Consider the following 57,671-nt stretch of genomic DNA (forward strand, 5'->3'; position numbering starts at 1 on the left):
CAATGGCTGACTTAATTAGTCGCGAACTGGATCAATGCCCAAATCCCGATCGAGTGCATATCTTCTTCAGTGCTCACGGGGTGCCGCAAAGTTATGTGGATGACCTGGGGGATCCTTACCAAAAGGAAATCGAGGACTGCACCAAGTTAATCATGCAAACCTTAAATCGGCCAAATGACTACACTTTGGCTTATCAAAGTCGCGTTGGTCCAATAGAATGGTTGAAACCCTATACCGATGAAGCCATTGAAGAATTAGCCCACAAAGGGGTTAAAGATTTAATGATAGTGCCGATTAGTTTTGTCTCGGAACATATCGAAACCCTGGAAGAAATTGATATTGAATATCGGGAAGTCGCCGAAGAAGCGGGAATTGAGAATTTTTATCGGGTTCCGGCTTTAAATACTCATCCCGTATTTATTAATGACTTGGCGGATTTAGTGGAAGAAGCCTTGCGGGCTCCTCGTGTCAATTTCTCCAAAGTTATGCGTCCGCAAAAGACTTTCAAACTTTATCCCCAAGAACGTTGGGAGTGGGGTTTAACCACCACAGCGGAAGTTTGGAATGGTCGCTTGGCGATGATTGGTTTTATTGCTTTGGTCGCTGAGTTAATTAGCGGTCATGGCCCGTTACATTTTGTCGGATTGTTGTAATCCCTTGGGCGATCGATAGGTTAAAGTAATCGCGCTACATATAACATATATATGCGCTACTATATGCGCTACATAGATAAAGTCCGCTTTTGGCGGACTTTATTTTTTTATGGACGATCCCGAATTTTTGCCCCATTGTTGCCCCATTTTTGCCTAATTTTTGCCTAATTTTTGCCCCATTTATGTCTTACTTAATCCGGTTTTTGCTTGTGGTGACGAGGATGTTGTTTAACTCCTTGATGCATATACCAGCGATACCACTGTTGGGAACTGCGAATCGCTAACCACAATAATAATAAGGCAATAATTGCTCCTTCCCTGGGGGCATCAAAAGCTAATAAGACGAGAGAAATACAGAGAATATCTTGGGCTAAAATTGCCCAAAAAGGTAGTCGTCCCAAACGATAAAACCAGCCGACTTGAACCAGTTGCAATACTAAGGCTAATAGTCCACCGACTACCCCAATAATTGCAATCACAAATCCTGGGGCATCCGCATCTTCTCCTACAAAGGTTAGTTGCGCGATCGCCATACCCATAATTGCCCCAACAAATGGACTACAAACCAACTGAACCGTTTGTAACACCCGTTGCCCCAATAGCTTTTTTGAGGCAAATAGTTCAAACAATGACCAGCTTACCAATACGGCAATTACCACTTGGGGATGAAGCTTTGACAATAAAGGGACTCGTGACCAAAGATCCTCATTTTGCAACAAACCAATTAAAAGTAAAGGTAGGGCAATTCTCATACCCCCCGCTGCTGCTGCCGAAAGTGCCGCTAAGAGTCCAATCATAGAATTTTTGCTGGTATTGTTGCTAAGAATATCAGGGAAGTTGCCAAAGATTCAATTGCCAATACAATCAAGCCTTTCAGATTTTGAAATGTTGACTTTTATTACAAGTTGCCAGTCCTTAGCATCGGCTGATTTATATTGATTCTGTATTTATGCTAACCGATCGCCTCTAACAACTGAAGCGATCGTTAAACTAAGGGGTGAGACTCCTGAATGCTGACAATGCTGGCGATCGCGCCCAACCCCAGAAAACGGGGTGGTTAATTTCGCTCATTTATCTCTCCCCCTGCCGACCCAGCAACATTCCGATGATGATGCGATCGCTTCATTTCTTGATTCTTTGTTTACATTAATCTAGCCACGCAATCAAACCACAAACTTATGTCAATTATTTTATATTAATGATATAATCATACCATAAACTCACAAAAAAACAACTTTTTATCCCCCAGCAACCAGAATCATCAAACCATGAAAAATCAAGAAAAAATCGTCAAAAAAAAGCCTAGTGGCTGTGGATGTAGTAATATTCCTATTTCCATCATCCTCATTTTCATTGGCGGCGGTTATTGGTTATTTACCCACCAAAAAGATTTTTTAACCAACCAACTTTTTGCTTTAGTGCAACAAATCCCGATTCCCGAAGAAGTTCAACCGTTTCTTGCCGATATTACGGCGAATATCCCTACTGCCAAACCATCAGAAAAAACCCCAGAAAGTCAAACAGCCACTCAAACCCAATCACCGCCACAAATATTAGCGAATGACCCCCAGCCTAACGCAGAAAAACAACCCAAAACGATCCATAAAAAAGCTGTAAATCCGCAGGCTGGAACTACCTGGGAAAGCAAAATTATTCGCGGGGTTTATATCAGTCGTTATGCCATCACCAATAATACCGACGAAAAAACGATTAGAGAACGAGTCCGTTATTATCACTCTCAAGGAATTAATACCATAATTCATGGGGTTTGGGGCAATGCTTGCACTATGTACAATAGCCAAGTAATGCAAAAAACTTTAGGTTATGAAAGCTGTCCCAATGAATTTCAAGATCGCTGGTTAGATTGGTTAATCGATGAAGCCCATAAACACGGGATGCAAGTTCATGCTTATTTTGAAAAAGGGATAAAAATTGATGAAAATAGTCCGGTTTTTGACTTGGCTGTTGCCCGGAAATGGATTGTCCCCGGGGTGGATAGGACTCATCCCGGAGTCGATCATTATGTCCTGGATGTGGAAATTCCCGAAGTAGGAGAATTTTTTAAAGATATCCTAGTGGAATTTGTGAAAAAATACCCCAAAATTGATGCGGTGCAGTGGGATGATTATCTGGGTTATTATGCGGAACTGCCGGGAAAAGTTGACCGCACTGCCAGTTTAACTAAGTTTGTGGAAGAGATGATTGCTGAGATGAAAAAAGCGAATCCTGCTGTTAGCTTTGACCTTTGTCATCATAATCCTTATTGGGCGAAACAATATTTTGCCGCTGATTGGGAAAACTGGAGTGTAGACCGTGTGTTTATCCAAGTTTATAGTGAGGAAAATTTTGCTCAAGAGTTAGGTTATGTTAAGCAATCAAATGGCATCGCGATTACAGAGCGACAATTTCAGCATTTAGAGAGTTTAGTCAAAGATCCAGAAGTCCAGAGTATTTTGATTTTCCCTCTTTCTGGGAAACCAGAAGAAGCGATCGCTCAGGTGAAAAAAATCACCGATAAGTTTTAAAGTTTACCCCAAGCTAGAGGAAATTCAGCTTAAAATAGGCATGAATAAATTATTATATATCAGAAACAATATAGCGGTAGCAATGCGGATCAAGTACAGAGGTTTCCTGGATTCCCGCATATAGCGCTGACGCACATGGTTCCCTAACGGGGGAATCACAGGTTTTTTTGTATTTGTACTTCAAAATAACTCCGAAAATTGCTATAAACTATTGAAAGCAGTAATAATCAGACCAAGATTCAAACAATGATGAATTCTGTTAGACCAATAAAACATGAATTGAGCCATTTTACCCGACTCAAATGTGGTTTAGGGTGGGATATGGCAGTGGAAGATGATATGGAAGATGATGCCAAAGATGATGTGGAAAATGATATCGATCTCGACTTGGTGGCACTCTGTTTAGATGACAGCGGTAAATTACCTCGCGGTAAAATGGATTTCATCTATGCTGCTCATCCCAAACATGACTCAGGGGCAATTATTCTTTCTAATGATAATTTAACCGGAGCGGGGGAAGGCGATGATGAGAATATGTCGATCAATTTGAACCAAGTGCCAAAGGCGATCGCGCAGATTATCTTTGGGGTAGCCATTGACTCTGGTGCCGATTTAAAACAAGATTTTAGTGAAGTGAAAAATGGGTTTTGGCGACTATGCGATCGCTTCTCCGGGCAGGTACTCATTCACCAATCTTTATCTAACCCGGAATGGGTAGGAAAAACCGCCTTACTGACAGCGACTTTAAAACGCCAAGAAAACGGTTGGTTATTAATCCCATTAGGGGAAACAATGACCATCGATCATCTGAATGAATTGTTATTTAAATATAGCAATTAAACCTCAAATAAGTCAATTACATAAATTAACCAAAAAGACACAAAGAACACAAAGATTGTATAACTTTAATTATCTTACTTTGTGTCCTCTGTGTCTCTGTGGTTTTGTTAGTTAAATCCCCAAATAAATCCGCAATTAAATCCCCAATCGCTGATAAATTTCCTTGAGATTTTTGAGTTGTTGCTGTGGATCAAAGCAAGCCTCGATCGCCTCTGGGGTGAGTTTTTCCTTCACTCTGGGATCTTGGCAAATCAGTGCATGAAAATCACCATCAAGTTTATTCCAGGCTTGATGAGCACAAGATTGCACGATCGCATAAGCTTCCTCGCGGCGCATTCCTTGACCAACCAGGGCTAACATCACCCGCTGACTGAACACTACACCGCCGTAAACATTCATATTGCGCTGCATATTGTCGGGGTAAATCAACAGATGTTTCACCAAATCAGTCATTTCCACCAACATAAAATGAGTCAGAATACAGGCATCCGGCAGCAGCACCCGTTCTGCGGAACTGTGGGAAATATCCCGCTCATGCCACAAGGCCACATTTTCCAAAGCGGTCATGGCATAGCCGCGAATTAATCGAGCCATCCCGGTCAGCCGTTCTGAACGCACGGGGTTGCGTTTATGGGGCATTGCCGAAGAACCTTTTTGTCCTTTAGAGAAAAATTCTTCAACTTCCAACACATCGGTGCGTTGCAAGTTGCGAATTTCCACGGCAAACCGTTCAATGGAGGCCGTCAACAAGGCCAAATGTTGCACAAAGTCCGCGTGAATTTCTCTGGAAATCACCTGAGTGGAGGCGATATCTGGTTCGAGTCCTAGTTTTTGGCAGGCGATCGCCTCAATTCTGGGGTCAATATTGGCATAAGTTCCCATTGCCCCGGAAATTTGACCCACAGAGATACGTTTCCGCAGTTGAATCAGGCGATCGCGGTGACGCAACACCTCCGCCAACCAACCGGCTAACTTAAACCCAAAAGTAATCGGTTCCCCATGAATTCCGTGCGATCGGCCAATCATCACCGTATCTCGGTGTTGTTGCGCCTGATAGCGAATCGCTTGAATCAAATCTTCCAGCACTTCCAGCAACAGATTCAGACTTGCCACCATTTGCAGGGTCAATGCTGTATCCAACATATCGGAACTGGTCATGCCCAAATGGATATAGCGTCCCGCATCCCCCACGTATTCATTCACATTAGTGAGAAATGCAATCACATCATGGCGGACTTCCGCCTCAATTTCCTGAATCCGCTTCGGGTCAAAATTTGCTTTTTGTTTAATTTCTTCAACCGCTGCCGCAGGAATATATCCGAGTTCAGCTTGCGCCTCACAGACGGCAATTTCCACTTGCAGCCAAGTTTTTAACTTATAGGTTTCTGTCCAAAGTTCGCCCATCTCGGGCAGGGTATAACGCTCGATCACGCGCTGGCAAAAGGATCTAGACAACCTTTCCATTGTAGTACGCCTTTAGCCCAGCGGCCATTCTAGTTGTTTAATCTTAATAAGATTTTATTTGTTGTTTGTTGTTTGTTGTTTGTTGTTTGTTATTTGTTGCTTGTTATTTGTTATTTGTTATTTGTTTGCCGAAATTCCCTATATCTATCGATTGGATCTTCCTCGTCTTTACCCTCCATCAAAGCCAAAAAATCAGCAATTCCTAGAAACTGGGTTTCTCAGAAAAATGCCTGAATTTTAGCCAAGATTTTATTCAGAAACCTGGTTTCTCGCACAATCCGACCACCAGCAAATCACACAAACTGACCACTGCTGACCGGAATATGCCTGTGATACAATCCCCTGTAGCCTCTTACCCCCCTTTTTTTCTTAAAATAATGATTGGCACCATCCTAGAAAATCGCTATCAAATCCTCTCAGAGTTGGGGAGAGGTGGATTCGGCATCACCTACCTTGCCGAAGACATAAAACTGCCCACTCCTCGTAAATGCGTCGTTAAACAACTCTCCACCTCTGACCTGCAACCGCAGGTTTTGCCAACAGCCAAAACCTTATTTCAAAAAGAAGCCGCCACATTACAACATCTGGGAGAACACGATCGCATTCCCAGATTGTTTGCGTATTTTGAAGCTGGGGGACAATTTTACCTCGTACAGGAATTTATCGAAGGCGATGATTTAGCCCAAGAAATCTATCCGGGAAAAATCCTGAGTGAAAAGCAGACTGTTGCACTGCTAATTGAAATTTTAGAAGTCTTAAAATACGTTCACCAACAAAACGTCATTCATCGCGATATCAAACCGCAAAACATTATGCGCCGCAAATCCGATGGCAAAATTGTCTTAATTGATTTCGGCGCTGTCAAAGAGATTCAAGGTCTAGCTGTCACCTCCACCGGACAAACCACCAGCACAATTGCGGTGGGAACTCCCGGATATATGCCCCACGAACAAGCCGCAGGGAAACCTAGATTTTCTAGTGATATTTATGCCTTGGGGATGATTGGAATTGAAGCCTTAAGTGGCATTCCTGCCAGTCAATTTCCTGAAGATCCATCTACCGGCGAAATTGTCTGGAAAAATCAAGTTAATGTCAGCCATCAATTAGCTCGAGTTCTCGATAAAATGGTCTCCTGTTATTTACCGAGAAGATATCAAAGCGTTGACGATGTACTCTTAGAACTTAAGGAAATTAATCAACCGGCGCAAACAGGAGTGACTCTCGCGATCGCCCCCCGCGCTCATTCTCCATCCTCTACATCAATATCTCCAAGCAAATCTCCAACTCATTATCCCTGGGGTCTAAGTTTGGGGTTATTCGCCGGGGTTTTTTTCGTGATTGGCTTTGTGTCTATCATTGCCAATGTGCCGAAATCTCCGAAAACCCCGGCCCCGGATGTGACGCCCGCAACCACACCGAGTCGGACAGCAGGACCTAGCTTGAAACCAAGACCGACCTTAACGGAACAACCTGCTCGAATTAAAGAACCAACTCCAACGGCAGAACCGGCACCAGCCCCAGAACCAATCCCAACGGTAGAACCAATCCCAACGGTAGAACCGGACTGGAGCGAAGAACCGATGCCAACGGTAGAACCGGGTGCGATCGAAGAACCGATGCCAACGACAGAACCGGGTGCGATCGAAGAACCGATGCCAACGGTAGAACCAGTCCCAACGGTAGAACCGATGCCAACGGTAGAACCGGGTGCGATCGAAGAACCGATGCCAACGGTAGAACCAGCCCCAACCCCGGAATCTACCGCACCAGTGGCGCCCCCAGTGACAGAACCGGCACCAGCCCCGGATGGGGTTGGGACAGAAGCGGCACCCGTCCCGGAATCTACCGCACCAGTGGCGCCCCCAGTGACAGAACCGGCACCAGCCCCGGATGGGGTTGGGACAGAAGCGGCACCAGCCCCGGAATCTACCGCACCAGTGGCGCCCCCAGTGACAGAACCGGCACCAGCCCCGGAATCTACCGCACCAGTGGCGCCCCCAACACAGTGAACCAGAAACTGGTTTTCTGCCATAATCTCTGCATTCCGACCCAAATCTATCAAACTGTTAAGAAACGTAAAAAATTATGAATTATTTTAGAGATGACTCGATCGGGAAGAAATATCGGCAATTCAACTGATTAAATCTGGTGCGATCGCATAAAGTATCAACAAAATAGACAATTCTCGCAAACAGGACGGATCGATCCCCCAACCCCCCGATCAAAGGGGGGCTTTTTAGCTTGGAAAAGCACTCTTGTCTAAGATAAACTCGCAGTAAGATCAAAAGTAAGATCGAAGAGAATCAGGGTCAAGGCGATCGCCCCTCAGAAAGTCCAGAAAGCCAAGATACAGAACTGCCAGCCTCGACAACGGGACAACAACGGGACAAAAGCGACAATCATGCGATCGCCTATCTAAAATTAGGAGCACAAATAAAATATCCACCAATAGCCGATGATGATTCGGTTTGCTGACCCCCAGGGTTGATGCCCAAAGGTTTATACTCAAAGAGGATGAATCTAGTTCCGTGAAGAAATTCAGTGGAGTGGGCGATCGCACCGGACACTGGGCAAATTTGGCAGAAGATTTATCATAGACAATATCTAAAGCAGGGAAAAGCTATTATGACATACTGTATTAATCCTGATTGCCAGAATCCTGCAAATTCTGACCACGCTGAATTATGTCAGAGTTGTGGCTCGAAATTGCTGTTAAAAAACCGCTACCGGGCGATCGCGCCTTTGGGGAAAAGTAAACTCGGCAACACCTTTTTAGCCATAGACCAAGATCAACCGTCCCATCCCCCTTGCGTCATCAAGCAATTCATTGACTCTGATGCCAAACCTAACAAGACTGGGGCATTTCAAATCTACGCCGAACAGCTTGCAGAAATCGGCAAACATCCGCAAATCCCCTCATTACTCGCCTCATTCGAGCAAGAAGGCAGTCAATATATCATCCAAGAATATATTGAAGGACAAAATCTGGAGCAAGAATTAACCGAAGCAGGCACATTTAACGAAAGCCAAATTCGCAAACTACTTTATGATTTGCTCCCAGCGATCGATTTTGTCCATAGTTTCAATCTGATTCACCGGGATATCAAACCAGAAAATATCATTCGCAGCCACCAAACCAATCAACTCATCTTAGTTGATTTTGGTACAGCGGAAACTTATAACCGTTTTCGCCAAATTAACCCGGGTACAGTCACCGGATCTGCCGAATATGCAGCCCCGGAACAAACCAAAGGCAAAGCGGTGATTGCCAGTGACTTTTATAGCCTAGGGCTAACTTGCTTGCATCTGCTCACGGGACTTTCAGCCTTTGACCTCTTCGATCCCAAATCAGAAACCTGGGTTTGGCGGGATTATTTGAAAACCCCCGTCAGTCTTCAACTTGGGCAAATCCTGGACAAAATGGTTCAACGGGATTGGAAGCTGCGCTACAATCGGGCCGAGACGATCCTCAAAGACCTGAGAAAAGTATCCCTGCCCTCGTTACCCGTCACTCAAAATACTCGCTTAGTCACTGCGATCGGTGGGGCAACCGTAGCCCTGTTATCTCTCCTGGTGACAACTCGTTTACCTTCACCAGTGCCACGAACCACCATCACAACTGAACCAGTCCCATATTCGGTTCTCGAATACCACAATCAGCCGCCAAAGGATCACAGCGTCAAGCCTTATTACTCTTCTGACAATCTGCCACCAATGCGGACTTTGGCCACTACCTCCGGTCCGGTCTGGTCTGTGGCGGTCAGTCCCAATGGCAAAACCATCGCCAGTGGCAGTTGGGACGGCACCATTCAACTGTGGCACGTCAGCATCGATAATGCCCGAATTCCCATCCAAACTTTAGCAGGGCATACGGGGGCCGTTTGGTCAGTGGCGATTAGTTCTGATGGCAAATTGTTGGCCAGTGGCAGTGCCGATCAGACCGTCAAAATTTGGGATTTGCGGACTGGGGAATTGTTGAAAACTCTCAAAGGCCATGATGCCGGAGTGTTTTCTGTAGCTTTTAGCCCGGATAACTCTTTAGTCGCCAGTGGCAGCTTTGATAAAACAATTAAGCTGTGGAATATCGATCAGAACAAATCTGAACATTATCCCGAATCTTTCAAAGGATATGCTCACGAATATGCCAAAGGATATGCTCACGGATCTTCTCAGCAATATTCTCAGCAATATTATGAGAAATATTCCTCAGAATATCCAGAATATTCTCAGGGATATCTCCAGCAAACTTTAGTCGGTCATACCCAAGAAGTGCAATCCGTTAAGTTTAGTCCCGATGGTCAAACCCTCGCCAGTGGCAGTACCGATGGCACGGTGAAACTCTGGAATGTCAACACGGGTAAGGCTTTTCGCACTTTGTCCGGTCATACGGATTCAGTTTGGTCAATTGCGATCGCCCCTGATGGCAAAACCCTCGCTAGTGGCAGTTGGGATCGCACGGTCAAACTCTGGAACTTGGAAACCGGAGAACTTCGGCGGACTCTACACGGTCACGCCAAGCAAGTTTATTCAGTCGCCTTTAGTCCCGATGGTCGCACCTTAGCCAGTGGGGACTTAAATGGCACTATTAAACTGTGGAGTACACGCAATGGTTGTCAAAAAGGCACCCTTAAAGGTCATACAGATTCCGTAGAAATCGGGTTTTCTGCGGATGGAACAACCATGATTAGCGGCGGTTTTGATGACACTATCAAAATGTGGCGTTTAGATCCTTAATTATGGGATTTTCTGTGTAACTTTTGTTCAACAAAATTAGGACAAATTTAAAAGCGATCGCTTTTGTTTTCTTCGGGAGCAGAGGCGATCGTTTTTTCTATTCAGGCTCAGGAATCTAACAGGTTATTATTAAAAGATGTTACATTTCTGCCTGAGCGACGGGGGATGATGATATATTTCAATTGTCATATTTATGAACTACAAAAAAACCTGTCATTCCCGCGCAGGCGGGAATCCAGAAAACCTCTGTACTTCATTGGGACAATAAACGCTATACTTATCTAGGCAATTGGATATATCTTAGATTATAAAATTTAAATAAATTATGGCAATTCTGAATTCCATTAAAACTCAAAATTATAAAAATTTAGTCGGGGAAATTAAACTCAACAAGCTGAATATTTTTATTGGTTCTAATGGTTCGGGAAAAAGCAACTTAATTAATTATATACAATTCCTGAAAAATTGCATCACTCCAATTTGGGATCCAGTCAGGGGAGTGAGTAGCTTTGAAGATGCAATTTCTATCTTAGGTGGAAATCGAATTTTAGATAATACGGTGGCGAGTCCCGCGTATATATTATTTAACTATAGTTTTTCTAATCTAGATAGTTTTTCTAAACTAGATCGCCGTGACAATGACACGGTTAATCTTTCTTTGAAACTCTGGGTTGACCAATCATTAATCAAATCAAGAGCTAATCTAGCCGAAGAAAATTTATCCTGCGATCGGGGGCTAGAACAACCTTTTTTCTATTATAAATTTCACGGAGAAGAAATTGGCAAAGGTTTAATTAGTATTTATGACGAAGAGCAACGTAGAACGAGGTTTGAAAGATTAGAAAATATTCCGATTAATACTTTAGGAGTAAATATCATTCCCAGTTTATTAGAAAATACTTCATTTACTCCGAAAAATACAACAGTTTATGAGGTGAGACGAGAACTCTTAGAATCTGTGGCTGATTGGCAATTTTATAATGCCAATAATATGGATTTACATCAAATCAGAACTTCAGAACCGAAAATCGGCTCATCGGATATTCATTTATCTTCATCCGGTGAGAATTTACCGTTGGTTTTTGAGAATTTAATTCAACAAAATATTGACTTTGAGGATAGTATTAATGAAGCGATGAAAGCTATCCTGCCCAAAACTCGTCGGATTCGACCAATGCGATCGGGTCAATATGGGATAACGATTGAATGGTATTTTGAAGGAATTAAAGAACCATTTTATTTAAGAGAAATGTCCGATGGCACAGTCAGAATGTTATGTTGGGCAGTGATTTTACATTCTCCTAAATTACCCTCATTATTAGTCATTGATGAACCGGAATTAGGCTTGCACGTTGCTTGGATGCGAATTTTGGCAGAGTGGATTAAAAAAGCTTCGAGAAACACCCAAATCATCATTGCCACTCATAGTCCAGATTTATTGGATAACTTTACCGATTGTTTAGAAAATGTATTGTGTTTTTCTTCTTCAGATAAAATCCATTTTTCCACAGAAAATTTATCACGAGAACATCTTGAAGAAAAACTGGCAGAAGGATGGGAATTGGGGGATTTGTATCGAATTGGGGATCCGAGTATTGGAGGCTGGCCGTGGTAGTTTGGGTATTTGCAGGAGGAGGGGAAGCGGAAGTCGCCGGTTTAATCCCATTTTTAGAAAAATGTTTTCCTCAATGTGTATTTAAACGGAAAACTCCCGCTAGGCAAAAACCGGGGCCAAAAGCCAATCAACCAAATCGAGGTTCTACCAGTGGTTATGGCAGAACTGGGGATAGTTTAATTGCACAAATCAACCGAGAACTAGCGATCGCACTCAGGAATGAGCCAGAGAGTTGTCAGCTTATTCTCGTTATTGATGACTTAGATTGTCGGAATTATCAATCGCAAAAACAAAAGTTTTTAGCGGCGATTAATCTCATCCCAAATTGTGCAACAATTCCTAAATTTGTAGCTTTTGCTGCTCCCGAATTAGAAGCTTGGATTATTGCCGATTGGGACCATTCAATTGCAAAATATACAGATTTTCGCCGCAGACATGAACAGATGCGTTGGTGGCTAAGTCAACAATGCCACGTTCCTTTTGACGCTCCTGAATCATTCAGCACTTATGACCCGTCACGAGATAGTTGCGAAGAAAAATTATCAGATTTGTTGATTTTATCAACCACGAGAATCGATGATAGTAACATCGAACAACCCCCTTTCTCCAAAAAAAATCATACTCCTGAACTGTTAAAGATGCTGAACCCAGAAGTGATTCAGAAAAAGTGTCTTATTTTTAGAGAATTTTATAACTATATGCGGTATTTTTTCCGTTAGCAATCTTGATATTCTCTTGACTGAGCCTTGTTTTTCCGGTTAAGCAGAAAAGTCCGAGCGCCAAATATGCACTGCACGCTTTGCTAAATCATCTTGACGTTGAACTATAGTATCTATTGTCCATGCTTCTGCCAGAATATTCTTAGTTAAAGCATAAACACTTTGCGGATACTTGTTCTGCTTAAGTGCATAAACCTCGTTACCTATTTCCCGATTAAAATTTGGCTCCAATGGCGTTAAATTACCGAGGCGATAAACCATCTCTTCTATCTGATTATCGGAGAAATGTTTTCTCCAAGCATCGTTGGGTGATTCCGGTAAAATATGCTCGATGGAAAAACTATCTTCATTAATATCGGTTCGGTTTGCCGCATCCATCTCCAGTTTCCCCAGAATATATCGCACCAGTTTTTTCTTTTGTCCCTTGGTCGAAATTGACAGCAAAGCAAAATCTTGTTTAAACTTCTGATCGGAAACATAAATCGGACGTAGCCGTTCAAAGACTTGTTTAGGGGTGGATATCTCACCCTGGTTAATAGCGATCGCCACTTGGTTGTAATAGGATTCTAATTCATTAGGATTCAGACCACTGACCACCGTATAGCGAAAGGAAATCACCGCCACAAGTTTAAGCAGTCGGGTAAAGTTATCCGCCGAAAGCTTAGAGTAAGCCGCGAATAAAGTTGGATAAGCTTGCTTGACTTTAAATAACTCTAATTCGCGGATATAATATTTATTTTCTGGGGTGTCTCGCCAGAATTCATCATTAGCATTTTCCAGGGCAATAAACAAACTACTATAATTTTCTAATTCATCAAGTAAGTCAAAGGCTTGTTGAGCATTTTTCACCGATGCCCGGACGAGTTTAAATAGCCTTTCCCGTCTCACCCTCGTCGCTTTTAAACTCAGATAATAACGCAGAAACTCTGGAAATTTTTCCATCTGCACTGTATGGATAATTCGTCTCCATTGTCTTTGGGCTTCTGCCAAGTCATCTGGCCCTTGGAACAGAGAAAATAAATAATTTTTTAGTAAATACGTTGAACTGAGTTCAATGCCTCTAGCATTTAAGGTTTCAAACACTGTATAAGCGTTTAACTCATTTTCGACGTTAATTTGAATAAATAGCAGTTGTTTGGCGATGGTGTCGGTCAAAAAAGTGGCTAATGTTTCGCCGGTATTTATCACTTCTTCAACCGTCTCTAGCTGCCGATAAAAGTATTCAAATGCTTGCCAAATGAGTTGATTAGATTTAGCCAAAGCGCGAATATTTCTAGGTTTACGGAGATTAATTAAGTTACTTTGATAGAAGTCATTGTTATTTTGATTTAACCGTAATTTACTGGAGTAGCGGAGGGAACGCGGGTCGCGATCGCCCAGATAGGTGCGTTTGAGGATTTCTTGGCGATCGCGGTTAGCTTCTGGGTCTTGTTCGCGATCGATTAGGGCTTGAATTTTGTCAATTACCGCAATGGCAATCAGACTAAAAGTGGCTAATCGTTGTTGTCCATCAATAATCGTAAACTCTCGATCGGAAGTCGGGGAGCTTTGTAACACAATTGCTCCCATATAATGACTAGACTCCTGGTTAGTATAAAGTGCCATAATATCTTGCCAGAGGTCTTCCCAATTTTCCTCTGTCCAAGAATAATCCCGCTGAAAAATGGGCACTTGATAAATTTTGCCATTACCGATAATTTCCCCAAAGTTCGTAGTCCGAGTATCGAGTAAATTAATCCGCGCCATATCTCTAATTAAAATATCTGCTTAAAATAAATAAAAGACTGCCAATATCCAAAATATCATAATTTAGCAAAATATAGCAAAATCTAGGTAATTTCGCCTGAAATGAGGTATAATAAAAAGTTAGTCAGCTAAGATTTTTTATGCGGAAATTTTACTCTGGTACGCTTTTCTTGGTCAGCGCGATTCGCTTCGCGATCCCTGTGGGAATCGCCCTCGTGCCCCTGACCAGTTGTACTCCCAGCCCTAATTCAGAAGCTACAGCCCCATCTACCACCCCGAAAACTGAGCAACAGCAGCAAATAATTCGCGCCAGCGGTGGTAGTAGTACCATTGAGGTATTGCAGCTTTTAATGGATGCTTATACTAAAAAAGTAACGAATACCCAAGCCAATTTTTTGCCCGCAAGTCAATCAGAAAGTACCCTTGCCGGAATTCAAGCAGGATTACTGGATATTGGCAGCTTAAGTAAAACCCTCAAACCCACAGAAATAACTGATGATTTGGCCCAACGAGTCATTGCCCAAGACGGTCTAGTTGTGGCAACTAACCCCAGCGTTGAGGGGGTGACAAATTTAACTACAGATAATCTAAAAGCAATTTATAGTGGTCAAGCGAAAAACTGGCAAGAGTTTGGCGGGCCAGATGCCACCATTGTCGTCCTCGATCGCCCGGAAGATGAATCGGCAAAACGTCTTTTGCGAGAATATTATTTGGGCAAAGATTTAGTCACCTCACCGGAGGCGGTAATTCTCCGCAAACAAGATGAACTGGTCAGTGCTTTGCAAAGCACTCCTTATAGTATTGGTACTTTCTCTTTAGCGACTTCAATTTATGAAAAGGTGCCAGTAAATCACTTAAGCTTAAACGGGATTGCCCCGACCCTGGATAATATTAAATCGGGCAAATATCTGATGGTTCGCCCGATTAATTTGGTGTTTAAAAAATCTCCTGTCCCACAGGTACAAAGTTTTCTCGATTTTATTTCCAGTCCAGAGGCGATCGCATTGCTCACTCAGGCTGGTTATGCTCCTGCTAACGTGACCCCATGAACCATGAAACCACGCCGACCGATTCCGCGAGAGCGGATCGCTGCGCGAATCGCAGGTCTGCTCAAAATCCCGGTTGCCGTTAAACTATTTCTCCCTTTATCTGTCCTATTCATAATATTTTTAGGACTATGGACAACCGGAACCTATCTGTTTTTCCGCAAGTTTTTTGAGCAAAATTTGCGGCAGGAAACTGAGGCATTTACCTCAGTGCTTCTCAGCAATATTGAGCAAAGACAAAACCTATTGCAATCCAAAGCCTTATGGCTGGCTGATGGCAACAATATTTCCCCAGCAATTGAATCGAATAATCGAGCAATTTTGTTCAAAGAATTTTTGCCGATTCAAATGGGATTAAAACTCGATTTAATTCAAGTGATAGCCAACGATTCAGTGTTGGTAGATTTGCGTCAGCCAATTCTGACAGATATTCAACTCCAAGACCAAAAGGTGAGTCAAGCGGCTAAAGCTGGTTTAGAACTAACTGATGTGATGGCCGCCGAAGGTAATGCCCCTTCTGTTTTGATTAGTTTAATTTCTTTGAAAAATAGTGAAAGGGTAGTTGGTAGTATTATTGTTGGTTTTGCCTTTACGGAACAAATCCTGAATGAAATTCGCGGAGATACTCCAATACATTTGGTGGTTTTCCAAGGGTCACAAATTAAAACGGCCACTCTACCGATTTACGATCCAAATTGGCAGCCCCCCAGTCCCAATTCCCCGACAACTTACACCCAGATTGCCGGTCAGGGATATATCGTGAAAACTGTAACTCTGGGCAGTATTAGTGATGATCTAAAAGTGGTGATGCTGAATCCCACAGCCCCTTTAGAAGAAGCAGAAAATCGGTTGTTTTATACTATCAAGATTATGGCATTAATTGGCGGTGCGATCGCCCTTTGTCTCTGCTTTTATTTTTCTCGCTGGTTAAATCGACGCATTCGGATTTTAACCAATGCAATGCAACAATTTGCTGCCGGTAATTTAAGCATTCACATTAATATTGATAGCCCGGATGAAATTGGCATTTTAGCCGAAGGTTTTAATGCAATGGCAGAACAACTGACTCAGCGCGATCGGCAAATACAACATCAATTAGAAGAACTAAATCAAACTCTCAAAAAATTGCAAGAAACCCAAGCTTATCTGGTACAAAGTGAAAAAATGTCCAGTTTGGGACAAATGATTGCCGGAATTGCCCATGAAATTAATAACCCCGTTAATTTTATTCATGGCAATCTTACTTATGTTAAGCAATACACCGATGATTTACTGCAAGTGATTAATCTCTATGAAACCGAATGTCCTGATATTTCTCCCGAAATGCAAGAGGAAATCGCAGAAATAGAATTAGATTATTTAAAAGACGACTTGCCGAAAATCCTCCAATCCATGCGTGGAGGAACCGATCGCATTCGGGCAATTGTCCTGTCCCTGCGGAATTTTTCTCGACTGGATGAATCAGATTTAAAAGCGGTGAATATTCACGAAGGAATTGATAGTACCTTGCTGATTTTGCAATCCCGGTTGCATGAAAATTCCCAACGTCCAGAAATTGCTATTATTAAAGAATATGGTGAATTGCCCCTGGTGGAATGCTACGCGGGACAACTGAATCAAGTGTTTATGAATATTTTGGCGAATGGGATTGATGCCTTAGATAAATTAAGTTCTGAACGCAGTTTTGCGGAAAATCAAGGGGATCCTTTGTGGATCAAAATTTCTACAGAAGTGCTGCCAGAAAATTGGGTGAATATTAAAATTTTGGATAATGGTATAGGCATTCCCGAAGAACTGCGATCGCGCATTTTCAATCCCTTTTTCACCACCAAAGATGTGGGCAAAGGCACTGGCTTAGGGCTATCAATTAGCTATCAAATTGTGGTAGAAAAACATGGGGGAAAACTATTCTGTGAGTCATCATCAGACCGAGGGATTTCCTTTGTGATTTCCCTGCCCATCAAACATAATTAAATTGTGATTGTTTGTTGGTTATTTGTTGTTGGTTATTTGTTGAATAATTACCACCAGGACTTACCCTTGAATATCTTTAAATGTAGGGTGGGCATTGCCCACCAAATAATTAGGTGGGCAGAAATAAATGCAGACCATATCAGAAGAATGTCATTCCCGCGAAGGCGGGAATCCAAGGATTTACGGTGGGGAACGAAAAGTGCAATTAATTATGTTCACCTACTTATAATACTAATATAATACCATATATATCTGCAAGGTTTATAAGGACTTGTAGGGGCGAAGCATTCCCGCCGATAATTTATTGGTTATCACCCTGAATTGATGGCGGGAATGCTTCGCCCCTACAGAAATTTGTTGTTTACCCAGTAGAGAAGTAGGACTTACCCAGACCGGATTTTTTTGGTTAAATCATCTTGGCAAATTTCATTACACCAATTATAATTAATTATCTGATAATTTTAGGTGAACAATGACATCAAACCATAGCGCGATCGCTCCTTTAACTTGGGCAGAACTGCAAGCCCTGACAAACTTTGAAATCGATCTGGTCAACGGACCGACTAACCCTCAGTCTCTATTGCGTTTATTTGGCCATGCTGAATCCGATGTTCGGGTGACATTATATCGCGATCACCATGCTTGGTGCCCTTACTGTCAGAAAGTCTGGCTGTGGTTAGAGGAAAAGCAAATCCCTTATCGGATCAAAAAAGTCACGATGTTTTGTTATGGGGAAAAAGAGAGTTGGTATAAGCAAAAAGTGCCATCGGGAATGTTGCCCGCCCTGGAAATTGACGATCGCCTCATTACCGAAAGTGATGATATTTTAATTGCCTTAGAAGAGGTCTTTGGCCCCTTGGTTTTCGGAATGCAAGACTCCAGGGTTTTGGCGTTGCGACAACTAGAACGAATGCTATTTCGGGCTTGGTGTAGCTGGCTTTGCTATCGCCCCATTCCCTTCGATCGAGAACAAAAAAATCGCCGTCAGTTTATCGAAGTAGTGGCCAAAGTTGAGGCAGCCCTAGCCGCCACTCCTGGGCCTTATTTCCTGGAAGAATTTAGCACCGCTGACGTAATTTTTACCCCATACGTTGAGCGGATGAATGCCAGTCTTTATTATTATAAAGGCTATTCGCTGCGAGAAGAAAACCCCCGTTTATCCGCTTGGTTTGATGCGATGGAAACTCGCCCCACTTATCGCGGTACTCAAAGCGATTTTCACACCCATGCCCATGATTTACCGCCCCAAATGGGAGGATGTTGGGAAAATGGCGAACCGCAGACTTCAATTAATCAGCAACGGGTGGATCATGGCCCTTGGTTCGGATTGCCAGATGTGACTTATCCAGAACCGGAAAATTGTCGTCAGGAAGCTTTGCAACGAATTATTAAACACCGGGAAAATTTGACTAAAGTGAATCCCGCTGATTCGCAATTATTTGATGAAGCGTTGCGTTGTGCCCTGACTTTGATGATGACAGGAAAAGTCTGCCAACCCCCCGAAGGTGCGGATGAGGCTTTGCGCTATTTACGCGATCGCATTAGTGTCCCACGGGATATGTCTATTTATGCGGCAAAACATCTCCGGGAAGCTTTGGAAAAAACCGCAGCTAAGGCCGGCGATCGCCAGGGTCGTCCTCTTTCCACTCGCGATCGGCGCGATCAAAACCCCGCTAACTTTGGTAAAGTTTAAAAGCCTAATTGTATATCGACGAATACACCGAATATACCTGTAGGGGCGAAGCATTCCGTAGGGGCGAATGGCCATTCGCCCCTACAATATTCTAAGCAATAAATTATCTGCCGGAATGCTTCGCCCCTACAATATTTTCAGCAATAAATTATCTGCCGGAATGCTTCGCCTGTACAATATTCTAAGCTATCTGTAGGGTGGGCAAAATGCAAGCCCACCCTACGAAATCTAGCTATCTGTAAGGTGGGCAAAATGCAAGCCCACCCTACGAAGAAATATATTTACATCATAAAAATAATTCCAGTTAATTAGGCAACCAATCGATATCAAGTAATTGGTCAAGAGAATAAGGGCTGTCTGGGGGAAAATTTACGGTTTTTTGCGTCTTAATCTGAACAAAACCCAGGGCATCTTGATAAATCGAATTGAGTTCCGACTCTAAATAATTGCGGAGATTAGTCGTCAACCTGCGTTTTAACTGGATTCTAAAATTATAAATTTCTTCTTGCCAATGTAATTGATTATATTCTCGTTCAGACGGCCAGTATTCCAGCAATAATAAATGACGAATCACTTGTTCTAAAAGGCTGACCACAGCATTTTTCTTTTCCTTGCCCAAATCTTCCAACTCCTCAATTAAATTTTCCCAGTCTATTTCTTTGAATTGCTGATTTTTCAATAATTTAACGATTTCCTCTAGCCATTGAGAATCATCGATTTCATAGAGTTGTTTTAAATTCGTCAGAGTTATCATAACATTTATCTCTTTGCCTAAAAATCTGCTTAATGCTGACCTATTGTATTAGTAGGGTAGGCAAAATTTTGCCCACCCTACGAAATTTATAAACTAGAATATATGCTGCATCTCGATTCATAAATCACCCGACTTTCCTTTAAAATTGCCTCGCGGCGAATCCAATTTTCATCCGCTTCCACCACCGACTTTTCCACTAAATCAACCTGTCGCTGAAACAACTCTTCTAATTCTTGTTCTAAGCTGACAAAATCTAATAAGCTGAGGTGAACTTCTGAGGAAAAGGTAACGAGAACATCAATATCGCTATCTACACGAAAATCATCTCTTAATACCGATCCGAAAAGTCCTAACTCGACAATTCCTGCGCGATCGCAAAAACAGCCTAAAACTTCTGGAGTGATATTCAGTCTGGCGTATAGAACTCGATTGGGAATCTCTAAAGTTAATTTTTCGGCATTGCTCATAAAATTTACCCAAAAAATATTGCACTAATAATTAATATTTTACTCCTTTTTTCCCCAAGTTGCTATTGTATATCTATTTGACAATTTGTAATATTAATTAGTAGGGTGGGCAAAATTTTGCCCACCCTACCACTAAACTGCACTGGCTAAACCCTGTTGTAATACCGCCAAAACCTTGGCAATATCACCGGATAATAACGCGGCTGTATCTAACCATAAACCGGGGAAAACTTCAGAACAAATTATCCCCGATGAGTTGGCTGAAAGTGGCAAATATTCCCCATCTTTTAAATAAAACCAATCTAATTCCCCATCATCAACGCGCCAGATAATATATTCTTGCACGCCATTACGCCGATAAACGTGCAGTTTTTTATGGCGGTCAATAGATGCGGTAGACGCGGCAATTTCTACGATTAATTCCGGCGCACCGGCTACATAATCATCGGCAGTAATTCGTGATAAACCGCCCTGTTCTATTCTTAATAAAGCGTCTGGTTGGGCTTCATTATCCATATCAAAAATTACCGTAGCATTATCCAGGACTTCTACCCCTGGGGTCATCGCTTCATAAGTGCCTAGCCAGGTCATAATGCGAGCATGGGGTTTGCCGTGACTTTTGGCGCGTAAGGGAGATGCCATATATACAATTCCTTCAATTAATTCAGCTTTTTTTCCATCGGGCATGGCGTGATAACGCCGTTCAAATTCATAACGAGTCAGCCGATCGCCGTTTTCTAAAGGAGGCATCTTTACCGGAGGGGCAATGGGTTTAAATGTGGTCATATTTTATTCTCCTAATTTGTTTGTAGTTGATTATCATCGATCATACATATAATAAGTAGCTGAACATAATTAATTGCACTTTTCGTTCCCCGCCGATAGGCTTTGGATTCCCGCCTGCGCGGGAATGACAGTTTTTTTTGTCATGGGGTCTGTGGTTATTTCTGCCCGTAAACTTATAAAAATTTGTATGGTTTTTATTTAGATATTTTTATGGATATTTTTTAGATATTCCTTAATCACAGGTGATACGGTAAATAATGTTAATTTATCTTGGGTAATCTTTTCAATTAATGAACGTCTGATCAACGATTGAATCCCCTGCAACAACTCAGTGGGTGACAGGGTTAAATTTTGTAACAGTTCGGCAATCGTTACCGGGGTATTGATTTGGCTGAATTGAGAGATTACCTGTGTTTCTAATGGGGATAATCGTTGAAAATGCTGATTTAATTGAGCCATCATTTCATCACCCAGAAACAGGGCATTATATTTTAAATAATCTTTGACTTGGCCATTAAATAATTCCTGAATCATTCGCGCCACGGTTTTTAACCAGTAAGGATTACCGCCATAGGCATTAATTAATTCTGGCCAGTTTTCCTCATCTAATAAATTGTGTTCTTGAAAAATTTCTCTGGCTGTTTCCCCAATTCCATTTAATAATAATATTTTAACGGGTGTATTGACCCCTGTTAAATCAATAATTTCTAAGGGGGATTCCCAACTGTTGAAGATTAAACAACTTTGGTGAGCAATTTCCCCGATATTTTTAAAAAAATTACTATAGTTAGTTAAATGACTGCGATAATTACCCGCCAACTTATTTTCTGCCAAGATGGACTGCACATGATCTAAGATAATTAAACAGCGATACTCGCGCAAATATTCACAAAGGATTGAAAATAATTCTTCTATCTCTAAATCTAATAGGAAATTTTTCTCTGGGGTTTCCGGTAATTGCAAAGTTAGATCGGAGGCATTGGCTAAAGATAAAATTAATTGTCTCAGCATTGTTGATAAGCTGGGAGCATGATGCAGATTTTTCCAAATAATATAATCAAAGTTATTTTGGATTTTTCCCAGCAGATGACGGGATAATGTGGTTTTACCGATACCGCTGATTCCTAATATTCCCACTAATCGACTGTTTTCTGACAATAGCCAATTCTCTAGGGTTGATATTTCATTAACTCTACCCCATATTTTGCCTCTAACTGGGGCTTCTCTTATATCTTGAATCGGTAAATTTTTGAGAGGATTTTCTGATTGATTGTTCCCTGATTTCTGTCCATTGTCTGAATTTTTACTATTCTCTGATTGTTCACCCAGGGGAGATGAGGTGCGATCGCCACATAAACTTAAGTTATTATTAATTTTATTAATGACTTTATTGGATTTATGAGAATTAGAAATTGTGGAAGAAACCGAAAATTGCCATCTCTCTAAAGCGGAACATAAATTAGATTTATTAATTTCTTCCCCAGCCAACTCTGATAATATTTTCCATAAATCTGAAGCGGTATCTCTCACATAACCTTCAGTATAAGCCATGTTTTCCGCAATATCAGTATATTTTTTCCCTTGCCAAACCCCTTGCAGAATAGTTTTTTGCAGATTATCTAAGTGTTTTCCCGTATGATGAAAAACCAAGCGATCGGCTATTTTTAAAACCTCTTGAATATCCATATATGCATAATCTTGATGGGGGTCAAAAAATCCGACTATATCCGACAATATCCGGCAATATCCGACAATATCCGACAATTTCCGACATTAAATTACCAGCAATATCCGACAATATCCGACAATATCCGACAATATCCAACAATATCCGACAATATCCAACATTAAATTACCGACAATATCCGACTGACAAAAATTTCCCCCTGGGAAATAATATCAATATTAGTTCTTACCATCACTTCCTTTCGGCTTTAGTCAGTTGAGAGATTTATGTTTTTGCCAATCGACAAAAGTTAAAGGCAATGTGTAAATATCGGAGGTAAATCAATGAACAGAAAAGCAGTGATCTTATTGCTTGGTACTGTTTTGGCCGTGAGTGGGGCTGTTCTCAAAGGAGATCAAAACGCTAATGCCAATCTACCGGAAACCAGTGCGATCGAAGCCAATCATACAAGTATTAATCCACAATTAGAGAATTTTGACATTGTAGCACAGTATGGGGGTAGTCCCTGGGGTCAAGTCGCGAGTACCAAAACTTACAGGAATCCTGATACTGGACAAGTTCTTTGCTTCTATTCATCAGGATTCTGGGCGCCATGTCCAGGTCAAGGGGACTACATCATTATACCTGAAAATGCTCAATGTCGTGGCAGTCAGGCTTATTCTCTTGAATATGCGCGAAATATTTGTCCAGCGGCACAATGTGCGAGGGCGCAGATGGATGATTCTATGCACTCACTGGTGAACACTCTTTATGATCTACCGTCATCGAGTTCCACACCCCCTTGTGGTGGTTTACCATAATTAACACATATTGGCGAATCAGGGTAGGGGAGGTTTTGCTATAAATTCCGATCTTAACAGTTCGCTGCGATCGCGACTCCGCTAATTTTGGTAAGACTTAAAAGCCTAATTGTATATCGACGAATACATCGAATATACCTGGAATATACCTGTAGGGGCGTGATCTTGACCGCAGATAATTTATCTGCCGGAATGCTTCCCTTGTACAATATTCTACGCTATGTGTAGGGTGGGCAAAATCTTGCCCACCCTACGAAGTTTCTCTTCTGGGAATTGCTGGTTTTTCAATCTGGTTTTTCAATAATTTAACGGTTTCCTCTAGCCATTGAGAATCATCGATTTCATGGAGTTGTTTTAAATTCGTTAGAGTTATCATAACATTTGTCCCTTTGCCTAAAAATTGGCTGAATGCTTACCTTAACTCTTGATTTAGGATTGCTATATATGATTAATTGGCACGCCAATGTTCGGTCAAACGCACGGGCAAAACTTGACCGGGCGCGATCGCAATTTCTTTGGGTGACGATAGTAAATTGGCCGCAATTCCCGCTGCTGCGCCGCCTAATAATGGACCCCCAGCTAAACCGCCAATGGCTGCACCACCGATCGCCCCCAGGGTAGACCAACTCAGCAGCCCATTTCGGGAAATTGCCATATCTCCGGCGATCGGGTTTGATTCGGCTTTGATGCTTACCATTTTACCATTAATCACGATTGATTCCAGTACAAAACGAATACCAGAGCGATCGCTTTTAAAAGTACCGATTGCCGGTGTTCCTACTGGGGCGATCGCATTGCCATTGCGGTCATAAACTTCCACATTTACCACCAAAACTTCCCGTCGAGAGGAACCGCTTTTAACGGTAAATCCTTCTGAACCGGGATAACTTAAAATAATCATCGTCCCAGCGGCTACTAATACATTCGGATCGGTGACAGGAATTTGCACCTCCGTGGGGTTGACATTATTCAGATCGTTCTGATTATTTGGCAGATTGGGTACATTAATCGCCGTCACAGAATCTACAGAATTTACAGAATTTACGGGAGGTTCTGCATTCGATCGCCTTGGCAAAGATTCGCCGAAAGTAATCACCTCATCTGATGGGGATGAATAAGCCATCAAAGATAAAGACTCATTAGTCGCAGAAACCGGGTTGCTTGACTCTAATGATAAAGATTCATTCGGGGCGATCGCTTGCCATTCCGGTGTAGCCGGGACAGGGAGAATTACTGGTGTTTCTGCCACCGTCGAGTCAATGGAAGGAGTGACGGATGCAGAGGCTTCAACGCTGACCGATGGGCTTTCGGTCAGAGGGACTTGCTGCCATTCAGAATAGGGCGGCAAAGACTCCATTAATTCCATCTCTTCACGGGTCATCACACTGGAGTCCGTCACCGCAGGAGTTTTTGACGGTGATACAGGGATAGGGATCGAGGAGGTTTCGGTAGGGACAGGACATTCCGCGTTGCTACAGTCGCTTTGCCAGTCAGGGGGTGGCGGTGGTGGGACAAATATTTCTGTTGTCTCCGTTGTTCCCTTGGTTTCACTGACCGAAATACCGCCAGAGGGCATCCCATCCAAGCCAGGAACGTTGACCGTAACAGGGCGATCGCCCTGAGAATTACCTGGTGTGAGTGGTTGCGTCGGTAAGCCCACCTCGGAATTAATCGGTACAGGATTTAGTGGCGTTAGGGGTCCTGTAGTCACCGGCAATGGCGGCATAATGATACTTTCCGGGCTGCTTTCTGGCTGGTTGCCCAGTTGGTTGCCCAGTTGGTTGCCTAGTATGGGGGATTGATGCCTAATATTGGCCTGCGGTGGCAGTTGGGGCAATGTCCCCCGACTCTCCACTCTGGGTAAGGCTTGTGACAAGGCAATTTGTGGACGTAAAACCCAGCGATTTCCTTGACCCAGGGGTTCCAGAGTGATTTGTCCTGGATGAATCGAAATGGCGGGATCGAGATCCATGACAATTCGCGTTTCTCCGGGTTTAAACTCACTAATTCTAATGCTTTGCACTAAACCGGGGTAACTTTCTTGAGTAGGATTTCTGCCAAAGTTGCTACGGGGAACATCGATGACGATTCGCGGCGGATCTGCAAGGATAAAATATTCTGGCTTTTCCTTGCTGGTAATTTGTAATTGATTGGTATAGGGGTCGTATTCCCACTGTCTGCCCTCGGCGGCGATCGCCACAGAATGTACTTGATTCAGGCTAACCGTTGAACTGAGTAGGCTGAGTAGACTGAGGATGCCCACATTGCCGAAGTTTGCAATATTGCCGAATGCGGGTGCAAATACAGTCAACCAAAATACCCGTGCTAATTTTGGTTTTTTCATAGTGCCAGAAAAAAATTTTTAACCCTGACCAGGGGATAATCGATTATCCCCTAAGCGCTGACTCTTGACAACGAATCTTTTGCTTTCACCCTGATTTTATTTAGATGAGGATGAGATTTGTCGGTTATTTATTATTCCAGATTAAAGGCGCGATCGCCCCAGCAATGGTGCCAATTGCCACAGAAAACGCCAGCACCACACCCACCGGCATTTGAATTGACTGTAAACCTAAAAAAGATAACTGGACTGGGGTCGCATTTTGTACTGACAAAATCGCGATCGCTCCCACCCAAACCGCTAAAATTACGCAAATTAATATGGCAGGAATTGGTTTCATTATTGCTCAAAAGGTTATTACATCAGATCGCCAACCCAGTTTCGTCGAAGTTACCGGGTTTCTTAGAGAAACCCGGTTTCTCACACCCGCGATCGCCCTCGGTTAAGCCAGCTTATCGATGCCCGATTGCATTTCGGCTTCGATAGAAGCTAATTTTTCCGCTGAATTAGTTTCAATATAAACCCGAATCAGGGGTTCTGTCCCAGAAGGACGCAGCAAAATCCAGCCACCATCAGCCATATACAGCTTAATCCCGTCTTTCCGTCCCACTTCTTTAACATGAATTCCGGCTATTTCTGACGGAGGATTGTTCAGATAAGCATCTAAAACCGCTGCTTTGTGGGCTTCGGTTAAATGCATATCAAGGCGGTTATTGTACAAGGGGCCATCGGCTTCTTTAATCGCTTCTTCAACCAATTGGCTAAGGGGTTTCCCTTCATAAGCGATCGCCTCTGCCACCAGCATATCGGCCAAAATCCCATCCTTTTCGGGAATATGTCCCAGAACACTTAAGCCCCCGGACTCTTCACCGCCAATCAGCACATCGGTTTCCCGCATTTTTTCGCCCACATACTTAAAGCCCACAGCGGTTTCATACAGTTCTAAACCGTACTTAGCCGCCAGGTTATCTAATAAGTGGGTCGTGGCTACAGTTCGGACAATTGCCCCACGTTTGCCCTTGTTTTTAACCAAGTGACGGGCTAACAACAATAAAATCGTGTTGGGAGTGAGGACATTGCCTTTTTCGTCCACAATGCCAAAGCGATCGCTATCCCCGTCAGTGGCTAGACCTAAATCCGCCCCACCGCTGGTGACAGACTCCACCAACTCTTGCAGTTGTTCTGGCTTGGGTTCGGGCATCCCGCCACCAAACAACACATCCCGCCAAGTGTGGAAACTTTCGGTTTCACAACCGCAGTAAGCTAAAACTTCATCTAAATAACCCCGTGAAGTTGAGTACAGGGCATCATACTTAACCTTAAGTTTCGCACTCCGCAGTCGATCCAGATCAATTTGGCTATAGAGAAACTTCAGATATTCGGGTTTGGGGTCAAAAGTGGAAATTTGCTCAGTTTTCTTGGTGGCTGGGGGTGCATCAGAAGCACCGGGAATATTGGCCACAATGGTATCAGTAATTTCTGGAGTCGCAGGGCCTGCGTAATCTGGGATATATTTAATGCCGCAATAGGGGGCCGGGTTGTGAGAAGCGGTAAACATCAAAGCCCCAGCGGACTTCAAATGTAAAGCATTGTAAGCAATTACCGGCGTCGGACAATCCCGGTCTACGATTTTTACCGTCCAGCCCAAATCGGCCAAAATCTCAGCGGCAGTGTTGGCAAACTCATCAGCTAAGAAGCGGGGATCGTAGGCGACTAAAACAGGTCTGTCTTTGCTGTAAGCAGTTTCTAGATAACTGGCGATCGCCCGTGTCACCTTGCGTACATTGGCAAAAGTAAAATCTTTGGCGATCAGTCCTCGCCATCCATCCGTACCAAACTTAATTTCCTGTGATTCCGCTGCTGTACTCATATCAATCAGATTACTATTGTTGAAGCCTTCACCCCAATAGTACAAGCTAAGGCTACTCTTTGATCCTTGTGGCGATCGCTTGACTGCTCTTTCGGTCCCACCCCTCAAAGCCCCCCAAAAAGGCGATCGGGCTTAATCAACGGTTAATCGCTCATTTACTTGGCCGAAAACGCGGCTCGATTCCTGAAAATTCCGCATAAATATTCCAGGGTATTGCTTTTAACAATTACCCTTTATTTTTAATAATAAATTAAGTAATATTTTTAATATTAAATCATAATTAAAAATATGTCAAAAAAATAATTTTTTTCAAAAAAAAATTATTTTTTTGATTTATTTGTGTTTAAATACACATTTTTTTAGATTGGTTAACCACAGACAAAATATGTAAAATGGACAAGAATGCTTTCATACCGATATCGATCCCCCCAACCCCGCTTTCCAAAGGGGGCTTTCGGGGCTTTCGGGGCTTTCGGGGCTTTCGGGGCTTTCGGGGCTTGGGAACGCAAGAAGTCTAATATATTTTAAGATCAGCTTAAAATCAACGATGCCTACAAGGATTCACCAAAAAATATGAGTTTAGTCATTGCCGGAGAACGCAGCGGCGTGGGCAAAACCACCATCACCCTAGCACTATTAGCGTATTTAAAGCGCCATTTAAAGCACCATTTAAAGCACCAATTACCGCACCAATTACCGCACCCAGAAATTACGGTGCAATCGTTTAAAGTCGGGCCTGATTATATTGACCCGATGTTTCATCACTATGTGACAGGTCGCCCTTGCCGCAATTTAGATCCGGTGCTGACTTCTGAGGACTATGTTCGGCAATGCTTTGCTCACCATATCCAGGGAGTAGAATTTGCCCTGGTCGAAGGGGTGATGGGATTGTTTGATGGGGTGCCGGGAAATGTAGTATTTCCAAATCAGGATTCAATTGGAGAAAAGAGGTTCGAGAAAAGAGGAAAGAGGAAAATTCTCTCTTCTCTTTCCTCTCTTCTCTTTTCTCCCGAAGTTTCTCCCGAAGACAGACCCCAGGATTTTGCTAGTACCGCGCATATCGCCCGCTTATTGGATTTGCCGGTGTTATTCGTGATTGATTGTAGTCGCTTGTCCGGTTCTGTGGCAGCGATCGCCCACGGTTATCGTTCCTGGGATCCGAGAATTAAGTTTGCTGGGTTAGTCCTCAACCGGGTGGGTAGCGATCGCCATTTAGAACTCCTCAAAGAAGCGATCGCGCTGCTAAACTTGCCAATTCTAGGAGTTTTCCGGCGTCAAGACCACATTACCATCCCAGATAGACATCTCGGTTTAGTTCCCACTGCGGAACTGCCCGAACTAGATCAAATCATCGATAAATTAGCCGAAATTGCCGCCCAGAGTTTTGACTGGGAAAACTTACTGCCATTACTTAAAACTACTCCAGATTATCCCAATCAGCCTCAGAAAAATCAGATAAATTTAATTCACAAAAAACTGGAAAAGTTGCCAGTAAAAATTGGCATTGCCCGTGATGCTACTTTCAGTTTTTACTATCAAGATAACTTAGATATTTTGGCATCATTAGGGGCAGAATTAATCCCATTTAGTCCCCTAGAAAATAGTCAATTACCTCCGGGATTACAAGGACTTTATTTTGGTGGTGGCTTTCCCGAAATGTTCGCCCAACAACTCAGCGAAAATGTCACATTTCGTGAGGCAATCTTTCAAGCTATCCAATCAGGAATGCCCACCATCGCGGAATGTGGCGGTTTAATGTATTTATCGAAATCCATCACTGATTTTCAAGGAAAATCTTGGCCAATGGTGGGCATCTTACCCAGTAGCACTATGATGGATCGCCACTTAACTCTAGGGTATCGACGAGCGATCGCCCAAAAAAATACCCCTCTTTTAGCAGCGGGTGAGGTAATTTTTGGCCATGAATTTCATCGTTCCCGGCTGGTTTCTGAACCTGTTGCCCCCTTATTTAAAACTTGGCGGTTGAGTCAACAAGATACCGAATCCAGCCATGAAGGTTGCGCCGTAAATCAAAACCTTCATGCTTCATATATTCACTTACATTGGGGACATCGCCCAGAAATTGCCCAAAGATTTCTCAAATCTTGTCAAATCAAATCCGGTTCTTAAAAACCAATTATAAAGCTAGATGTCATTCCCGCGAATGCGGGAATCCACAAGCGTTTTTGGGTTTACCCAACGCACATAGCGTCCCGTAGGAAATCGTAGGGGCGATTGGTGAATCGCCCCTACAGGAGAACCGGATTTGGTATCAAATCAACCATCCCGACTAATCCCGACTTTTTTTGTCGGGTATTATTGACGACCTTTTTCCCATGTGTTACGGTGGTTTCTCAGATAAGGGGAAAAAATACCAAAAGCAGTAGGGGCGACAGCATTCGCGCAGGCAAGCGTTGCTGAGAACCTGTCACCTCTGACGCGAATGCTTCGCCCCCAACCGATAATATGCCGATATTTACCAGATATTGAAGCGAGGATAGTCCAATGATTCAGGCCACCGTAACACACAACCATAGACCAGAAACCTTGAGCAGCGGCGCCGCTTTGGGTGCCACCTTTGACGCCCTCAAGTGTAAAGAATGTGGCGCTGAATATGAACCAAAGGCAATTCATGTGTGTGAATTCTGTTTTGGCCCATTGGAAGTCAGCTATAACTATGAAGTCCTCCGCCAGCAAGTCAGTCGGGCAACCATTGAAGCGGGGCCTAACTCCATTTGGCGTTATCGTCCTTTGTTACCTGTGGCGACCGATAATGTGATTGATGTGGGAACTGGCATGACCCCACTCCTGAAAGCCAATCGTTTAGCCCGTCGTCTGGGGATTAAAAATCTTTATATTAAAAATGACGCGGTGAATATGCCCACCCTCAGCTTCAAAGATCGGGTGGTGTCCGTCGCTTTAAGCCGCGCCAGAGAACTGGGTTTTACTACGGTTTCTTGCGCCAGTACCGGCAACTTGGCTAACTCTACCGCCGCGATCGCAGCCCGGGCTGGATTAGACTGTTGCGTATTTATTCCCTCGGACTTAGAATCCGGTAAAGTTTTGGGCACCCTCATCTACAGCCCAACTCTGATGGCCGTTCATGGCAATTATGACCAAGTAAACCGCCTCTGTTCTGAAGTGGCTAACAGCTACGGCTGGGGTTTCGTCAATATTAATTTGCGTCCTTATTACTCTGAAGGTTCAAAAACCCTGGGTTATGAAGTCGCCGAACAACTGGGCTGGCAACTTCCCGACCATATTGTTGCACCTTTGGCCTCTGGTTCTCTCTTCACCAAAATTTACAAAGGTTTCCAAGAATTTATTAAACTCGGTTTGGTGGATGACAAAGCGGTACGCTTCAGCGGCGCCCAAGCGGATGGCTGTTCGCCGATCGCCCAAGCTTTCCGGGAAAACCGCGATTTTATTACCCCAGTCAAACCCAACACCGTGGCCAAATCCATCGCGATCGGCAACCCGGCAGATGGGGTCTATGCTTTGGACATTGCCCATCAAACCAACGGCAACATTGAATCCGTCAGCGATCCAGAAATCATCGAAGGGATTAAACTCCTGGCGGAAACCGAGGGCATCTTCACCGAAACTGCCGGAGGCACCACCGTTGCCGTCCTCAAGAAATTGGTCGAAGCGGGTAAAATCGATCCGGACGAAACCACCGTTGTCTATATCACCGGCAATGGCTTGAAAACCCAGGAAGCGATCCAAGGTTACATCGGCGAACCCCTCACCATTGAGCCAAAACTGGAAAGTTTCGAGCGGGCCTTAGAACGTTCTCGGACCCTCGATCGCTTAGAATGGCAGCAAGTTCTGGTTTAATGTATGGTTAAGTGTTGGCTTTTGAGCATCAACGCCAATGGCCAACACGCAAAAGTCAACCATCCAACAACAGTCAACCACTACTAACAATGTCTGTTAAAGTTTTAATCCCAACACCTCTACAAAAATTTACCCAAAACCAAGCGGCGATCGAATGCTCGGGCAGCAATATTGCTGAGTTGATCGACGCTTTGGAAGCCGCTTGTCCGGGTATTAAAGAGCGTTTATGTGACGAAAAAGGTCAACCCCGTCGCTTTTTAAATTTCTATGTGAATAGTGAAGATATTCGGTTTTTGGAAGGCACTAAGACGGCCATCAAAGATGGGGATGAAGTGAGCATCGTCCCAGCAGTAGCCGGTGGCTGATCTGATTAGCCTGTGATTTCACCATGAAAGTTAAATGAAAAAAAAGGACTTGGCTGTTGCCTTGTCCTTTTTTTTCGCTACTTTTTGTGCTCAACGCCTTACGGCATCATACCAAATCCGGTTGTTAAAACCCGTTTATCAGGTCAGATGTCATTCCCGCGAAGGCGGGAATCCACAAGCGTTTTAGGTAACGATCGTAGTCAGTATATGAGAACCGGATTTGGTATCAGAGGTAAGAGCAACGAATTTACAGCGGTTTTCAGATTGCTGAACCACGGTAGGACCCGCGCATTCCGTAGGGGCGTCCTTGCGGAGCATAATCCGTCAGGCTTTATGGCCAGAAAGCCCGTACATTTAATATTTTAAGCATTGTAGGGGCGAATGGCCATTCGCCCTGGTACGGGCGAATGGCCATTCGCCCCTACGGAATGCTTCGCCCCTACAGATGCTTTGTGGTTTACTCGCGGCAGATTTGCGCTATAAGTCAAACTCTAGGTTTCGGTTTGGTGGTGTGCTCAACGCCTTACGGCATCAGAGGTAAGAGCAAACAGAGGTAAAGGTATGGGTGTTGAATACAAGACAAGGTGCTCAACGCCTTACGGCATCAGAGGTAAGAGCAAAGCAGTAGAAAAATCATCTTTTGAAACATACAATAGTGCTCAACGCCTTACGGCATCAGAGGTAAGAGCAACTTTGCCCTGCTGTCTCGATTCGACGATCATCAATGTGCTCAACGCCTTACGGCATCAGAGGTAAGAGCAAAACCCAAACACTTCGCGGACTAAGCTTAGATGAAACTGTGCTCAACGCCTTACGGCATCAGAGGTAAGAGCAATCTTCGTCTTTGCATCGAGTTAACTCCTCGAAAGGTGCTCAACGCCTTACGGCATCAGAGGTAAGAGCAACGCGAACCGTTGCGAAGGTGATCATTATGCAGCGATTAGTGCTCAACGCCTTACGGCATCAGAGGTAAGAGCAAACAAGTGTCCTCCACCTTGGATTGGCGCTACGTTTACCCGTGCTCAACGCCTTACGGCATCAGAGGTAAGAGCAAAAACCTAAACAGTGAAGAAACCATAAAGGCAATAAAGTGCTCAACGCCTTACGGCATCAGAGGTAAGAGCAATTTCGATCGACGGCTGAAAATGCCCAAGAAAAGAGTGCTCAACGCCTTACGGCATCAGAGGTAAGAGCAAATAAGAACAAGTAACCCGCACCTCAATAATTTCACCGTCGTGCTCAACGCCTTACGGCATCAGAGGTAAGAGCAAAAGAGTATAACGAAGCGCTGCAAAGAGGTAGCGCCGTGCTCAACGCCTTACGGCATCAGAGGTAAGAGCAACTAGACCATGACTGGGAAAATAATATTAAGGCACATTGTGCTCAACGCCTTACGGCATCAGAGGTAAGAGCAAAATAAAATATGGAATGATTCGCGCGGTTTTATCAGTGCTCAACGCCTTACGGCATCAGAGGTAAGAGCAAGTCTGCAATGGGGATAGCGGTAAAAGCGACTACAGTGCTCAACGCCTTACGGCATCAGAGGTAAGAGCAAAATCAACCAACTAACAACACTACCAGAACTTATAAGTGCTCAACGCCTTACGGCATCAGAGGTAAGAGCAATCTCAGCCGTGTAAGAGTGATAGACGTGAACATAGAGGTGCTCAACGCCTTACGGCATCAGAGGTAAGAGCAACTAAAGGAAAGTAGCAGTCCGTTATTTTTTTGATTAGTGCTCAACGCCTTACGGCATCAGAGGTAAGAGCAATGAATTTGACCAATGTCTCCACCTGAAACCAACCAATGTGCTCAACGCCTTACGGCATCAGAGGTAAGAGCAAAAGACAATTGCAACGACTGAGACTGGGATATTAGGTGCTCAACGCCTTACGGCATCAGAGGTAAGAGCAATTTAATTGTTTGGGTTAATAATTCTTTTTGTAGTTTGTGCTCAACGCCTTACGGCATCAGAGGTAAGAGCAAGCGACGGCATCAAAATATGAATCAATGTCAACTAGACGTGCTCAACGCCTTACGGCATCAGAGGTAAGAGCAATTCAAAGCCTGATGGTTTAGCGCTCAATTCAAATAGTGCTCAACGCCTTACGGCATCAGAGGTAAGAGCAAAATGTAGGTAAATAATATGCCAATCGGTATCGAATTGTGCTCAACGCCTTACGGCATCAGAGGTAAGAGCAATTGATTGATTGTTTGTGCTTTTTGGATAGAAGAAGGTGCTCAACGCCTTACGGCATCAGAGGTAAGAGCAATTTATTGAAACTGTTACTCAATTTAGCAGTCGCCCAGTGCTCAACGCCTTACGGCATCAGAGGTAAGAGCAAAAGAAATGGGGGAGATGGCGAGTCTGCCATCCAGTGCTCAACGCCTTACGGCATCAGAGGTAAGAGCAATTGGGAAGCGCGAAATATGTGGTGACAATACCTGTGCTCAACGCCTTACGGCATCAGAGGTAAGAGCAATAGGGCAGCTTTATTCAAGCTTTCCCTCTGCTTTTCGTGCTCAACGCCTTACGGCATCAGAGGTAAGAGCAAGGTGTGCGGAAAGGATGGCTCACCCCCCAGTACAGTGCTCAACGCCTTACGGCATCAGAGGTAAGAGCAAGAAAACGATTTCCGAACCATCGTCGCGGTTTGCAGGTGCTCAACGCCTTACGGCATCAGAGGTAAGAGCAACAAAAATGCACAAATATCGCACGTCAAGTTTTCGTGCTCAACGCCTTACGGCATCAGAGGTAAGAGCAAAGTTATTTCAAAGTCTGGTTCGTCCCTGTCAAGAAAAGTGCTCAACGCCTTACGGCATCAGAGGTAAGAGCAAAAGCTTAATGACTGTCGCCGATTTTGTGTGGGTATGTGCTCAACGCCTTACGGCATCAGAGGTAAGAGCAAGTGACGCAAATATCAGGGCGCATTGAATTTAAATTACTGTGCTCAACGCCTTACGGCATCAGAGGTAAGAGCAAATGACAAAATTAAAGATTGATAATTAGGAATCTCGTGCTCAACGCCTTACGGCATCAGAGGTAAGAGCAAAATTAATTTTGGTGATTCGCCATTGCCGGTCAATCGTGCTCAACGCCTTACGGCATCAGAGGTAAGAGCAAAATACTCCAATCCAGTCGATGTTTTGGGCAATTTCCGTGCTCAACGCCTTACGGCATCAGAGGTAAGAGCAACCATCTGCCACCGCCATTACTGGCGTTCCTTCTGGTGCTCAACGCCTTACGGCATCAGAGGTAAGAGCAAGGGTAGATTCAAAAACGCACAGCAGGAAGTTTTTGAGTGCTCAACGCCTTACGGCATCAGAGGTAAGAGCAACGCTTGCTTTTTAATTCTCAAGAACGGTTCCATCTGTGCTCAACGCCTTACGGCATCAGAGGTAAGAGCAATGTATCAAAACCGTGTTTTGACAGCACTAATTTAGTGCTCAACGCCTTACGGCATCAGAGGTAAGAGCAAAATATTTTAAATTTCTTGTTCCCAGCCAAAAAATCGTGCTCAACGCCTTACGGCATCAGAGGTAAGAGCAAAGTTCCAGCACTGCCGAAAGTTCTCTTCCGTCCATCGTGCTCAACGCCTTACGGCATCAGAGGTAAGAGCAAGGCATCAACCAAAACCCTTAAACCAACTGCTTTGCCTTCCAATTTTACAAGCACCTGCCAAAAAAAGCAATCCTACTGGCCAAATCATCACAAAACTCAACGATTCTGGCAAACGAGCCAACCGGAAATCCCCACAAATCATAGCTTTTCCCCTCTATCACAAAATTGCAAGCATCAAAGGGCAGGAAAAAAATCCTCAAATCCCTGCCCCTTGAGCATTTCCGACTTTAAATCACCAGGTCATCCCTTCACAAGCAGCAATGCTTGCATCATCATAAAATCCGAAAACATTCTGGTTGGTCTGGCCAAGCCCCCTCTCGATTATAGGCCGGAATCCCTTGCACGCATTGGTTTGGCAGCCGAACCAGCAGCAAATCATCCTCTGCGGTCAAAATCTTCTCCAACTCCCAGCGCAACTTTTCCCGTTCTCGCTGAGACAGCCAACAACGGAAAATAGAATATTGCATCCGTTCCCCATATCCCTCCATCAGCTTATATGCTTTGCGCCAACGTTTGGGACAGCGAATATCGTAACAAATTAGATACCAATGTTTACTTTCAGCCATCATCCCACCTCAACGCAACACTAAATGACCAAACAAACCACCCTCACCAGACCATTCTTTTTCCAGTAAGCGGACTTCCAACTCCAATAACCGCTGATAAGTTAAGGAATAACCCGTCACTGGATGTTTCCAACTTTCCTGCTTGCGACGTTCGTACAGTTCCACCAACTTACGGCGCCCTGAGTCACTCAACCAAACTTGGCAACCGCGCACTTCAAAATCTGCCTGAATATCCCATTGACCCCGGTTCACCGAACCCAGCACCACTAAATCCACTAAGGGGATTCGGAAAATTTCCATCAAATCCAAAGCCAAGGGTGCTGCCTGAGAACGCGGTTGATGATAAAATCCCAACGCTGACTCTAACCCCACGGTTAAAATCGCACTCATCACATCTTTAAGCAGTAAGGCATAGCCAAAACTCAATAAACAGTTAAACCGATCTTTGGGAGGGCGACGGTTGCGTCCGGCAAAGTGCATCTCTGGGGGTACTTGGGCGGAAATCAAATTGGGCAGTGCGCCAAAATACAAGGCCGCCAAGTTTCCCTCTAACCCCAATAAGGAGGCCAAAGATTCTGCCCGAGGCACTTGTTTAAGGACTTTTTGCATCTGAGAAATTGCCTCAGTCAGATTTTCCGGTACGGGTTTGAGTCCCCGTTTGCCCCGCATCAATAATTGGCGCTGTCCTTTACCCCGACAATTGACCAGTTTTTTAGCCAAATCTAAGCAAGTTTCTGAAGATGTGAGGGCGGCATATTGGCGGATGCGTCGTTGGACCGACCCCTGACGACTGTCAAAACTGCCCATATACCGACCGCCACCGGATATCCAATGAACTGTGATATCTTCTCCGGCACAAAAATGCAACGCTTGGGTGGAAATTTGGGAAAAACTATGGAGCACTACCTGAGATACTTGTTGCGCGGGAATTTTTTCTACCGGCTGACCTTGACGAGAAATTTTGATTTGTTCTCCAGTCCGTCCCACGGCGGTTCCCGGTTCCAGGATATGCAGCACTTGGCGGCGATCGTCTTCAGGGAATAAACGCACTGGTTCCCACTCTGGGTTATGGGCTAGTCGCGCTTCTTCGGGCAAACAAACCGGCGCCAAAGAACAGCGAGTACAGAGGCGTTCGTTGCTGCACACGGGAGGACGCTGTGTGGACGATCGCAGCTTTTTGGCTTGTTGAATTGCGTCTTGGACTGCTGTTCGTCCCGCTTGATCCAGGGGGACACGAATCAGCACATTCTCCGCGTGGTATCGGATTCGCCCTTCTGACACGGCAATTCCCAGGGCAGACTCTAGCAAACAACAATAGGCCAAAATTTGCAGGCGATCGGACTCCCAAGCTTGGGGTTGTTTATTTTCATCTCGCTGAGGGCGTCCTCGTTTATGTTCATAAGGAATAGTTTGACCGTCGCGAGTTCGCAAGGCATCCATTCGTCCGCGTAATCCTAATTCTTCACTTTCGAGAAATAAATCTTCCCATTCTTCTTCTTCTTCTTTTTCCAATTCCTCATGCAACCGACGACCGGCAAAAACTGCCGCATCTTGGGTATAGAGTTCTTCCACTTCTTCCAGATAAAAAAGACGCGGACAATAGGCCAAAGCGTGTAAAGCGGCAACCCGAATGGTGTGGGATTTGGTTAAATCAGATTGGCTTAATTCGAGATTATTAGGTAATTGCAACATAAAGATACCGAATAGGTTAGAGGTTAACAACGCCTAACGGCATCAGCGGTAAATTCTAGAGTTATTCAATGAGGAGAAACATGGTGCGTTACGGCGAAAAAGAAACCGGGTTTATATAACAATTTTGGTGGGATGACAGATATTTTCTAAAGAAACCCGGTTTCTGGCAGGCGATCGCTCAATATTTCTGGGGCAAACGCGCACCCTAATAAAAGATTAATTTAAGGTAAAACTTAAATTTAATCAAAATCGATCGCTGTCCAAGCCATATCAGGGGGTTGGTAAATATTAGCCGGTTCTAAAATGTCATAGCGCCGCCAACGAGTTCCTTTTGAACCCACATGATCCACCCAATAAGGCAAAGTCAATAAACCATCTTCATTTTGCACTAACCAGCGCAAAGGTTCGGCAACTTCTCCTGACTTTACCGGAGTAATGGCATTGACTAAATCCCGGCTTTCTCCTAAACATAATCCCCCAAACCGATTCACCGTTGCGGGATTAATAAATGCTTGGTCTAAGCGGTTCGCTAAACTGGGTTTATTTGGCTCATTTCCCGTCGCCACCCACACCATAAACCGAATATCTGTTAATAACTCTTGATAGTCGGGACGGGCGTTAGTCGGGTCATGGATATCCTGCTTTTTTACCCGGCGAAAAGTTCTAATTACTCTAGAGATTTGTGGTTCGGAAATGAGGGCGATCGCTAACTCACAACCACAATGTTGATAGCGGTCTATTTCTCCCACCATAGATAATAGCATTCCATACACCGTTGCTGGGGGTGGCACGGGATAAGTTTCCGCATATTCTCTCGCCCGTGACTGCCGAAAACAGGCGATCGGAACTTCAACTTTTAAAGTAATTGATTGCATAACTTTTATTGTTGGTAAATTTTCTAATACAGCATTTTTCAGAACCTTTGCCCCTACAAGCCTGGATTTTAGGGGCTTTTGGCTTGGTAAAATTAATTAAGAAGTGGTGGGCAATGCCCACCCTACAGGAGATTTATAACTGTAAATCTCTGGTAATTCTGGCTTGCAAATCAGTCACCGCTGCTTTCACCCCAGGAAATAATTTAACCCCTAATTCATCTAACTTAGATCCGGTAGCAGTATGAGCGATCGCGCCCCCCACCCATAACTCTTTTGCCTCGATATCTCCTGCTTCAATGCGCCGCAATAAATCTGGGGCATAAATCGCCCCCTCATCATCTTCTTCAAAGCAATAAAGAAAACGCGGGGAAAAGTCATTTGTCCAACGCAACACAATACTATCGGGAGAAAAATCATATAAAAATCGGGCATGATTTCCCCCCACTTCTCCAATAGAACTCAACCCATCTAAAGTCGGAATAATTCGCTCTTTAACTTTCAATCGTTCCGGGGTCATAGCAAACCCATATTGATAGCGGGTGGCATGAACTTCTGTCCCATAAAGTGACGTTGACCCCTTCGCCCCACCCGTAGAATTAAAAGTAATATCTCCCGTATAAGGAATCATAGAAACAGCGCGAGTCACTTCCAAAACTCCTCGTTTTACGGTTGCGGTTCCTTTCGGGGGTTTTTTGCCTTTTTTTGGCGGATCCGATTCATCAACTTTTGCCCCTTCAGCCCGCATAAAGCCTAATACATCATCATCAATATAGAGTAACTCATCAAAATGATGACTTTGCCAATCATAATCATTTTTCGCATCATGCCATTGCCGATTCACCTCAAAATCATATTCTGAATTTTGCCAAAAATATCGCAATGCCCAGCGAATTGCTTCTGCGGATACGGTGGTATGGACTTCTCCTTTCCACAGTAACTTTTGCAGAGTGGTAATATTGCCTTCATTCTCACCGCGATTGTTCGCTGCTGTACCATACACGGTCAAAATATTCCCAAACAAATGAAATGACATATCCGTTTCCTTTTTTACAATGGTTAACAACTTGACCCTTGGTAGGGTGCGTTATGCGGCCAAAAATTTAAGCTTTTTTAGTTAATTGAATTTGCCGCCGTAACGCACCTTTATTTGATGAATTAAAGCCAATCAATGTTAATTGTTATGAGATGGTGCGTTACGGCGGATTCTGACATTTTTGGTGATTTTCACAGATTGTCGCCGCCTAACACACCCTACTAACGCCGCTTAATTAATTAGGACATGGTGCGTTACGGCGGATTCTGACATTTTTGGTGATTTTCACAGATTGTCGCCGCCTAACACACCCTACCAAATCCTCTTAATTAATTAGGAGATGGTGCGTTACGGCGGATTCTGACATTTTTGGTGATTTTCACAGATTGTCGCCGCCTCACACACCCTACCTTAAATTAATTTACAAATCTAAAATATCTGGCGGATCATATTCTGGGATATCTTCCTGATTTTCATCGTTATCATTTTGCTGAAATATTTGCGGTCTCTTATAACTTGCTAATGCCAGCAAAGCCAAATCTCGAGTTTCCTTCCAATTAGCTTGTCCGGTCATCATGTCGATAAATTCATTCCAATGTTCTCGTAAAGTAGGAATGTTTCCTGCCCGTGCCCAAAATTTTACCATGAACTCTCGAAAACTTTCTGCATTGCGACACCGAGTCAAACTGGTTCTAATTTTTACATTCTCTCGATTAATATTACTTTCGATTATTTTTTTTTCTTCAAGAGTCAGTTCATTATTTTTTTTATCTTTGAACTTTCCTCTTGCTTTGCCATAAGTGAAATAAAGGCATTCGTGACAAGCTTGCACGAATAATCGTTTTGTTTCTGGTTTTAACTTTTGCACCATTTTATATAGTCCCTCTCGTTCATAGGTTAATTTTTGGAATGACTCATTACTATTTACATAGTCGGATAAGCCTAAATACCAAGGCTGAGATTTTACCAAATTTTCGGTAATAATCTCTCTGGCAAAACTGCGAGCAATAAAACTGGTGTCATTTTTTCCCTTGACAATGCGATCGCGAAAATAACTCTGACAATCTTGATAAACTTGGCAAATTTCGTCATCTGCTTTCACTAAATATAAATCAGTACGAGTTTTTTGCTGGGCAGACCAAGAAACCGTCCCTAATGTCACCACCTGACAACTGGAAACCCCATAAGTTTCGGTAATATTTATCGTGGTTTCAGCGGTTAAAAACCTTAAACCCGCATCCCCCAATCCACAAGCATAAAAATCTTGATATCCTTGCAATCTTAACTTAGACTGTTGACGATATTTGGCATAGGTTTCTAAATCCCGAACTTCAGGAATTACCAAAGCATATTGGGCGCGTTTATCCCGTAATTGCGATCGCAGAATATAATAACAACAACCCACGCAAGCAAACAGCAAAACCAAAGCAAACTCTGGGGGTTCTTCAAAGCTAGTCTGCCCAGAAAATGCCGTATGCCGTACCACCGCCCCAGGATTTAACCACCCTGGCACCTTTAGCGGTTCTTTTGATAAGTTTCCCTCTCGATCGCACAAATTTTTAGCAAATTCTTGATACACATAACCACTCAATGATTTATATTGTACCACCAGAGGGGGATGTTCTTCATCAAGTTGAAATGATTTTTGTTCATTGCCTAATTTTGTGTGAGTTTTATTGTGCTGTAAGAACGTGCCTAAAATTCCTTGGTGCAAAATCATCTGATTTTGAATATCCATTGTTTTGCTGTCCAAACCTCGCAGGCAAATCACCCCATCTTTTAACTGAAATGACTCTTGCAATAACCAATTCATTACCTCTAAATCATTGCCGTTCCAAGATAAAATCACTCGACGGCGATCGCATTGCCAATCCAAGCCACCGGGACGATTTTCTACCTGAGTTTCTCTGCCCAATTGCCGTAAACTCATCCACAAACCCGCTAAACCTGCCCGGTGCAATAAAGTAAAATTAGGATTGCCTAAATCTAATTCTATTTTCATGGTTCTTCTGCCCCCGTTGATTCACTGTAATTAATGACATCTTTTGGACAAACTGGATAAAATCCAATTCGTCGCCAAGTTCTAAATTCGGACATAATTCGGATGGGAACTGACCAACGTTGTGCTTCTTTCATAAATGATTTATCCTTACGCTTATTTGCGGCATATTTAATTTTGGCTATATCCTGTTCAAGTAATACGGTGATGGTATAACCAGCATCGCGCAAAAAATCTGAATGATTACACCAATGACCGTGTAACCATTTAGACTCTACGGGGGTTGGTTGGGTAGAGTCAAGGGTAGCAGCAACTTGGGCTAAATCAGCTTGAGAAATTGCTAAACCAGCCAAATTTTCCAGTAATTTTTTCCCTGTGGCAAGTTCTATTTTTTTATAAGGTTTTACATTTTCCCAATCATAAATAATGGCTGGGCAAATACCGCCGGACATTAGACGCACATTGTCAATTTCATCAATGACAACATAGCGGTTGAGTCGTCCCAAGCGTTGAATTAAGGCAGCAGCAGGGGCGATCGCAGATATTAGTAAATCCGCACTTAAATCTAAAGACATCTCGCAAACTTGCGTGGTAATAGCCAAAACTGGAGAATCTCCTTTAAATGCCTCCACTACCTCTTTATGTCTTTCCAAACGCTCTTTATAGCGATAGCGACTGTGATAAATCAGCGGTTGAATTGGCAAATTCGGCAAATGTTCAGTCAATTGTTTTTTTGCCTGACCATATAAATCAATACAACTTTGTACCGAGTTCGTCACCCAGAGAATTTTGGCTGCTTTTTGCGGGTTAGCCAAAGTTTCGATAACTCTTGGCCAAATTTGCGGCATTTCCTGAATTTTCTGGAGTTGATACCGAGGAATCGTTTCTAAATTTTGCGGTCCCTCGATGATTTGGATTTCCTCCTGTAATTCATCCATAACTTGCTGAATAGCCGCTAATTGCCCCTCGGTAAAACTGGCACTCATTAATAAAATTGGTGCGCCGGTAAATGTCTGCAAAAATCGCAGCAATGCCCCAAATAGGCGATCGTCATAAGCGTGAACCTCATCAAACACAAAAGCTGATTGACAAATTGCTGGCCAAGAATACAAAGGTTTGCGGTTATTTTGAATTAGCCCCAATACAGAATCAACGGTACAAACGATTAACTTGGCTTCCCATGCAGCGAATGCTGCCAGCCGAGAATTAATTCCCTCGGCATCATGTTCATTTGGTTCGTTCTCAGACTCGCGAGAAAATAATATTTCTTCTAAATCAATTTCTGCACGAGAATGCATTAACTGGGCTTCGATTTCCGTTTCAGCGGCATAATCTAAATAACCCTGAGATGCGGTGCCCGTGGTGGGATAGCCAAAAAATAATTTTCGCCCTATTGCCCATTTTTTACCCCAAGCATAAGCCGCCACAGTTTTACCCGTTCCACAGCCAGCTTTGACTAAAGTTACGCGGTTTTTGGTTGTGGCAATTTGTTGTTGAAAAGGACGCAGCATTTGTCCTTTTAGCCGTTGTTCTAATAACTGAGAAATCTCTGTTTCGGATAATACTAAGTCTAAAACTTGTGCGATCCAGTCTTTAATCTCATATCCCTTGGCAGGTAATGCAGAACCGGCTAAGTCAGCCGCCATCACCGTGGCTTTTACTGCGGCAATAAATTTTTGTCTTTGCCAGTCTTTTTGCTCTTTTATAGATTCTTCAATATCAATAAATTCTCGCTTAAGTCTGGTTAGTTGTTCCTGAATTTGAGATTTTGTCCAAGTTTCCTCTGGCAATTTTGGTAACTCAGCAGGCAACCCTAACTGTTTACCCATTTTTAAAATAGTGCTAAAATCAGAATGGTGAGTATAAATTTCTAATTTTTCTCCTGTTCCCGGAATCAGTTCGGTAATACAGCCGTTTGGTTGCTTATATTTATTCAGACCAATTTTTAAATGATGTCCCATTGCTGCCCAAACCGCTGCAATTAAATCCGTATTGGGCGCTTTTTCTAACCATTGTCTAATGCTGGGAACGCCAAGGGCTAAAATTCCACTAATAATTTCATGGCGAATCATTTGGCGATCGATATGTTCTTTACTTGATTTCTCTATTTTCTTTCTATATTGACGATTTTTTTCATCCAGTAATTTCGGATCGAGAGATTTCAAATAAACCATTTCCTGAAAATGTTGATTGGCTTTGCCCCAGTCATGGAGATAAGCCCCCAACCGGACTGTATTGTGAAAATACTCTCGGTCTATTTCTGGTAAACCTAATTGATTCAGGATGGTTGCGCCTAACTTTTCTAATAACACATCAGCGGAATTCATCACCGCTTGAATATGTCCGGTATAAGTGGCGGCGCCTTTAGCCATTGGATGTAAATCTTCCTCTTTTTTTGATAGAGGCAGAGATTTTGCTAATAGTCTTTTAAATTCTTTAGATTTCATTAGAGAATAGGGAACGGGGAACTGGGAACTGGGAAGAGGATGCATCCTATGCATAGGATGCATAGGATGCTAATGAAAGAGGGAATATTTCCCATGTAGGGGTCAAAGGCTGTTGACCCCTACATATCAGAAGGGACAAAAATTCCTGCACCCATTTTTCGGCGACCCCCTAAACCGAATTGTTGCAATTTTAAAGAGTCTTCATTGCTTAAATTACTGATTTTGGTGGTAAAACCCACTATCTGATGCCGTTTAATTTTTATGGTTTTTCGACTAAATTTGCCGTCACGTTGTAAAGGGATAGAAACTTGACCGCTAATTTCCAAAGCATCAAGCTGACGTTGTGCAGCGGCTAAAAAAACATCGGGTTCACTATATCCTTTGAGCACCACAATTCGCGCTTTCAGGGTGGAGACGGGTCGCAAGAGGGAAACTGCCGGAATGCCAATGTCTACGGGATGAATGCCAATCCGAATTTTTTTACCTGCGATCGCATATACGAGGGGAATTTGACTCAGGGGGACTCGAATCCGCAAATGAGATTGCTGGGTCAGCAAAATCTTGCCTGCGCGATCGGGAATTCCTGGAATAGTCAGAATTTGAAGCTGTTCTTGTTCGTGAAAAGCCTCGCATTGGTGAACCAAGGCAGCATAGAGTCCATATCCGTGATCCGCAGGAAGCGATCGCCCTCTCACCGGGAAACTCAGTTCCACGAAAGGCTCAATTTCGCCTATTGCACTATAAAACATCGTATTTTTTGAAAAAAATGCCATATCTATATGTCTCCTAATGTTCATCTCAGCGCCGGACGGCATCAAAGTGGATTAACTCAGAGAAAGAATCAACATCCCAGAGGAGTGTTTAACGCCTGACGGCATCAGAGGTGATTAGGAGCAACCGAGGGCATGGTAAGCCTCAAGGCCGCAAAAACTTAAACTCGCTCCGAGTCTTGGTTATTGCACTTTAAAATTGCTCAACGCTTTGTTACTCAACGCTTTGTTGCTCAACACTTTGGTTTTAAAGCTTGCGGAATTAGAGATTAAAGCATCAGAGGTGATATATGTTCGGGATTATAACACACATTCCGGCAGTTGGCGAAAAAATTTACCGGAGTTGGACTTACCCACGGACTCTAAGGGTAAGGTGGGTAAAAGCCCACCCGCCCTACCTACTAAAAAAAAGGACTTGGCTGTTGCCTTGTCCTTTTTTTTATCAGATTTTTCCCCGCATATATGTATTGACAAGGTTTCTAATTGCCAATACATAGTCAGTAATCTGAGGATGTATTCCCCTATTTTAGCCTCAGAAACCAGAAAAACCAGGTTTCTTCAAGAAACTGATTTCTTGGGTCTTGCCGTGGGGTGGCGAGAAACCGGGGCGAGAAACCGGGTTTCTCTGTAGGGGCGAATGGCCATTCGCCCCTACTTGGTTGGTGGCAAAGGTAGTCTAAAGAAACCCGGTTTCTGGGTGAGGTGGCAAAGGTTGACGAGAGAAACCCGGTTTCTGGGGTCTCTGGTTTCTTGGGTCTTCCCGTGGGGTGTAGGGGCGAAGCATTCGGGCGACAATTTATGGAATAAACAGAAAACTTTTAATCCGAATGCTTCGCCCTGATTGGTGGCCGAGGTTGACGTTAATTACCCGGTTTCTGGGGTGCTGGTTTCAGGGGTCCTGCCGTGGGGTGGCGAGAAACCGGGGCAAGAAACCGGGTTTCTCTGTAGGGGCGAATGGCCATTCGCCCCTACTTGGTTGGTGGCAAAGGTAGTCTAAAGAAACCCGGTTTCTGGGTGGGGTGGCAAAGGCTGACTCCAGAAACCCGGTTTCTGGAGTCTTGCCGTGGGGTGGCGCTCTGTCGATCGCGTGTTAAGCTAGATCAGATTTGTGCAAAACCATCCCGATCGCAGTCTCCCAATTCGGCAATTGAAATGCCATCGCCAAATTAGACCAGATTTTTCCCTGTGATTGGTGGTTTGATTAGTCGTTTTTTCCACAGGACTTAGGCATGACCTCGCCAAATGTCTGTCCTGAAACCCTTAAACCTGAATTCCTCAAAAAAACCCTGAATTATTTTTAAGTAGCCTGTCTATGTCAATTTGTCCCCGCATCTGAGTTTTGTTGTGGCTAAAAAATCTGAGTCTGAATTATCACCACCGATTTTAAACGAGTTAGGCGATCGCGACTTAGGGATTTCTTCCCTCCTCAGAGATTTGCCTTTATATTCGTTTCAGGTAGAAATCAATACCCTCTGTTATCAAATTACGGAGATATTTGAGAAACATCCCCTCCTACCCGGAGCGATTTTAGTCGAAAATGGGGATTTTTTTGGCATGATTTCTCGCCAAAGATTATTAGAATATTTAATCCGACCGCGAGCGATCGATCTCTTTTTAAATGCCCCGGTGCAGTTAATCTACAGTTATGCCCGCACTGACTTATTAATTTTGAGCGATACAACCTCTATTTTATCCGCAGCGCGTTTAGCCTTGCGGCGATCGCCTCAACTATTATCAGAACCCATTGTCGTCAAAATGCAATCCGGTGCCTACAACTTATTAAATATTAGTGAGTTAAATATTGCCTATTGGCAAATTCGCGGCATTGAAACGCAGTTACGGTTTGAAAACTTACAAACCCTTATGATTCAAACGGAGAAAATGGCCAGTTTAGGTCGTTTAGTAGATGGCGTTGCCCATGAAATATTAGATCCCGTAGGTTTTATTTGGGGAAATTTAACTTATGTCACCGACTATACTCAAAGTTTAATTGAGTTGATGGGGGCTTATGAGCAATTCCTGCCCAATGTACCAGAAGAAATTGCCGCCCTCCAGGAAGAAATTGAATTCAATTTTTTAAAGCAGGATTTACCCAGAGCCTTAGATAGTATCAAAAATGGCGCCGAACGTTTAAAAAATATAGCTAGTAGCTTACAAAATTTTTGCCATATGGATGAAGTTTATCCCAAACCGGCTGATTTGCACGCGGCCATTGATAGTGTGCTGTTACTACTGAAAAGTCGGTTAAGTGGAGAAGTAAAAATCGTCAAAAATTATGGTTACATACCTCCAGTTTCTTGCTATATCGGACAACTGAATCAAGTTTTTATCAATATTCTGGGTTATGCCATTGATGGACTGATTAATCAAGAGGTGAATCAGAAATTCGATCAAGAATTTAGCGAAACCGACTATTTAAACCCGGTGCAAACCTTATCCAAGTCTCAGATTTATATTACCACTACTATTATCTCTAGATCGGGGGAAATGCCGGATCGACTTGACGATCGCTGGGTGTCGATTAAAATTAAAGATAATGGAGCGGGGATGTCTTCCGAGAAGTTGGCGCAACTCTATGCTTCGTTTTCTGGCAATCATCGCCGCGTGGAAAAAGAAACCAGTTTATCCGTCTCTTATTGGATTATCACCGCCAAACATGGAGGGGAATTTCTGATGCGATCGCAGCCAGGAGAAGGCACGGAATTTGAAATTTTATTACGGGTTTATTAATTTCCTGTGGTTAATCCGTTCAAATTCGCCAATGTTTAGCCAATTTAATGACAATTGCAGGGAAGCTACAGATGCGATCGAAGGTCTCCAGGCATTTCTCGTTTTTCCATTCCGAGAAATACGCGGCCCCCATACATCCACAGCCCCCCTGCAATCTATAACAATGCCAATTGAATGGCAGTAAATTAGAAAAACATTTGATGCAGCAGGAAAGACAACCTATCTCCGGGTTTTTATCCCAGAAAGGTAGCCAAACTCAATTAAGCGTTGGGTTCAACCCGACCGTAAAACTGACCAATAATCTTCACTTTCACAGCATCTTTAGCGCCTAAGTCCGTATCAGAATCTTGTTCGCTGATAAAGATACCGGCAATTTCACCAGTGCGACCATCAACCTTGGCGATTTTCAAAGAAATTTCCCCACTACCACCCAGGGCACGCTTGATATTGCTGCGGGCAATTTCTTCTTTATCTGCGGCTGCCGGAATTGCGACTGCATTATCGTAGCCGGTAGCTTCACCGCGACCCTTGGGATCCAAAAAGGCCGAAGAGCGATAAGAAGGAACAGAGAATTTGCCTTCAAAGTCGGTAGAAGTGTTAATAGTGTCTATTCCAGGCTGGCTGGTGGCCACGAGTTTTTTAATCGTGAACAGGAAAGGAACTTCCTCACCGCCGGGAAGCACCACCGTGGTTGGCTGAAAATCGATCCCATCCTCTTCATAGAAGGTGAGGCTGCGATCTTCGTTGATGCTCAACGGGCCGCTGATTTGGGTCAGACTGGTGGTGTAGCGAGTCAACAATTTACTGGGGACAAATTCAGACTCTTGTTTGCGCTTATTCGTTTCTTCCTCAACGAAGAATTCTTTGGGCTGTAAACACAAATCGGTGAGGATATATGACTGGTTAGGATCAAGAAAAATGGAACCGCGAGCGGTTTCTGGTAACTCAGGACAATTATTGGCAAGTCCAGTATTGACAATATCTTCATAAGTCAGTTGATCCTTACTGACGGTCGGACCTTCACTACAAGCAGTTAACACACCTAAACACAGTGCTAGAAGTGCAGCAATTACAGCGCGATACCTCATGTTCAACCTCAATCTCAAAAATATAACAATCTTAACGGCACCCAGAAGGGCTTTTCAGAGAATTTTCCAGCTAAATGAACGCCCGCGAGCTATCCACAACCCTAGCGCCAGACAGAGAGCGCAGAGCCTTCCCGAATGGATGAATCATCGGCCACCTTGTAGGGACAATTGTCACCAGAAAAGATGTCCTGATTTTTCTCGGAGCAGCGATCCCAGTTGAAAAGCTGCCCGGTTGCCCAGAGTGACTTAACTTTTATCGCTTTCAAGATTCCCTACAGCATTTTACCGAAAAACCGGCAACATTCTATCTGATGGAGTATCTTGTCTATTTTGATTGTCTCAATTTACCACCGATCGTGAAAGTGATGAAATTTTAGAGACTGGGCAGTTTTCTCAAAGGCGATCGCGATTCCATTAATGCGCCGACGGCGATATACCCCGCTTAAGCTGTGTTATATTTGTTTGTGCTTTGTCTGATATATGTCACGACAATCGTAGGCATCTAGGAATCTAGGCATTTTTTTCCGGGATCAACCCGGATTGTGACGGAAAATTTTGTTGAAGCAGGGTTTTTCAGGCGATCGCAGCCTGACCTGGGGACAACGAAAATCCATCATCGGACTTTGAGGATAATGGCTCACCGAACCTAAATAGAACCTAAATATATTTGGAGAGAATATTTGTAGAAAATATTTGTAGAGATATTTTTACCAGATTTTTCTGTGACTTTACGGTTCATGTGAACTGATTGAAATTAGCTATTTAAAACTTAGTGGTAATAGCTGAATTTGACAAAAAAATCAAGCTATAGGAGGATTTATATTATGACTGATATGGAGAAACTGCACTGGGAAAAGTTTAACCATAAGTGGGATAAAGTGGCCACAAGAATCAGAAAATTAGCCAAAGAAAATGCCGGAGATATTGAAGCAATATTATCTCTTTTGCGCCTACTGGAAAATCTGCACAAAGAAATTAGAGATGGGGTTTTTCAAGAATGTTTACCAGAGAATCGTCAAGCTCTTTATAACTTATTAAGAGACATAGAGAATGCCGGTGGATGGCCATATATATATCGAGGCAGCTTACAATCTCTGCTGGCTAAATTCTCAAAAGAAGAAGCCAATGAATTATTATTGGAAGCTGGCCAAACGCCCTCTAATTTATTGGACAATAATGCGGAGAAATAGTATTTGAATTTTCTTAGAACTGGGGTGGTTTATCCTCCCGAACCTACCGATGATTATTACAGCATCATGTTCTGAAAAAATTCAGTCTAATTTTCAGTCAATTAGAGACGTTCAGATTGAACGTCTCTAATTGAAAATGCCAATGGCTAACAATCAAAGGTAAATCTTAGGTCAATATTTAGGTAAATATTATTTACCCGATTATTTCCCGGTAATTTATCCGCTAATTAAATTGGGAAAATTGGGAGATATATTCTAAACCGTCAAAGTCAAATCATAAGTTGTATCCCCTTCGACTCGTAAAACTCGGACATAGTAAACTCCCGCTGTTAAAGGATCTTCAACTCTTTCGGCAAGGGTGCCAGTGTTCTCAGAAGATTTGCGAATATCAGCCTCTTCAATTATGCCATTACCGTCGTCTTGAATTAGTTGAATATCCGCATTGGCACTTAAGTTATTCATCACCGCTCTAAAAGTGGCATCGGATTCAAGTCTAAATCGATAGATATCGGCGATATTAGAATCACTCAGAGAACCATTGTCAATGGTTAGAGTTCCGTTGAGAGTCCCCAAATCCTCAGCTTCAGTTAAATCGTTGATATCTTCTTGCTGATTAGTATTCCCGGTGTTCGTTGGGGTTTGAGTGTTATTCGTGCCACTACCACTGCTGGTCACGGGTTGACCATTAATGGTGAGAAAATCATTAACATCAATTACCCTGGAGGAAACTCCTTCGAGGATGGCAATGACTTTTCCGGTGCTTTTTAAGGAGAAAACGGTACTTTCAACCAAGCTGTTATCTCGACTAATGGTGGTGGCAGATGCCCATGTGAGATCGTCAAAACTAATATCGTTTTCATCAATCACCAGAAAATCTTCGGTATCGTCGTAGTCTGTGATTAAGGTTCGTCCCAGTGATTGCAAGACAAAGCGATCGCTCCCAGTCCCCCCGGTTAAAGTATCGTTCCCTCTGTCCCCCCAAAGAAAGTCATCACCAAATCCACCAATCAAGATGTCATCCCCTTGACCTCCGCGCAAAGTATCTGAACCATCACCCCCAAGAATTTCATCATTCCCTTGGTTGCCATTGACAAAATCATCGCCAATATCCCCATATAGGGTGTCATCTCCTTCTCCCCCGGATAGATTATCACTGCCATTGCCACCCCGGAGGATGTCATCACCATCTAGACCAAACAGAAAATCGTCTCCCGCATTCCCTTGGAGTAAATCATTCCCTAAATCACCAAACAAGGTGTCATTTCCGTCGTCCCCAAATAAGGTGTCATCGTCTCTACCCCCGTAGAGGAGATCGTTTCCTTCGCCCCCAAACAGCAAATCATTGCCTCGGTTGCCATTAAGCAGATCATCCCCTAAGAGTCCTCTGAGGGTATCATTTCCATCCAGGCCCTGAATCGTATTCGCTAGGTTCGTGCCGATAATTTCGTTAGGGTCGAGATTACCAAGAATCGTTGTCATAGATCAAAAATTTCTCCAAATATTAATAATGACTTTTAGGTGACAGACTCAACCACAATCCTCCAGATCGGGTGAGTCTCGGTGTTTCACTCATCTTCTTACTCATCCTAGACCAAGATTCACAATCATTTATTTTTTGCCAGACTGAGGCATAATCCCCATATTTAGTGTCAAATTCAGGCTGATAGAATAAATAACCTGACAAATGGAGTGCCGGGAGTCATTCCTCAGTGCGGGGGTATAATTGATAAATTATAAAACGCCACTTGAAACAGCAGTGGCGTTTTATGGTTAATCCTAATCAGACAATTCCTTCAGCAATTCCGAGTAAATCATCGCAGCCACCTTTCGCATAGTTGCACCACGAGCGGCATAAAGTGCTTTTCCGTTGAGTTTTTGCAAGGATCCATCAGGCAGTAGCAGGTAAGCACGGTTCAGCCAATACTCAAGAATTCGGTGAACGGTTGGTGTTTCAACAAACTTTTTGTTGAATTTGCCATTCTCTTTGAGTGACATTTCAAACTTGTTATTGATGTACAGCCACATTATCGATCGCGCCATTCCTGACCCTTTTGCCTTGGACTTTGAATTGACAGTAGCGCCTCTTAGAAAATATTTAGAAAATATTTATGCTTTTGTTACTCCAAGTTTAAAAGTCCATCCCGTTGGTTCACGAGGAAACAAGGAATTGCGAATGACTCCGAATCCTGAAATGATTGAGCACGCAAATGCACTGGGAATTAGATACTTTGTTAGATAATTAATTGTCAGTAAACCAGAAAATAAGGGTTTTATGGGCGGACTTATAACACCCAATGAAATTGAATCAAATCTTTCCTCTAATCGTTTATACCATAATTATTTTACTGCTTCTACTGTACCTAAAAATTCTGATAAAAGATGGCAATTTAAAATCCCTAGAAAAATAATAGGGTGTCGGGGATTTGTTTTTTTAGTTGGATGTTCTATTAATTCCGCCCCAAACCATTGGCGTCTTGGTTGTACGGTCCAGTATGCCTCTTACTCAAGTCCAGAATCCACGAAAATTTTAGACCCTGATGCAATTAATTTAATTAGGGTTGAAGAGCGAAAACAATGCATATTGAATTCATACACCCTCTGTATTTGGCCAGACTTAAATGCTCAACAAACTTGTCTAATTATTGATTTTACTCATTGGTTGATGGACGCGACAATTGAGATTTTCTGGTACAACGTAGAGTATGAGACAAATTTTTTTAGCAAGCTCCGAGAATCCTTAACCGGAATTTTCGGAGATGCAGCCTACCTTGATAACAATTTGGGTGAATACATTAACTCAAGAGTTCAAATAAGCCTTGCAGATCATGTTGTCAACGAAAATGCCCACAATCAATATTTAAAGTCTGACGACGCATCGCAAATTTACTTAAAACTTTCAGACTTTGACGTGGCGATCGCTGACTCAAACGCTTTAAGCATTGCGCTAGACCCTTATTTGCTGAAATCTCAAGCTAACTTAACGTTTGTCCCGAAAGAGACTTTCGAGCAAGAAAGGACATTTACCGATGAGGCAGTTCAGGAAGCAAAAGACATAGCTGCCGCTGACCTTGCATCTCACGTGGCGGCAAGCAATCCCCATAATATTTCCCCAGAAGCGATCAGGGCTCTCGAAGAAGGGTTTAGAAGTCATAACCACGAGGAAAGGTACGCAGCCATAGAACACTCACACGATGAAATTAATCCGCAAGGGAATTTACAGGTCAATTCTCTAACTCTTAGTCAGCCTTTGGGGATTTTAGGTGGCGGCACTGGGGCGAGTACCGCTGCCGCCGCATCGCATACTCACACGGGCGCTCAAATTTCTGGGAATATCCCTGGAAATGCTGCCAATATTACTGGGATAGCTGCGATCGCGAATGGCGGCACCGGGGCAAGTACCGTATCAGCGGCACGAACTAATTTACAAGTAGGAATAAGTGAAATTTCTGTTACTTTTAATACAGGATGGGATAATTATAGTTCATCCTGGTTTTTACAAGTTAATAAGTTTTCGAGTTTAGTTGTTATAAGAGGATTAGTAATTAGAACTTCTGGAACTAATAATACTATTTTAGTATTACCCTCAAGTTGTCGTCCCAGCAGTAATATAATGTCAATGTGTTGGGGGTATTACGATTACACTTATTATCCCTGTCGAGTAGATTTTTACCCTAATGGCAATGTAGCCTTGATATATGCCACCGGAACAATTCCCTCATTAATTACCTGGATTCAAATTAACGCTACTTTTGTCACAGCTAATCCTTAAACCAAATGGATCCTATTTTTGTTGGTTAGGGATTCCTATCCCATTAAGGTTCCTTGCAATTTGGCGGCGGCCATTTCCGCTTGGCAAAGCGCTGCCCAACAGTTTGAGCCAGAGGGCGATATGCTGGTCGGGCGGCACTAAGTTTTCACTATATGTCCTTGGGGTATCAAGAACTAGGACAGCCGGATTCTACCGTTAAAGCCACAGGACTGTAACCACCGTCTCCTTGGCGATTAACCCAGGCGATTAACCCAGGCGATTAAACGATCAAGACAGCCCGGGCAACAAAACCCTTAGCTGTCTTGATGATTAACTGTATGGGTACTGCAAAATTTTTAGCTGACTGTTGAATTTTGATTAACCCGCAGTGGTCTGTTGAATCACTATCGATCTTCCTCGCTTGGAATTCTCGGATGCCCCTATCCAACTTGTGCATTTGGAGTCGCTGGATTGCTATTGGGTAGTTCCAAACAATAGCCAGCGCCGTACACAGTCTTAATATAGCGAGGATGGCGAGGATCTTTCTCCAGCTTGGTTCTCAAATGGCGGACATGAACCCGGATGGTTTCAATATCATCATCGGGGTCGTAGCCCCACACTTCTTTGAGAATTTCACTGGGAGAGACGGTTTGACCATGCCGTTGTAAGAGGCAATGTAGCAGTTCAAACTCCAAGTGAGTCAGCTTAACGGTTTTGCTAAACCAGATAGCTTCAAATCTTTCGGGAACTAAGGTTAATGGGCCGTAACTCAGGATTTCAGCGTGTTTGGCTGCTTCTGGGATGCGATCGGTTCTTCGCAACAGTGCCCGAACCCTGGCCAACAGTTCTTCTACTTCAAAGGGTTTAGTTAAGTAGTCATCAGCACCCGCATTGAAGCCTTCCACTTTATCCTGAGTTTGACCTAAAGCCGTCAACATTAACACGGGAATATTTCCTGTACGTTCATCTCGGCGGAGACGTTGACATACAGTAAATCCATCGACCCTAGGTAGCATCAGATCGAGAACGATCAAGTCTGGCATAATCTGGAGAGCTAACGCTTGTCCCTTGATGCCATCTTCCGCTTGATCGACTTCATATCCTGCCATCTCTAGGTTGACAGCCACTAATTCTGAGATTGCCTGGTCATCGTCGATGACAAGTATCCGAGCCATGATTAAACGGTTTTCACTCTTGTGTTTGTATTGGTTCATTAAGAACCTGTTGCAGAACCTAAAGATTCCTGTACAAATTATAAGCACGAATCCTTAAATGTTTCCAAAATTCTTGTCATGGATATTGTGATGGACTGCCTTTGTGTTGCTAGGTCCTGGAGTGATTTAGGTGGAGATTTTTTCCTTGTGTCTTGTCTTGGACAGAGAAATACTTGCGATTTTAGGATGGTTGGATGATTTATGTTCGCTGCCCTCTGCCGAAGCAATCCCGAATGGCTTCGGGGCGATCGCAATTCCATTAATTCAAGAAATCATAACTTTTGCCCGATGTTGTGGCGGAAATTTTCCGCGATATCGGTCTGGTCTTTGGCCAAGTCTTCCGGTTTATTACAATTTTTTAACATAAGGCGGGCGGCTCGATCTACGGGAATTGAACTGACGGGAATTTGTTTGAGCCAACCTTGAAGCGATCGCCCCCCAGCTTGAATAAATACCTCTAAGGCTTTCTCCGCTTCTTTGCGGTAAAATCCACACATCGGTTCCCATCTTTCTGCCGACTGGGGAACCAAAGCTAAAATTTCCGGCGGTAGAGTCGATAGTTTTTGACTCCACTGGTGCAGGATACCACTGTCTAATTGGGGCATATCGCAAGCCAGCAGCAAAATCCACTCCGCCTCGATTTGAGCAAATCCTTGGGATAAGGCAATTAACGGGCCATTGCCCGGACTAGATTCTAGCAGCCATTGAACATCTCCGGTAATTGAGCCTTGATAGAGATCGGGCCTGGGAGTGAGGATATAAACCGATGACAGTAAAGGCAACTGGCGAATCGCCCCGACAACCCGTTGTAACATTGGTTGACCATCCCACAGGATTAAGGCTTTGTCTCGTCCCATGCGAGAACTCTTGCCCCCAGCGAGGACAAGGGCGACCAGAAAAGGAGTAGTTGTCATTTTTTTGTTTCAGGAACAGTACACAGAAACCCGGTTTCTGATTCCCTCAAGTTAATTGCCAGCCTAACACACCCTACACCCTCAGTTTACTATTACGATGTATTTAAACTTAATTACTATTACGATGTATTTAAAACCAATAACTAATTAGCAATTGCCGAGCGATCGCTATCCAAAAATAAAATAACCCCCAATCCGTTGCCAAGCCCCATCCGTTGCCAATCCGTTGCCAAGCCCCATCCGTTGCCAATCCGTTGCCAAGCGCTCCTGGGATAAAATAAATGTTTGAATCAACCAAAGAATCATCTAATAATGGACAATAGTTTTATTGTTTCGGCGCAATGGCTTTCGGAGCATTTGGCAGATAGTGCCAAAGAAAATATTGAACTCGCGATCGCCGACTGTCGGTTTTCTCTGGCAGATCCCAACCTGGGGGAGCAACAATACCAAGCGGGTCATATTCCCGGCGCTCATTATCTCAGCCTCGATCGCGACTTAGCCTCAGCGGTACAGCAACATGGGGGACGGCATCCTCTACCCAATCCGGATCAACTCGCAGCCAAACTATCCAGCATAGGGGTGACATCCCAAAAAACCCTGGTAGTGGCCTATGATGATTCGCGATTTGCCTTTGCCTCTCGTTTGTGGTGGCTGTTGCGCTACATGGGACATGACCGGGTGGTGGTATTAGACGGCGGCTGGAAAGGCTGGCAAGCAGGGGGCTATCCCGTCAGTCAAGCAGTTCCGACAGTGACACCGGGCAACTTTATTCCCCAGCTAAAGCCGGAAATGGTGGTGGATATCGACACCGTAAAAGCCCGCAAAGATTTACCAGAAGTCGCCTTGGTGGATTCCCGGGAGCGCGATCGCTATCTAGGCAAAGTCGAACCCATCGATCCCATTGCCGGACATATTCCTGGTGCGGTCAACTACTGCTGGCAAGATGTCACCGACCCTGAAGCCAAAGCCAAACCCGCCTCGGAACAACGGCAACGCTGGACTGAAATCGAAGCCGCCAAAGAAATCATCGTCTACTGTGGTTCTGGGGTAACGGCTTGCGTCAACCTTTTATCTTTAGAAATGGCTGGCATTGCCGACGCTAAACTCTACGTCGGTAGCTGGAGTGATTGGTGCTCTTATTTATAGTCACTTGATAGTCACTTGATAGTCACTTGATAGTCACTTGATAGTCACTTGATAGTCACTTGATAGTCACTTGATAGTCACTTGATAGTCACGACTTAAAACCCGTGGCTATCAGAAGTAAACCCGCGTAAATGCGGGTTTTTTAGCTCCCCTGCCTCCCACAAGAATACGAGAAGCCCCCCAAACCCCTCTAATTCTCCTGACTCGGATATTCACTCAGGAGACTGGCTAACAATTGGGTACTTTTATATTCACTGAGAAAAGATTGGGGAAAATTAGGAATTGCTCGGCGACACCGTTGAATAATTTGAGTAACCACCGTGCGATCGCCATTCCACTCTAACTTAGCTTTTGCGGCTAAAATATGCTTAATATCTGAAAATACTCTAACCAAACTAAAATAATCCTGACCCACCAAGACCGCAGGGTAACGTTCATCAGACCCAGGCAAACGAATATGGCAGGTTTGATACTTATTTCTAGATAATAAAATTTGGCTATTTTGAAATCTAGCCATCTCTGTATTTTTAGGAAACTGACCTGCCTCTGATAGAATTCGTGATTATGTACCCAAGGACTCAGAATAACCAGGAGAGAAATGGTTTGCTGTCACATTTTTTCCGGTTTTGTCTGATTGTTGTTTAGCTTGTTGTTCGAGTTGCTGGGCGATCCTTAATATTTCTCTCGCTTTTTGTCTGAGTTGTCGGGCTAAGTCAACGGA

The 57,671-nt window shown here is 43.6% G+C and carries 50 protein-coding genes and 1 CRISPR repeat array (2 of these 51 only partly in view); of the genes, 23 read left to right on the forward strand and 27 right to left on the reverse strand.

The features are described 5' to 3' along the window. Nucleotides 1–653 carry the 3' portion of a ferrochelatase gene (hemH, locus tag ABWT76_RS10930; protein ID WP_054469316.1) on the forward strand. The gene continues 511 nt to the left of window position 1, outside the view, so the window shows 653 of its 1,164 coding nt (coding positions 512–1,164); the start codon falls outside the window, past its left edge; it ends in the stop codon at nucleotides 651–653. Nucleotides 654–844: 191 nt separating this feature from the next. On the opposite strand, the gene ABWT76_RS10935 is transcribed toward hemH, so the two are convergent. Further along, nucleotides 845–1,450 carry a DUF4126 domain-containing protein gene (locus tag ABWT76_RS10935; RefSeq protein ID WP_054469315.1) on the reverse strand — a complete coding sequence of 202 codons (606 nt, stop codon included), beginning with the start codon at nucleotides 1,448–1,450 and terminating at the stop codon, nucleotides 845–847. Nucleotides 1,451–1,921: 471 nt separating this feature from the next. On the opposite strand from ABWT76_RS10935, the gene ABWT76_RS10940 reads away from it, so the two are divergent. Next, the gene (locus ABWT76_RS10940; RefSeq protein WP_190878308.1) at nucleotides 1,922–3,178 is read left to right on the forward strand and encodes a family 10 glycosylhydrolase; all 1,257 of its coding nucleotides are present in this window, start codon (nucleotides 1,922–1,924) and stop codon (nucleotides 3,176–3,178) included. A gap of 246 nt (nucleotides 3,179–3,424) precedes the next feature. Further along, entirely contained in the window at nucleotides 3,425–4,018 is a 594-nt protein-coding gene (locus ABWT76_RS10945; protein WP_054469313.1) for a TerD family protein, read from the forward strand. A gap of 135 nt (nucleotides 4,019–4,153) precedes the next feature. Here the strand turns inward: ABWT76_RS10945 and purB are convergent, their stop codons facing one another. Next, a complete protein-coding gene (gene purB / locus ABWT76_RS10950; RefSeq protein WP_054469333.1) occupies nucleotides 4,154–5,449 on the reverse strand; it encodes an adenylosuccinate lyase in 1,296 nt (431 codons plus the stop codon). A 410-nt stretch (nucleotides 5,450–5,859) separates the two neighbouring features. On the opposite strand from purB, the gene ABWT76_RS10955 reads away from it, so the two are divergent. From ABWT76_RS10955 to ABWT76_RS10975, 5 genes are all read left to right on the forward strand, one after another. Further along, nucleotides 5,860–7,491 (forward strand): serine/threonine-protein kinase, encoded by a 1,632-nt coding sequence (locus tag ABWT76_RS10955; protein WP_197285384.1) that lies wholly within the window; start codon nucleotides 5,860–5,862, stop codon nucleotides 7,489–7,491. A 459-nt stretch (nucleotides 7,492–7,950) separates the two neighbouring features. Next, complete coding sequence (locus tag ABWT76_RS10960; protein ID WP_255353256.1) at nucleotides 7,951–8,079, forward strand: hypothetical protein; 129 nt, start codon at nucleotides 7,951–7,953, stop codon at nucleotides 8,077–8,079. 28 nt (nucleotides 8,080–8,107) lie between these two features. After that, nucleotides 8,108–10,216 carry a serine/threonine-protein kinase gene (locus ABWT76_RS10965; protein ID WP_354636087.1) on the forward strand — a complete coding sequence of 703 codons (2,109 nt, stop codon included), beginning with the start codon at nucleotides 8,108–8,110 and terminating at the stop codon, nucleotides 10,214–10,216. 325 nt (nucleotides 10,217–10,541) lie between these two features. Next, nucleotides 10,542–11,831 (forward strand): AAA family ATPase, encoded by a 1,290-nt coding sequence (locus tag ABWT76_RS10970; RefSeq protein ID WP_054469311.1) that lies wholly within the window; start codon nucleotides 10,542–10,544, stop codon nucleotides 11,829–11,831. Then, nucleotides 11,825–12,550, forward strand: coding sequence for a hypothetical protein (locus ABWT76_RS10975; RefSeq protein WP_354636088.1), 726 nt, complete (start codon nucleotides 11,825–11,827; stop codon nucleotides 12,548–12,550). The genes ABWT76_RS10970 and ABWT76_RS10975 overlap by 7 nt, the downstream gene beginning before the upstream one ends. 39 nt (nucleotides 12,551–12,589) lie before the next feature. Here the strand turns inward: ABWT76_RS10975 and ABWT76_RS10980 are convergent, their stop codons facing one another. Continuing rightward, a complete protein-coding gene (locus ABWT76_RS10980; protein WP_354636089.1) occupies nucleotides 12,590–14,296 on the reverse strand; it encodes a DUF262 domain-containing protein in 1,707 nt (568 codons plus the stop codon). Nucleotides 14,297–14,436: 140 nt separating this feature from the next. On the opposite strand from ABWT76_RS10980, the gene ABWT76_RS10985 reads away from it, so the two are divergent. The 3 genes from ABWT76_RS10985 to ABWT76_RS10995 all read left to right on the forward strand — a co-directional run bounded on the left by ABWT76_RS10985 (nucleotide 14,437) and on the right by ABWT76_RS10995 (nucleotide 19,009). Beyond that, nucleotides 14,437–15,345 (forward strand): substrate-binding domain-containing protein, encoded by a 909-nt coding sequence (locus ABWT76_RS10985; RefSeq protein WP_354636090.1) that lies wholly within the window; start codon nucleotides 14,437–14,439, stop codon nucleotides 15,343–15,345. Nucleotides 15,346–15,348: 3 nt separating this feature from the next. After that, complete coding sequence (locus ABWT76_RS10990) at nucleotides 15,349–17,316, forward strand: ATP-binding protein (protein WP_354636091.1); 1,968 nt, start codon at nucleotides 15,349–15,351, stop codon at nucleotides 17,314–17,316. Nucleotides 17,317–17,788: 472 nt separating this feature from the next. Next, nucleotides 17,789–19,009, forward strand: coding sequence for a glutathione S-transferase family protein (locus ABWT76_RS10995; protein ID WP_190878315.1), 1,221 nt, complete (start codon nucleotides 17,789–17,791; stop codon nucleotides 19,007–19,009). A gap of 304 nt (nucleotides 19,010–19,313) precedes the next feature. Here ABWT76_RS10995 and ABWT76_RS11000 read toward each other — a convergent pair whose 3' ends face one another. From ABWT76_RS11000 to ABWT76_RS11015, 4 genes are all read right to left on the reverse strand, one after another. Continuing rightward, nucleotides 19,314–19,763 carry a DUF29 domain-containing protein gene (locus ABWT76_RS11000; protein ID WP_190878317.1) on the reverse strand — a complete coding sequence of 150 codons (450 nt, stop codon included), beginning with the start codon at nucleotides 19,761–19,763 and terminating at the stop codon, nucleotides 19,314–19,316. 86 nt (nucleotides 19,764–19,849) lie between these two features. Next, a complete protein-coding gene (locus ABWT76_RS11005) occupies nucleotides 19,850–20,230 on the reverse strand; it encodes a nucleotidyltransferase domain-containing protein (protein WP_354636092.1) in 381 nt (126 codons plus the stop codon). Between the two features lie 132 nt (nucleotides 20,231–20,362). Then, nucleotides 20,363–21,016: a Uma2 family endonuclease gene (locus ABWT76_RS11010; protein WP_190878321.1), complete on the reverse strand. Its 654-nt coding sequence runs from the start codon at nucleotides 21,014–21,016 to the stop codon at nucleotides 20,363–20,365. A 198-nt stretch (nucleotides 21,017–21,214) separates the two neighbouring features. Next, complete coding sequence (locus tag ABWT76_RS11015) at nucleotides 21,215–22,702, reverse strand: NB-ARC domain-containing protein (protein WP_354636093.1); 1,488 nt, start codon at nucleotides 22,700–22,702, stop codon at nucleotides 21,215–21,217. 2 nt (nucleotides 22,703–22,704) lie between these two features. On the opposite strand from ABWT76_RS11015, the gene ABWT76_RS11020 reads away from it, so the two are divergent. Further along, the gene (locus ABWT76_RS11020) at nucleotides 22,705–22,962 is read left to right on the forward strand and encodes a hypothetical protein (RefSeq protein WP_190878325.1); all 258 of its coding nucleotides are present in this window, start codon (nucleotides 22,705–22,707) and stop codon (nucleotides 22,960–22,962) included. Nucleotides 22,963–23,026: 64 nt separating this feature from the next. Next, entirely contained in the window at nucleotides 23,027–23,503 is a 477-nt protein-coding gene (locus ABWT76_RS11025; RefSeq protein WP_354636094.1) for a hypothetical protein, read from the forward strand. A gap of 250 nt (nucleotides 23,504–23,753) precedes the next feature. On the opposite strand, the gene ABWT76_RS11030 is transcribed toward ABWT76_RS11025, so the two are convergent. The 4 genes from ABWT76_RS11030 to ABWT76_RS11045 all read right to left on the reverse strand — a co-directional run bounded on the left by ABWT76_RS11030 (nucleotide 23,754) and on the right by ABWT76_RS11045 (nucleotide 27,714). Beyond that, nucleotides 23,754–23,879: a hypothetical protein gene (locus ABWT76_RS11030; protein ID WP_354636095.1), complete on the reverse strand. Its 126-nt coding sequence runs from the start codon at nucleotides 23,877–23,879 to the stop codon at nucleotides 23,754–23,756. A gap of 72 nt (nucleotides 23,880–23,951) precedes the next feature. Then, the gene (locus ABWT76_RS11035; protein WP_354636096.1) at nucleotides 23,952–25,847 is read right to left on the reverse strand and encodes an AMIN domain-containing protein; all 1,896 of its coding nucleotides are present in this window, start codon (nucleotides 25,845–25,847) and stop codon (nucleotides 23,952–23,954) included. A 124-nt stretch (nucleotides 25,848–25,971) separates the two neighbouring features. Continuing rightward, entirely contained in the window at nucleotides 25,972–26,184 is a 213-nt protein-coding gene (locus ABWT76_RS11040; RefSeq protein WP_054464644.1) for a lipopolysaccharide assembly protein LapA domain-containing protein, read from the reverse strand. 102 nt (nucleotides 26,185–26,286) lie between these two features. Beyond that, on the reverse strand, nucleotides 26,287–27,714 hold the full coding sequence (locus ABWT76_RS11045) for a phosphoglucomutase/phosphomannomutase family protein (RefSeq protein WP_054464645.1): 1,428 nt from the start codon (nucleotides 27,712–27,714) through the stop codon (nucleotides 26,287–26,289). A 573-nt stretch (nucleotides 27,715–28,287) separates the two neighbouring features. On the opposite strand from ABWT76_RS11045, the gene ABWT76_RS11050 reads away from it, so the two are divergent. The 3 genes from ABWT76_RS11050 (at nucleotide 28,288) to ABWT76_RS11060 (ending at nucleotide 31,916) form a co-directional block, all read left to right on the forward strand. Further along, nucleotides 28,288–29,844: a cobyrinate a,c-diamide synthase gene (locus tag ABWT76_RS11050; protein ID WP_354636097.1), complete on the forward strand. Its 1,557-nt coding sequence runs from the start codon at nucleotides 28,288–28,290 to the stop codon at nucleotides 29,842–29,844. Between the two features lie 375 nt (nucleotides 29,845–30,219). Continuing rightward, nucleotides 30,220–31,551 (forward strand): threonine synthase, encoded by a 1,332-nt coding sequence (thrC, locus tag ABWT76_RS11055; RefSeq protein WP_054464647.1) that lies wholly within the window; start codon nucleotides 30,220–30,222, stop codon nucleotides 31,549–31,551. An 89-nt stretch (nucleotides 31,552–31,640) separates the two neighbouring features. Further along, a complete protein-coding gene (locus tag ABWT76_RS11060; RefSeq protein WP_354636098.1) occupies nucleotides 31,641–31,916 on the forward strand; it encodes a MoaD/ThiS family protein in 276 nt (91 codons plus the stop codon). A 362-nt stretch (nucleotides 31,917–32,278) separates the two neighbouring features. On the opposite strand, the gene ABWT76_RS11065 is transcribed toward ABWT76_RS11060, so the two are convergent. The 8 genes from ABWT76_RS11065 to cas6 all read right to left on the reverse strand — a co-directional run bounded on the left by ABWT76_RS11065 (nucleotide 32,279) and on the right by cas6 (nucleotide 44,923). Next, nucleotides 32,279–32,404 carry a hypothetical protein gene (locus ABWT76_RS11065; protein WP_354636099.1) on the reverse strand — a complete coding sequence of 42 codons (126 nt, stop codon included), beginning with the start codon at nucleotides 32,402–32,404 and terminating at the stop codon, nucleotides 32,279–32,281. A 23-nt stretch (nucleotides 32,405–32,427) separates the two neighbouring features. Beyond that, nucleotides 32,428–35,538: a CRISPR direct-repeat array (repeat unit 36 nt; unit sequence GTGCTCAACGCCTTACGGCATCAGAGGTAAGAGCAA). Between the two features lie 272 nt (nucleotides 35,539–35,810). After that, nucleotides 35,811–36,104, reverse strand: a complete 294-nt coding sequence (gene cas2, locus ABWT76_RS11070; protein ID WP_054464715.1) for a CRISPR-associated endonuclease Cas2 — start codon at nucleotides 36,102–36,104, stop codon at nucleotides 35,811–35,813. A gap of 9 nt (nucleotides 36,105–36,113) precedes the next feature. Beyond that, nucleotides 36,114–37,796: a type I-MYXAN CRISPR-associated endonuclease Cas4/Cas1 gene (locus ABWT76_RS11075; RefSeq protein WP_354636100.1), complete on the reverse strand. Its 1,683-nt coding sequence runs from the start codon at nucleotides 37,794–37,796 to the stop codon at nucleotides 36,114–36,116. Between the two features lie 239 nt (nucleotides 37,797–38,035). After that, entirely contained in the window at nucleotides 38,036–38,671 is a 636-nt protein-coding gene (gene cas5 / locus ABWT76_RS11080) for a type I-MYXAN CRISPR-associated protein Cas5/Cmx5/DevS (protein ID WP_190878335.1), read from the reverse strand. A 133-nt stretch (nucleotides 38,672–38,804) separates the two neighbouring features. Further along, nucleotides 38,805–39,704 carry a type I-B CRISPR-associated protein Cas7/Cst2/DevR gene (gene cas7i / locus ABWT76_RS11085; RefSeq protein ID WP_354636101.1) on the reverse strand — a complete coding sequence of 300 codons (900 nt, stop codon included), beginning with the start codon at nucleotides 39,702–39,704 and terminating at the stop codon, nucleotides 38,805–38,807. Between the two features lie 421 nt (nucleotides 39,705–40,125). Further along, nucleotides 40,126–41,706, reverse strand: a complete 1,581-nt coding sequence (gene cas8a1, locus ABWT76_RS11090; protein WP_354636102.1) for a type I-MYXAN CRISPR-associated Cas8a1/Cmx1 — start codon at nucleotides 41,704–41,706, stop codon at nucleotides 40,126–40,128. Continuing rightward, a complete protein-coding gene (cas3, locus tag ABWT76_RS11095; protein WP_354636103.1) occupies nucleotides 41,703–44,150 on the reverse strand; it encodes a CRISPR-associated helicase Cas3' in 2,448 nt (815 codons plus the stop codon). The genes cas8a1 and cas3 overlap by 4 nt, the downstream gene beginning before the upstream one ends. A gap of 119 nt (nucleotides 44,151–44,269) precedes the next feature. Then, nucleotides 44,270–44,923, reverse strand: a complete 654-nt coding sequence (gene cas6 / locus ABWT76_RS11100) for a type I-MYXAN CRISPR-associated protein Cas6/Cmx6 (protein WP_242049893.1) — start codon at nucleotides 44,921–44,923, stop codon at nucleotides 44,270–44,272. 196 nt (nucleotides 44,924–45,119) lie between these two features. Between cas6 and ABWT76_RS11105 the strand changes: the two genes are divergently transcribed. From ABWT76_RS11105 to ABWT76_RS11115, 3 genes are all read left to right on the forward strand, one after another. Beyond that, nucleotides 45,120–45,551 carry a hypothetical protein gene (locus tag ABWT76_RS11105; protein WP_190878343.1) on the forward strand — a complete coding sequence of 144 codons (432 nt, stop codon included), beginning with the start codon at nucleotides 45,120–45,122 and terminating at the stop codon, nucleotides 45,549–45,551. 323 nt (nucleotides 45,552–45,874) lie between these two features. Then, nucleotides 45,875–46,090: a hypothetical protein gene (locus ABWT76_RS11110; RefSeq protein WP_190878345.1), complete on the forward strand. Its 216-nt coding sequence runs from the start codon at nucleotides 45,875–45,877 to the stop codon at nucleotides 46,088–46,090. A gap of 174 nt (nucleotides 46,091–46,264) precedes the next feature. Continuing rightward, nucleotides 46,265–47,650, forward strand: coding sequence for an ATP-binding protein (locus ABWT76_RS11115; RefSeq protein ID WP_354636104.1), 1,386 nt, complete (start codon nucleotides 46,265–46,267; stop codon nucleotides 47,648–47,650). A 260-nt stretch (nucleotides 47,651–47,910) separates the two neighbouring features. Here the strand turns inward: ABWT76_RS11115 and ABWT76_RS11120 are convergent, their stop codons facing one another. Continuing rightward, on the reverse strand, nucleotides 47,911–48,738 hold the full coding sequence (locus tag ABWT76_RS11120; protein ID WP_054464656.1) for a photosystem II manganese-stabilizing polypeptide: 828 nt from the start codon (nucleotides 48,736–48,738) through the stop codon (nucleotides 47,911–47,913). 824 nt (nucleotides 48,739–49,562) lie between these two features. Between ABWT76_RS11120 and ABWT76_RS11125 the strand changes: the two genes are divergently transcribed. After that, nucleotides 49,563–49,928 carry a hypothetical protein gene (locus tag ABWT76_RS11125; protein ID WP_054464657.1) on the forward strand — a complete coding sequence of 122 codons (366 nt, stop codon included), beginning with the start codon at nucleotides 49,563–49,565 and terminating at the stop codon, nucleotides 49,926–49,928. 255 nt (nucleotides 49,929–50,183) lie between these two features. Here the strand turns inward: ABWT76_RS11125 and ABWT76_RS11130 are convergent, their stop codons facing one another. Both ABWT76_RS11130 and ABWT76_RS11135 read right to left on the reverse strand, forming a co-directional pair. After that, nucleotides 50,184–51,407: a calcium-binding protein gene (locus ABWT76_RS11130; RefSeq protein WP_054464658.1), complete on the reverse strand. Its 1,224-nt coding sequence runs from the start codon at nucleotides 51,405–51,407 to the stop codon at nucleotides 50,184–50,186. A gap of 297 nt (nucleotides 51,408–51,704) precedes the next feature. Next, the gene (locus ABWT76_RS11135; RefSeq protein WP_156331498.1) at nucleotides 51,705–51,923 is read right to left on the reverse strand and encodes a hypothetical protein; all 219 of its coding nucleotides are present in this window, start codon (nucleotides 51,921–51,923) and stop codon (nucleotides 51,705–51,707) included. Between ABWT76_RS11135 and ABWT76_RS11140 the strand changes: the two genes are divergently transcribed. After that, a complete protein-coding gene (locus ABWT76_RS11140; RefSeq protein ID WP_156331499.1) occupies nucleotides 51,913–52,167 on the forward strand; it encodes a hypothetical protein in 255 nt (84 codons plus the stop codon). The two genes, ABWT76_RS11135 and ABWT76_RS11140, sit on opposite strands and share 11 nt — an antisense overlap. 342 nt (nucleotides 52,168–52,509) lie before the next feature. Then, entirely contained in the window at nucleotides 52,510–53,697 is a 1,188-nt protein-coding gene (locus ABWT76_RS11145) for a hypothetical protein (RefSeq protein WP_156331500.1), read from the forward strand. Nucleotides 53,698–54,116: 419 nt separating this feature from the next. Here ABWT76_RS11145 and ABWT76_RS11150 read toward each other — a convergent pair whose 3' ends face one another. From ABWT76_RS11150 to ABWT76_RS11160, 3 genes are all read right to left on the reverse strand, one after another. Beyond that, entirely contained in the window at nucleotides 54,117–54,851 is a 735-nt protein-coding gene (locus tag ABWT76_RS11150) for a response regulator transcription factor (protein ID WP_054464717.1), read from the reverse strand. Nucleotides 54,852–55,162: 311 nt separating this feature from the next. Then, complete coding sequence (locus tag ABWT76_RS11155; RefSeq protein WP_054464661.1) at nucleotides 55,163–55,804, reverse strand: molybdenum cofactor guanylyltransferase; 642 nt, start codon at nucleotides 55,802–55,804, stop codon at nucleotides 55,163–55,165. A gap of 168 nt (nucleotides 55,805–55,972) precedes the next feature. Continuing rightward, nucleotides 55,973–56,098 carry a hypothetical protein gene (locus tag ABWT76_RS11160; protein WP_255353137.1) on the reverse strand — a complete coding sequence of 42 codons (126 nt, stop codon included), beginning with the start codon at nucleotides 56,096–56,098 and terminating at the stop codon, nucleotides 55,973–55,975. A gap of 15 nt (nucleotides 56,099–56,113) precedes the next feature. On the opposite strand from ABWT76_RS11160, the gene ABWT76_RS11165 reads away from it, so the two are divergent. After that, nucleotides 56,114–56,950: a sulfurtransferase gene (locus ABWT76_RS11165; RefSeq protein WP_054464718.1), complete on the forward strand. Its 837-nt coding sequence runs from the start codon at nucleotides 56,114–56,116 to the stop codon at nucleotides 56,948–56,950. Between the two features lie 190 nt (nucleotides 56,951–57,140). On the opposite strand, the gene ABWT76_RS11170 is transcribed toward ABWT76_RS11165, so the two are convergent. Both ABWT76_RS11170 and ABWT76_RS11175 read right to left on the reverse strand, forming a co-directional pair. Next, on the reverse strand, nucleotides 57,141–57,467 hold the full coding sequence (locus ABWT76_RS11170) for a hypothetical protein (protein WP_054464662.1): 327 nt from the start codon (nucleotides 57,465–57,467) through the stop codon (nucleotides 57,141–57,143). Nucleotides 57,468–57,512: 45 nt separating this feature from the next. After that, nucleotides 57,513–57,671 carry the 3' portion of a hypothetical protein gene (locus ABWT76_RS11175; RefSeq protein ID WP_156331501.1) on the reverse strand. Its footprint extends 12 nt past the window's final position, so only the last 159 of its 171 coding nucleotides appear in the window; the start codon falls outside the window, past its right edge; its stop codon occupies nucleotides 57,513–57,515.

The sequence above is a fragment of the Planktothricoides raciborskii GIHE-MW2 genome, assembly GCF_040564635.1.
In the GTDB taxonomy this organism is placed as follows: Bacteria; Cyanobacteriota; Cyanobacteriia; order Cyanobacteriales; family Laspinemataceae; genus Planktothricoides; species Planktothricoides raciborskii.

What these genes read in the sequence shown, in the direction of transcription:
- ABWT76_RS11035 (WP_354636096.1), bottom strand. Translation starts at nt 25,847, where the DNA reads ATGAAAAAACCAAAATTAGCACGGGTATTTTGGTTGACTGTATTTGCA.
- ABWT76_RS10940 (WP_190878308.1), top strand. Translation starts at nt 1,922, where the DNA reads ATGAAAAATCAAGAAAAAATCGTCAAAAAAAAGCCTAGTGGCTGTGGA.
- cas6 (WP_242049893.1), bottom strand. Translation starts at nt 44,923, where the DNA reads ATGGCATTTTTTTCAAAAAATACGATGTTTTATAGTGCAATAGGCGAA.
- ABWT76_RS11010 (WP_190878321.1), bottom strand. Translation starts at nt 21,016, where the DNA reads ATGACCACATTTAAACCCATTGCCCCTCCGGTAAAGATGCCTCCTTTA.
- ABWT76_RS11120 (WP_054464656.1), bottom strand. Translation starts at nt 48,738, where the DNA reads ATGAGGTATCGCGCTGTAATTGCTGCACTTCTAGCACTGTGTTTAGGT.
- ABWT76_RS11075 (WP_354636100.1), bottom strand. Translation starts at nt 37,796, where the DNA reads ATGTTGCAATTACCTAATAATCTCGAATTAAGCCAATCTGATTTAACC.
- ABWT76_RS11005 (WP_354636092.1), bottom strand. Translation starts at nt 20,230, where the DNA reads ATGAGCAATGCCGAAAAATTAACTTTAGAGATTCCCAATCGAGTTCTA.
- ABWT76_RS10955 (WP_197285384.1), top strand. Translation starts at nt 5,860, where the DNA reads ATGATTGGCACCATCCTAGAAAATCGCTATCAAATCCTCTCAGAGTTG.
- ABWT76_RS11155 (WP_054464661.1), bottom strand. Translation starts at nt 55,804, where the DNA reads ATGACAACTACTCCTTTTCTGGTCGCCCTTGTCCTCGCTGGGGGCAAG.
- ABWT76_RS11130 (WP_054464658.1), bottom strand. Translation starts at nt 51,407, where the DNA reads ATGACAACGATTCTTGGTAATCTCGACCCTAACGAAATTATCGGCACG.
- thrC (WP_054464647.1), top strand. Translation starts at nt 30,220, where the DNA reads ATGATTCAGGCCACCGTAACACACAACCATAGACCAGAAACCTTGAGC.
- ABWT76_RS11015 (WP_354636093.1), bottom strand. Translation starts at nt 22,702, where the DNA reads ATGGATATTCAAGAGGTTTTAAAAATAGCCGATCGCTTGGTTTTTCAT.
- ABWT76_RS11025 (WP_354636094.1), top strand. Translation starts at nt 23,027, where the DNA reads ATGAACAGAAAAGCAGTGATCTTATTGCTTGGTACTGTTTTGGCCGTG.
- ABWT76_RS11040 (WP_054464644.1), bottom strand. Translation starts at nt 26,184, where the DNA reads ATGAAACCAATTCCTGCCATATTAATTTGCGTAATTTTAGCGGTTTGG.
- ABWT76_RS10990 (WP_354636091.1), top strand. Translation starts at nt 15,349, where the DNA reads ATGAAACCACGCCGACCGATTCCGCGAGAGCGGATCGCTGCGCGAATC.
- ABWT76_RS11050 (WP_354636097.1), top strand. Translation starts at nt 28,288, where the DNA reads ATGAGTTTAGTCATTGCCGGAGAACGCAGCGGCGTGGGCAAAACCACC.
- ABWT76_RS11135 (WP_156331498.1), bottom strand. Translation starts at nt 51,923, where the DNA reads ATGTCACTCAAAGAGAATGGCAAATTCAACAAAAAGTTTGTTGAAACA.
- cas3 (WP_354636103.1), bottom strand. Translation starts at nt 44,150, where the DNA reads ATGAAATCTAAAGAATTTAAAAGACTATTAGCAAAATCTCTGCCTCTA.
- ABWT76_RS11170 (WP_054464662.1), bottom strand. Translation starts at nt 57,467, where the DNA reads ATGGCTAGATTTCAAAATAGCCAAATTTTATTATCTAGAAATAAGTAT.
- ABWT76_RS10980 (WP_354636089.1), bottom strand. Translation starts at nt 14,296, where the DNA reads ATGGCGCGGATTAATTTACTCGATACTCGGACTACGAACTTTGGGGAA.
- ABWT76_RS10935 (WP_054469315.1), bottom strand. Translation starts at nt 1,450, where the DNA reads ATGATTGGACTCTTAGCGGCACTTTCGGCAGCAGCAGCGGGGGGTATG.
- ABWT76_RS10985 (WP_354636090.1), top strand. Translation starts at nt 14,437, where the DNA reads ATGCGGAAATTTTACTCTGGTACGCTTTTCTTGGTCAGCGCGATTCGC.
- ABWT76_RS10970 (WP_054469311.1), top strand. Translation starts at nt 10,542, where the DNA reads ATGGCAATTCTGAATTCCATTAAAACTCAAAATTATAAAAATTTAGTC.
- ABWT76_RS10995 (WP_190878315.1), top strand. Translation starts at nt 17,789, where the DNA reads ATGACATCAAACCATAGCGCGATCGCTCCTTTAACTTGGGCAGAACTG.
- cas5 (WP_190878335.1), bottom strand. Translation starts at nt 38,671, where the DNA reads ATGCAATCAATTACTTTAAAAGTTGAAGTTCCGATCGCCTGTTTTCGG.
- ABWT76_RS11110 (WP_190878345.1), top strand. Translation starts at nt 45,875, where the DNA reads ATGGCCATTCGCCCCTACTTGGTTGGTGGCAAAGGTAGTCTAAAGAAA.
- cas7i (WP_354636101.1), bottom strand. Translation starts at nt 39,704, where the DNA reads ATGTCATTTCATTTGTTTGGGAATATTTTGACCGTGTATGGTACAGCA.
- cas8a1 (WP_354636102.1), bottom strand. Translation starts at nt 41,706, where the DNA reads ATGAAAATAGAATTAGATTTAGGCAATCCTAATTTTACTTTATTGCAC.
- cas2 (WP_054464715.1), bottom strand. Translation starts at nt 36,104, where the DNA reads ATGGCTGAAAGTAAACATTGGTATCTAATTTGTTACGATATTCGCTGT.
- ABWT76_RS11030 (WP_354636095.1), bottom strand. Translation starts at nt 23,879, where the DNA reads ATGATAACTCTAACGAATTTAAAACAACTCCATGAAATCGATGATTCT.
- ABWT76_RS11045 (WP_054464645.1), bottom strand. Translation starts at nt 27,714, where the DNA reads ATGAGTACAGCAGCGGAATCACAGGAAATTAAGTTTGGTACGGATGGA.
- ABWT76_RS10965 (WP_354636087.1), top strand. Translation starts at nt 8,108, where the DNA reads ATGACATACTGTATTAATCCTGATTGCCAGAATCCTGCAAATTCTGAC.
- ABWT76_RS11060 (WP_354636098.1), top strand. Translation starts at nt 31,641, where the DNA reads ATGTCTGTTAAAGTTTTAATCCCAACACCTCTACAAAAATTTACCCAA.
- ABWT76_RS11000 (WP_190878317.1), bottom strand. Translation starts at nt 19,763, where the DNA reads ATGATAACTCTGACGAATTTAAAACAACTCTATGAAATCGATGATTCT.
- ABWT76_RS11020 (WP_190878325.1), top strand. Translation starts at nt 22,705, where the DNA reads ATGCATAATCTTGATGGGGGTCAAAAAATCCGACTATATCCGACAATA.
- ABWT76_RS10945 (WP_054469313.1), top strand. Translation starts at nt 3,425, where the DNA reads ATGATGAATTCTGTTAGACCAATAAAACATGAATTGAGCCATTTTACC.
- ABWT76_RS11150 (WP_054464717.1), bottom strand. Translation starts at nt 54,851, where the DNA reads ATGGCTCGGATACTTGTCATCGACGATGACCAGGCAATCTCAGAATTA.
- ABWT76_RS11125 (WP_054464657.1), top strand. Translation starts at nt 49,563, where the DNA reads ATGACTGATATGGAGAAACTGCACTGGGAAAAGTTTAACCATAAGTGG.